Source organism: Frankia alni ACN14a, assembly GCF_000058485.1.
GTDB lineage: Bacteria > Actinomycetota > Actinomycetes > Frankiales > Frankiaceae > Frankia > Frankia alni.
On the sequence record NC_008278.1, the window covers coordinates 171,351 to 229,021 of the forward strand.

The window sequence follows — 57,671 nt, forward strand, 5'->3', positions numbered from 1 at the left end:
GTTCAGCAGGTCCGGGTCGCCGGTCACGTCCTTGGGATGGTCACGCAGCGAGTCGAGCTGGTAGTCCGCCGGGGTGAGGCCGGCATTCTGCAGCATCGTGCCCCAGGCGCCGTCCAGAACGACCACCCGCTGCGCGAGCAGCGCCCGCAGCGCGGACGCGCTGTCACGAGTACCGGGGCGACCCGCCACCTCACCGACGGAAGCGGTTCCAGCCATGAGACACCTCCCTGTTGTGGGAGGCGCCCTTGGTGACCGGTGCGGGCCGAGCGTGGCGGACCTGGGTCCGTTGCAGCGCCTCTCGACCTGACAACGACGATACCGTGCCGGCGTGATCGCGTGGCGACAGCTTCCTGCTGCGTGACGCCGAGGAGAGGGAGTGCGATGGGATCGGGCATCGTCGGACGGGCGGGCTACTCCGGGACGCCGCTGGCCCGCAAGCTGGGGGTGAAGCCGGGACACCGGCTTGTGATCCTCGCCGCGCCGCCCGGGTGGGCGGTGCCGGAGCTGCCCGAGGGCGTCGAGCCGGTGCACATCCCCGATCTGCGCACCGACGGCACCGACGGCACCGCCACCGGCGACGGCGGCGACGGCGGGGGCCTGGCGGCGATTGACGTGTGCGTCGCGTTCTGCCGGCGGGAGGTCGACGTCCACGCGGCCGTGGCGGCGGTCGCTGAGGCGATCCGGCCCGCGGGCGCCCTGTGGATCGCCTGGCCCCGGCGGGCCGCCGGTCATCGCAGCGACGTGAGCGAGAACCTCATCCGCGAGGTCGCCCTGCCGCGCGGCCTGGTCGACACCAAGGTCGCCGCGCTCGACGAGAACTGGTCCGGGCTCAAGGTCGTCTGGCGCCGGGAACACCGCTGACCGGCCATGCCGGCCGCCCCGACAGGTCAGGCCGCCCCGCGGATCAGGTTCCCCGTGGATCAGGTCGCCGTGGATCAGATCGCCGTGAAGGTCGGTCCGCGCTGCTGGTCAGGCCGCTCCGTCCGCGCTGACGCCCGCGAGATGGGTCGCGGTGTTGAACTCGGCGAGGGTGAGCTGATCGCCGTCGCGGGTGAAGCGGGTGATCCCGGCGTTGCGGATGCCGCCCTCGGCGGCGATCCGGCCCAGCTCGTCGTAGGACAGCCCCTCGACGAGCTGGCGCAGCATGACCACGACGGCGTCGTGCGCGACGATGAGGACCCGCCGGTCGGCGTGGTCGTGGTGCAGGTCGGTCAGCAGCGCGCCCAGCCGGCGGGCGATGTCGGGGAAGTTCTCCCCGCCCGGCGGCCGGTAGTCCCACTGCCCGGACGCGCGCCGACGCTCGGCCTCCGCGGGGAAGCGGGCGTCGATCGCGGCCCTCGTCATCAGCTCGAACCGGCCCATCAGCCGGTCCACCAGTCGGTCGTCGATCACCGGCTCGGGCAGCGCCAGGCCCCCGCGGGCCGCCGCCTCGGCGGCGATCTCATAGGTGCGGCGGGCGCGCAGGTAGGGCGAACAGACGACGACCTCGGGCGGCCGGATGATCGGCGGCTCGGCGGCCAGCGCCCGGCCGAGCGCGGCGGCCTGCGCGCGTCCCAGCGGCGTCAGCTCGACGTCGGCGTCCCGCCCCGACACGCCCGCGTCGAGCCGACCCGCCGCCCGCGCCGCCGGGAACGCGACGTTCGCGACGCTCTGCCCGTGCCGGACCGCCGTCAGTTCGGCGACCAGACCCCCCACGCTCACCCCCCGTTCAGGCGGCCGGCACGGCCGGGGTGGCCGCGGTGGCCGGCGGGCGGAAGGCGTCGAGGATGAGGCGGGTGAACCGCAGCCGGCTGTCGATGTCCTGCTGACCGGTCTCGACCAGGCGCTGGGCGCAGCCGCTCATCATCGTGCGCAGGTCGGCGGGGGTGACGTCGAGGCGCACCGCGCCGGCCCGCTGCGCGCGGACGACCACCCGGTCGACGAGGGTCGTGATGCGATCGATCTGGATCTCCGCGCTGGCCAGGGTCCGCAACCGCATCACGTCCTGGACCAGCCGGTTCGCGACGAGCCGGTCGAACCAGCTCGTGATCAGCATCTCGAAGCCGGTCGCCGGGTCGGGGTCGTGCAGCGCGGTCGTGGCGATCGTGTCGAACCACTGGAGCTGGCGTTCGACGACGGCGGTCAGCAGCTCGTCGCGGCTGGGAAAGTTGCGGTAGACGGTCGCCTTGCCGACGCCGGCGCGGGCGGCCACGTCCGGCACGGTCGCCGACAACCCGAGCTCCGAGAACACCTCGACCGCGGCCCGGACGACCCGCTCATGGTTACGCCGCGCGTCCGACCTGCGCATCTCGGACGTCGTCACGGGAACATTGGAGCACATCAGGCCGCTGCGGGCCCGGCCGCGGGAAGCGGTCGGGCCCGGACGGGTAGCCGTGAAGGGCTCGTGGTCGGCCGGCGATGGGAGGCGGTCAGCCGCCGGAGGCGGCGGGTGCGACGGCGTTGGCGCGGGCCGCGTCGACGGCTGTGGCGCCCTGGGCGGGGATCGTCGCGACCCGCGGGGTGGCGGCGACCTCGGTGGGCTGTGCCTCGTGCCGGCCGTGACGCAGGCCGGGCAGGGTGAGCGCGGCGAGGCCGGCGACGAGGGCGACGACCGCCGAGACCACGAACGCCGTCTGGTAGGCGTCGGAGGTCGGCAGCCCGGTGGCGTCCGCCTGGGAGACGAGGATGCTGGCGCAGATCTGTGAGCCCAGCGACGCGCCCACTGAGCGCAGCAGGGTGTTCACCCCGGTGGCCTCACCGGTCTTCGCGGCGGGGACGGCGTCGACGATGAGGTTCGGGATGGCCGCGAACACCATCCCGATCCCGCCGAACAGGACTATGCACTCCACGATCAGCGCGCCCTGCGAACCGGGGACGCCGGCGAGCAGGACCAGCCCGACCGTGGCGAGCAGGCTGCCGGTGAACAGCGCCGCGCGGCCGCCGAAGCGCCGGCTGATGACCGTGGCCAGCGGGCCGGTGACCAGCATCATCAGTGCGCCGGGCACCATCAGCAGGCCGGCGGTCGTGGCGCTCGCGCCGAAGCCGTAGCCGCTGGCCTTCGGGGTCTGGGCCAGCTGGGGGATGAGCAGGAAGGCGCCGAACATCCCGAACCCGACCAGCAGGGTCGAGACGTTGGTGGTGAGCACCGAGCGCCGGGCGAGGATGGCCACGTCGATGAGCGGCTCGGCCTGGCGCCGTTCGAAGGCGAGCAGCCCGGCGAGCACGACGATGCCACCGATGATCATGCCGAGGGTCGTCGGGCTCGTCCAACCCCAGCTCTTGCCCTGGCTGATGGCCAGCAGCGGCAGCGCGAGGCCGACGCTGAGCAGCAGCGTGCCGACGACGTCGATGCGGCCGGGGACACGGGTGGGCGACTCGGGGATCAGCAGCTGGGAACCGACGGCGGCCAGAGCGGCCATCGCCGCGCCGCTCCAGAAGATCCAGTGGTAGGTGGCGTGGTCGACGAACAGCCCGCCGAGCACCAGGCCGAGCCCGCCGCCGAGCCCGGTGACCGCGGAGATCAGCCCGATCGACACCGAACGCTTCTCCACCGGGAACTCGTCGCGGATGATGCCGAAGCACAACGGGAAGATGCCGCCGCCGGCGCCCTGCAGGATCCGCCCGACGATCACCAGCGGAAGCTGGGCCGCCAGCGCCGCGACGACCCCGCCGAGCGCGAAGATCGCCAGAGACATCACCAACATCCGCCGTTTGCCGAACATGTCGCCGAGCCGGCCGATGATCGGCGTGAGCACCGCCGCGGCCACCAGGTAGCCGCTCATCGTCCAGGTGACGTTGCTGACGGAGGAGTCGAGCTCGCGGGCCATGTCCGGGATCGCCGGGGCCACGGTCGTCTGCGCCAGGGCGAACGACATCGCGGCCAGCAGGAGGACGGTCAGGGTGCGCCCGGGCTTCGGGCGCGGTTCAACCACGCTCATGGTGCTCCTTGGGTGCTCCGCATGCGGGTCCGGTGCGTCGACGTCACCGGCGGAAGGGAGGCGGGAAACGGACTCGCCGAGTCCACATACTACGTGGACTCACCGGGTCCGTTTCGCGGTGCGACGCACCGAGCCCCATAACGTCGGTCACAAAGTCCCGCCACCATTGGGACCCGGACCCGGACCCGGATGTGGAGGTGGGTCGGGCTCGCGTCCGACGGCGCGCGTGGCGCGGTTCCGCGGAACACCAAGATCGTCATGGCTGGACCTGGACTGCTGGACCTGGACTGAGGGGGCGGTTGTGGCCCGGGACCCCAGCCGGCCGCCCGGTGCGGATCAGCCGAGAAGCCCGGGGCTCAGCGCGACCAGTCGCTGACGGCTTCCAGGTGGCGCCGCATCCGGTGCCGGGCGAGCCCGCGGTCGCCGGCGATGATGGCGTCGATGATCGCCCGGTGCGCGGTCCGGGCCTCGCGCACGGCCTGACCGCACCCGCCGGCCGCCGCCTCGCCGTCGCCGATCGCGGGGGCGGGGCGGGAACCGTCGACGTGCCGCCGCCAGATCGCCGTGAGCACCCGGACAAACGACGCCAGCGCCTCGTTGCCGGTCAGGCGGGCCAGCTCCATGTGCAGGTGGTGCCCGGCGTCGGCGGGGCCGCCGGGCACCTCGCAGGCGTCGGCGACGAGCAGCTCCTCGAGCCGGGCGGTGAGCTCGGGCCCGCGGCGTTCGATGAGGACGTCGACGCAGCTCAGCTCCAGCGCGTCGCGCACGATCCGCAGGTCGTCGACGCTGGCCTGGCTGTACTCCAGGTACAGCGCGGTCGCCTCGACGGTCGCCGCCGGGTCGGGCTCGGTGACGACCAGGCCGCCACCGGGACCGCGACGCATCTGCGCCACCGAGTGGTATTCGAGCAGCCGGACGGCCTCGCGCAGCACCGCCCGGCTTACCCCGTAACGGGCCAGCAGGTCGCTCTCCGAGCCGATGACCACCCCCACGGGAATGCCGTCGCGGGCCACGTCGTCGCGGATGCGCCCCGCGACCGTCTCGGCGAGCTTGCCCGCCGGCATCGTCCCGCCCGGACCCGGACCCGATCCCAGGCCCGGTTCGCCGGGTCGGATCCGCCGCCCCCCCGCCCGCACGCTCGCCCCGCCCTCACCAGCCGCCCCGCCCTCGCCGGTGGCAGTGCCTTCAGGCGCGCCTGTACCTCCTTGCGTCGCCACGCGTCCGTTTGCCGCCGTGTCTCGGTTCGTGGCCGTGTCTCGGTTCGTGGCCGTGCCCTCGGACCCGGCCCGGTCGGGACCGTCGGCGGCGATCGGGGTGGTCATCCACTCGTACATGGCCTCCAGGTGCACCGCCGCGAGGTGCTGGGCGCGGGCGGCATCGCCGCCGATCACGGCCTCGGCGATCGCGGCGTGGTTGCGGTGCACCTCCTCGGCGACCTGGGCGCGCCGCGCCGGTGAGGCGCTGCTGCGGGTCGTGGCGTACTGGTGGGCGGCGTAGCGGAAGGTCAGCGAGTTGAGCACGTCGACGAACAGCACCAGCACCGGGTTGCCGGTGGCCGCCGCGATCGCGTGGTGCAGCTGGTGGTGGGAGCCGAACTCGGTCGGGTCCGCCGTCTCCCGCCGGGCGATGATCTCCCGCAGGGTGCGGATGCCGTCCTCGGTGATCCGCGCCGGCGCGAGGGAGGCGGCCAGCGACTCGATGATGAACCGCGCCCGCAGGATCGACTCGATGGTGACACCGACGTACTCCAGGTAGACGCCGAGCGCGGTCGTCACCGCCACCTCGTCCGGCGCGCGGACGATGAGCCCGCCGGACGGCCCCCGGCGCATCGTCGCCACCTGGTGGTGCTCGACGATCCGCACGGCCTCCCGGAACACCGCCCGACTCACCTTGTAACGCTCGATCAGCGTCGGCTCGGAGCCGATGACCGTGCCGACCGGCCAGCCCGCGCGGACGATGTCGTCCTCGATCCGCCAGGCGACCTGCGCGGCGAGCTTGCCACGGGCGTCGCCTCGCGGGGGATGCCGGACACTGATGGCCGGGCCGCGCGCCGACTCCACGAGCCTGTCCGTGGAGGGCATCGCCGTCGGCCTCCTCCCGGGATGTGGCATGGCGCGACGGGATGGCGCGTTGCCGAACCGGGCCGGCCCCGGTCCGCAGGGCCGGCGAGCGGAACGGGCATCTCGCCCGGGCTGCCGTCGTACACGCTCGGATGTCCAAGGATATGCGTGCTGGGACACGCCCGGGAGTGCCCCGCGGAACGGGCCGGCCGCGTTGGGTAGCCCAAACGGGGGTGCCCACGCCCTCGCCTGCGGCCGAGGAACAGGGGATCCACCTGCGGCTGGAGAGAGGGACCCGGGGGTCGACGGCCGGCGGCGCTGGATGACCTGCCGCCCGCGAGGGACGGCACTCCATCGCCTCGCCGGGTGGCCTCCCCGGCGGGGTCATGGCCCGAACGGGCGCCCCGGCGAACCCGTCCGTGTGGTGCCGGCCGGCGCCAGGAGCCGATCGCCCGCGTCCGGCGGCCCTCCGCCGCGTCCGTCCGACCCGTCGTGTCCGGGTAGCGTCGGGCGAGTGCCTGGGTGCCGGGAGCGTTGGGCAAGAATCCACCGTCCCCACCGGTTCCGCTCCGCCCGCCGTCGTGTAGCATGACCTCCAGATCCTGACGGACTGCACCTCGCGGGCCGCCGGGACGACAAGTGAAGATCGCTGTAAGAGCATGGTCCCGTGGTGAAGTCTGGAGTTCACGCCGCCCTGTCAAGGCGGAGGTCGCGGGTTCGAATCCCGTCGGGACCGCGTTCGTATGGCCGGAAGCTCGTTTCGGCTCCTACGATCCCGCACAACCCGGGGCAGGTAGCTCAGTCGGTACGAGCGTCCGCCTGAAAAGCGGAAGGTCGGCGGTTCGACCCCGCCCCTGCCCACCCATTTGACCTGCGGAAATGTCGGATTTTTCGATCATCTTTTGATCGTTATATGGCAGCGGGTGTGGCAACGACGCCATGCGATCCCGGTGGCGGTTCACGTCGAACCCCGGCTGACCTGCAAAAACGGTGGAGCTGACCGCCCGCTTTCCGGGTGGAAGGTCATGAGGCTTCGGGTCCGTGCGGCCAGCCGCTGGGCGCCATCGTGCCGTTTGCACTGGTAGACGGCTACGAAAGCAGTTCGGGAGCCGAGGTCTCCGTGCGCCGACGCGGAGTGGACCTCGCGTGTATCTCTTTGGCGGGGGGCCGGGACTCGCGCTCACTTGGCGACCGCCGGCGCTCCTACCAGGTGATCGGCATCTCAGCCGGACCTAACGCCTGGATCGAGTGGTACTTGTACGTCAGCTCCGCCTCGGGCACCGCCAGCGCGAGCGCGGGAGCCCGCTCGAATAGTGTCGTGTAGACGATCTCCAGCCGTTCGAACACCGCTGATTACCACGAACCCGGCCGAACTCGCCGCAGAGCTCCGCGACGGCGGCGGCGGCTTCTTTGATCTCGCCGCGCTGACGAAACCGGACGGCCCGGACGACCCCGACGACCCGATCTACCTCGACTGATCGCCCGCCGTAGCCGCATGGAGAGCGTAGCTCGGCGAACTCCGGCAGCTCGCGGAGCTGGTCGAGCAGTTCCATGGTCGCGGTGACGTCGACGGTGTGGAACACCGGGACCTGCGGGACCTGCGGGACCTGCGCACTGGCCACCGTCGTCCGGGCGGTCGCGGCCCGCACGCCCCGGCCGGCGGTGGGTGAGAGGGACGTGGGCGGTGAGCTCGATCAAGGCGACGTGGATGGTAGATTCTAACGAGCGCACGATTCATCATAGCGAGCGGAGGGTGATGGAGATGCTCGCGGTCCAGGTGGAGGCGCCGGGTGGGATCACGTCCCTGGTCGTGCGGTCCGTCGAGGATCTGACGCCGCGGCCGGACGAGGTGAAGATCGAGTTGATCGCGTCGTCCATCAACCCCGCCGACGTCAAGATCCGCACCGGCGCTGTCGTGCCACTGCGGGGGGCCTATCCCTTCACCCTGGGATACGACCTCGCCGGGACGGTCGTCGAAACGGGTGCGGAGGTGACTGACCTGGCCCCAGGCACACAGGTACTCGCCATGTCGGCCGTGGCGCTCACGGGGGTAGGCACGTGGTCCGAGCGCGTCTGCCTGCCCCGGACGTCCGTGGCGCGCCTACCCGCGAACGTGGATCCGCTCCCGCTGGCCCGACTCCCCCTCGCCGGTCTCACCGCCTACCAGGCGGTCCAGCGAGCGAAGCCGGGGCCGGGGACGGCCGTCCTCGTCTGCGGGGCAGCCGGCTCCGTCGGTCGTCTCGCCGTCGAGCTGCTGCTCGACCGGGGTGCGCGGGTCCACGGGCTGGTGCGTCGCCCGGAACAGGTGGATCAGTTGCCGACCCATGAGCTGTTCACCCCACACGTCGGCCAGCCGCCGACCCGTTCGGTCGACGTGGTCATCGACGCAGCCGGAGCCGACTTCTCGCCGGCGCTCGTCGACGGCGGCCTCTACATCTGCCTTGTCCCCGACCGTGCGCCCGCGCGTGACGTGCTCGCGCGACGGTCGCAGCGCCGCACCGTCCTCGTCACCGAGGAGTCCGGCGCCGATCTTGAGGAGTTGGTCGAGCTCTTGGGCGCGGCCGTCCTCACCCTCGAGACGACGAGCATCTTCCCCATGAAGAACATTCACGCCGCGCACAGGGAGTTCGAGCAGGATGGTCAACGAAACGTCGTCCTCATCCGTGAGGACTGGTGACAGCATGCTTCTCGAGAATGCGTTCGAGCATATCGAGATTGAAATCAGTGGCGCCATTACCACCGTCTGGCTCGCGCGTCCACCGGTAAACTCGGTCTCGCAGGCCATGTATCGTGAAATCGAGGCGTTTTTCTCGTCTCACGACACCTACGTCCCCAGCACGAAGGCTATCGTGCTTGCTGGCCGGGGTCGCCACTTCTCCGCGGGTAATGATCTGCACGAGTTCGGGACGCTGACCCCGGAGAACTCCGACGAGAGGATGGCCGAGGTCCGCGCCGCGTTCTTTGCCATCCAGGACTGCCCGGTCGCCGTGGTCGGCGCGGTACAGGGCGCGGCGGTGGGCACCGGCCTCGCGATCGCCGCCTCGTGCGACTTCGTGGTCGCCGCAGACAACGCGCGGTTCGGTACTCCGGAGATCGGCGTCGGAATCATGGGTGGCGCCCGTCACCTCGCCCGCCTGGTGCCCGAGCCGATTCTGCGCTGGATGTATCTGACCGGGGAGCCGATCAATGTGCGCCGGCTCGAGGCGTTGGGTGCTGTCCTCGAGGTGACCTCGCCGGAAGTGGTGGTCGCTCGGGCTCGCGAGCACGCAGGCCGCATCGTCCGGCACAGCTCGGCCGCGATCCGGATGGCCAAGCGCAGCTTGAACGCCATCGAGCTCCTGGATCTTCAGCCCGGCTACACCTTTGAACAGGGCCTCACCCGGGAGCTTTCGGGTCATCCTGATTCGGTGGAGGCGCGCCGGGCCACGCTCGAACAACGGATCCCGAACTACTCTGCGTGATGCTGTTGCCCCGGTCGGCTGAGATCAGCGCGTACGCGGGGCGACCCACAGGCCTTCTGCCTCGGCGACCAGCCTGTCACCGTGGCACAGTTCGCCGCGGATGAAGCGCTTGCGGCCATCCACGGCCTCGATCCAGACCCGGCAGTGGAGCTCGACATCCAACGGAGCCAAGCTCCGGTAGTCGATTCGGAGGAAGGCGGTGCGGGCTACGCCGCCGGTCACGGATCCGTTGGCGACCATTCCGAGCGCGTCGTCGAAGAAGAGGCTGAGCGCACCGCCGTGAACGGATGCGGTGCCGCCGAACCGAGGGCTGAACTGAACGCGTCCGACCAGCTGCCCAGTATCCCCGGCGTCGATGGCGAATGCCGGGACGAGACCGCGCTCCGCGGGGTTGAAACGAGGGTTTCCGGGCGCATGCGCGGGTGCTTCCACGTCCTCAGGCAGAGTTGGCAGCGATCGCAGGGCATCCTCCACCTGCGTCAGGGCTCTCTCGCATTTTCTCAGCGTGTCGGCGTCGGGCTCGATCACCGCAAGTCGATCGAGTATGCGAACCGCGGCGTCGACGGCGTTTCGGTAGGCCCTGCGCTCGAGCGCGGTCGGGGCGCTTGCGACCATGGCATGAATCCTTTCCATCACAAAGAACGGTTGGTGGGCTGAACGACATGTGCTGATCTATTGACGCGACATCTGGACGTGGCCTACGGTACCTAACGAGCGCTCGATCGAATCTAGCCCGGAGGGATGTCCGATGAGCCATACCGGGGCACGACTCTTCGACGAGTTCACCTTGCGCGAGGTCACCCTGCGCAACCGCACGGTCCTCTCTCCGATGTGTCAGTACTCCGCCACCGACGGGCTCGCGAACGACTACCACCTGGTCCACCTGGGGCGGTTCGCGCTGGGTGGATTCGGTCTCGTCATGGCCGAGGCCACCGCGGTAACCGCTGATGGGCGGCTGACCTACGGTGACCTCGGGCTATGGAGCGACGACCAGATCGACCCGTTGCGCCGGATCGCCGACTGTGTGCGCGGGGCGGGCGCGCGCTTCGGGATCCAGCTCGCCCACGCCGGCCCGAAGGCGGCTACGCTCCCGCCGTGGGCGTCGGAGCCGGACCGGCCGGCGTCGGGCCGGTGGGAGATTCGGTCGGTTACGGACGCGCCGTACCTCGAGGGGTGGCAGCGCCCCGTGGCGCTGCGGTCCGAGGAGCTCGCGGCGCAGCTCGATCTCTGGCGCTCCGCCGCCGAGCGTGCGCACCGGGTCGGTGCGGACGCCATCGAGCTGCATATGGCCCACGGGTATCTCTTGCACTCCTTCCTCTCGCCACTGAGCAACACGCGTGAAGACAACTACGGCGGCTCCCTCGAGGGTCGGATGCGGTTCCCTCTTCAGGTCGTCGACGCCGTGCGGGCCGCCTGGCCGGACGGCAAGCCGTTGCTGGTCCGCGTCGCAGCCGTCGACAACGGCACCGACGGCATCGACATCGAGCAGACCGTCGAGTTCGCCCGGCGCCTGAGGGCACTCGGGGTTGACGCGGTCGACTGCTCCTCGGGAGGCTACGGAGGCAGTTACACCCACGGGATCCGACCCGGCTACCAGGTCGGTTGGGCCGGCGAGATACGGGCCCGCGCCGGCGTGCCGACGGTCGCGGTGGGTCTGGTGACCGAACCAGCGCAGGCGGACGCCATCGTGCGGGACGGGCACGCCGACCTCGTCGCACTCGGCCGTGAGGCGCTCGCGAATCCCAGCTGGCCGGTGCACGCGCGCGAACAGCTCGGCCAGTACGATTTCGCCGATCGCTTCGACCTCCTGCCGATCCAGAGCAGATCCTGGCTGGCCAAGCGGCAACGGCAGTTGGACCGTCTCGCGCGTGGTGAGCGGCCGGCGGGTGGGCGGTGATGAGTAGTCCGGAGGAGTTGGTCGACCGGCTGGAGGAGCTCTGGGTGCGGGCGAAGTGCGTCGAACTCGGCGCCCGTTACTGTCACGGCGTCGACCGGGCTGACCAGGAGACGTTCCTGTCGATTTGGCACAGCCGAGGCGAGTACGTCATCGGCCGGCGATCCGGGCGCTTCTCCGGTCACACCGAGCTCGCCACCGCTCTGGACTTCGTGCGCGCGGCGTACGCCTCGACGCACCACTGGACCACGAACCAGGTGGTGACCCGGTCGGGCCCCGACTCGGCGACCGGGGTCAGCGACTCCTTTGCGATCTGCGTCGACCATGACGGCCGGCCGAGCCTCGTGGCGGCCACGTACGATGACGAATACCGGCTCGTCGACGGTGAATGGAAGATTCTTCGTCGTATCGTGCGCAGGTGGCTGGTCACGGGTGGAATCGAGGTGGCCGTCCGGCACCCGGCATCGCAAGGGATGGGGAGGAAGGCAGACCCGTGAGAATCGCAGGGTCCAACCGTGACGAGACCTGGAAGCGGGTGCGTGCCGCTGGTGTGAGTCTGCTGTACCGCCACGGCTTTGAAGCTATGAACACGCGACAGCTCGCTGAGGCGGCCGGTCTCAAGCCGGGGTCGCTGTACTACTACTTCTCCAGCAAGGAAGATTTTCTGCACCGTCTCCTGGTCGACCTGCTCGATGAGATCCTCCTGGACCTCGAGCAGAACCTCGAAGGCCTGACGGAGCCCGTCTCTCGACTCGAGGCCTACGTTCGCACCCTCGTCCGGTGGCACGTCGTCCGACGTGAGGAGACATTCATCGCGAGCATCGAGGTCCGGTCGCTCACGCATGATCGACAGGAGTCTTACCTGCAACGGCGGGATCGGTTCGATCTGATCCTCGCCGAGATCCTTCAGGACGGCGCTGCTGCCGGGATCTTCGATCTCACCCACCCTCGGATCACGCGGAACGCCATCCTGTCCTCGCTGACCGCGATTTCCAGCTGGTATGACCCTGCCGGCCCCTTCGGGCTCGAAGTGCTGACCATGGACTTCCTTGAACTGACGCGCCGCATGGTCGGCCTGAAATGAGCTGGCTGACGCGCCGCCGACGGTGTGCGGCGTAGCCCCGGCGCGCATCTCGAGGTCGAAGCACCGGCGTTACCGACACATTCGTCGTCCTGACCACCCGGTAGTTGTCCGGGCTGGTCTCTGATCGCCGCGCCAGGGCGGTCGCGGAGACGCACCGGCCGCTTCCAACACCAGCCACCTGGTCAGCGCGATCACCTTCTGTACCTCAACAGCCGCGGGCGCCGCTCGGGCGCGGGCGGCTGGAGCGCGTCCCCGCGCTGGCCCCAGCGCCGGATCGGCCGCACCGGCGTCCGCCGTCCCCGTTGACCACGCGTGGCGAGTGACAGTACTGTAATGAATCAAGCGTACGCTCGAATAGTGAGACCGACCACAGGCGCCGCACGATCAAGGAGACGGCGATGAAGCGCAAGCAGCTCAAGGGAACCCGGCTGGCCGCGGGGATGCGTTTGTTCGATCCGGCCGAGGTCCAGCTTTTCCGGGCTGAGGGACAGTGGCGTCATCGGACCTTCCTGGACGACTTTCTCGATCACGCCGACAGCACTCCGGACAAGGCCGCCGTCGTCTCCTACGCCAAGGGCCGCCTGCTGCCGGAGACCGTGACCTATGGCCAGCTGCGTGCCTATGTCGACCGGTTCGCCGCGGCGTTACTTGACATCGGCACCGGCCCGGGGAAGGTGGTGTCGATCCAGGTCGCGAACGGCTGGGAAGGCCCGGCACTGGCGCTCGCCACCATGCGCGTCGGTGCGGTTCCCAACCCGATCCCGATCATCTATCGGGAGCACGAGGTGCGGCACATGCTCGAGGAGGCGGGGAGCGCGGTGTATGTCGCGCCCCAGCACTTCCGCGGATACGACTTCGCGGAGATGGGGGCTCGCCTCCACCGCGAGATCGCGTCGCTGGAGCACGTGTACTTCATCAACGCCGACGATGCCGTCAGCAGCGAACTGCACTTCGCGCGCCATTTTATTGAGCCTCGGCGGGAGTTAGATCCGGCGCTCGGCGCGACACTCGATTCGCTGCGTCCGGGAGCCGACGACCTCGCGATGCTGGTATTCACCTCCGGCACGACAGGCAAGCCCAAGGCGGCCCTGCACACCTTCAACACCGCATGGTCCGGCTATCGCAACGTCATTGTGAACGCCCTGGATCTGAAGTCCGACGATATTGCGTTCATGGCATCGACCCTGGGGCATCTGACCGGATTCATCCACGGCATGCTCGTCCCCCTCTCCCTGGGGCAGAAGGTCGTCTACCAGGACCAGTGGGACGTCGACCAGATGCTGGACCTGCTGGAGACCGAAGGGCTCACCTGGACGCTCTCGGCCACCACCTTCGCACTCGACATGGTCGACGCGCAGAAGCACCGCCCCCGGCCGCTCGCCAGCAAACTTCGGGCCTTCGCCTGCGGCGGTGCCTCGATCCCGCCCGGCGTCGCGGTCGACATGGACCAGATCTTCTCGACGAGCCTGGTCCCCCTGTGGGGGTGCTCCGAGACCGGGATCGCCAGCATCCACCACCTCGGTGCCGCGCTGGACGTGCTCGACGCGAGCGACGGCTACCCGGTGCCCTGGCAGGAGACCCGGGTGGTGGACGACGACCTGGCGCCGGTTCCCGCGGGGACGATCGGCAATCTGCAGGTACGCGGGCCCGGGGTGTTCGCCGGCTATTTCGGCCGGGAGGATCTCACCCTGGATGCGTTCACCGCGGATGGGTGGTACGACACCGGAGACCTCGGCAAGGTCCTTCCGGACGGCGCGATCCGGATCGCGGGGAGAAGCAAGGACATCATCATTCGAGGTGGCCAGAACATCTCCGCGGTCGAGATCGAGAGCGCGCTCTACAAGCACCCGGAGGTCCAGGAGGTCGCGGTCGTCGCCTACCCCGACGAGCGGCTCGGCGAGCGGGTCTGCGCCATGGTCGTTCCGCGCCCGTCCGGCTCCTCGCTCACACTGGAGAACGTCGCCCGCTTCCTCGACGCGGCCGGCATGGCGAAGCCGTTCTGGCCGCAGCGTCTGGTCCTGGTGGACCAGCTCCCTCGCACGCCCTCAGGAAAGGTCCAGAAGTTCGTGCTGCGCAGGGAACTCGCCGACGTACTGCGCGAGGAGCAGGCATGACCGCCCGCTCGCTGCCAGGCGCCCGCCGGTGGGCGGACGGATGAGTGCGAACCAGGGCCCGCCGGTCTACATCTCCGGATCGGCTCAGGAGATCGTCGGCCGCGGCCGGCCGGCCCCGGCGTACCTGAATCTGCTCGCCGCGGCCGCCGCCGATGCCGTCGCCGACGCGGGCCTCGACCGAGCGGCCATCGACGGCCTGGTGCTCTCCTCCTCGATCCCGCAGCCGTTCGAACGTAATCCCGCCGAGGTCGCCGAGTATCTGGGCCTCGGGGCCGCCTATACGGCGATGGCCCCCTACGGCGGTCGCCCGGCCACCGACGTCCTGCACCTCGCCCGCTCGGCCGTTCGCGCCGGACTCGCCACCAACGTGCTCGTGCTGTCGGCCGACACCTTCGCCACCACGCTCGGCCTCGAGGGGGCGATCGACCTCTATATGAAGAGTTTCGACGCCAGCTACGAGCGACCGTTCGGTCCGCTGATCCCGACGGCTTTCGCGCTCATGGCCGCCCGGCACGTCCACGACTACGGCACCAGCATGGAGCAGCTCGCCCGGGTCGCGGTCAGCATCCGCAAGCACGGCCTGCTCAACCCACACACCGAGGTGTCGGGCGAGCTGACCGTGCGATCCGTCGTCGACGATGTCCTGGTGTCGACGCCGCTGACGCGGTCGATGCTCGCCCTGATCTCCACCGGTGGGGCGCAGGGCTTCGTCGTGACCCGCGAGCGGGTCGACCGCCGCTCGGTGGCGCTGCTGGGGTACGGCGAGGCGAGTGCGTTCATGAGCCTGTCCCAGGCGCCGAGTCTGGTCCACTTCGCGCACATCCGCCGGGCCGCGGACCTCGCCCTGCGACAGGCGGACGCGGAGCTGACGGACGTCGACTTCGTGCAGTTCTACGATCCGGCCACGATCGTGCCCCTGATCCTGCTGGAGTCGATCGGATTCTGCGGTCCGGGCGAGGGCGGCGCCTTCGTCGAGGACGGTGCCATCGAGATCGGTGGCCGCCTGCCGATGAACACCCACGGCGGCACGCTGGCCTTCCGCCATCCCGGCATGGGCGCCGCCCTCGACTCGGTCGTCGAGGCGGTCACCCAGCTTCGCGGTGAGGCGGGGCCGAGGCAGGTGCGGGATGCCGGGCTCGGGCTCGTGCACGGACAGGGGAGCTGGCTGGCGAACAACGGTTTCCTGATCCTGGGGAGTTCGTGATGAACGACGGCGCCGACGCGGTGAGGGCTGACGGGGTGGGGGCTGACGGGGTGGGGGCCGACGCGGTGCGGAAGGTCGACCCGTCCAGCGACGTGGAGGCCACCTTCTGGGACGGCTGCTCGCGCGGGGAGTTCTGGCTCCAGCACTGCACGGCCTGCGACGCCTGGCAGTTCTACCCGCGTAGCCTCTGCTCGCACTGCTGGGCTCCCACCTCGGAGCTCGAGTGGCGTCGGCCGGCTGGCGGCGCGGTCCTCGAGTCCTTCAGCGTGGTGCACCGCGGCAGCGGCCCGTTCGCCGACTACGCACCGTACGTCGTGGCCCTGGTCCGCTTCGACGAGGGGCCGATCATGATGTCCAACGTCGTGGGTGACGTCGAGGGCCTGGCCATCGGGGACCGCCTGGAGCTGGACTTCGCCGAGCGGGCCGGCCGTGTCGTCCCGGTCTTCACCCGGGCGGGCAAGCTGTCATGAGTGAGAGCGTGCTCATCACCGGGGCCAGCGCTGGCCTGGGCGCCGGCATGGCGCGGATCTTCGCCGCGCGCGGTGCTGACCTCGCGATCACGGCTCGCCGCCTCGACCGGCTGAACGAGCTCCGTACCGCCGTCGTGACGGAGCACCCGGGCCGGACCGTCGTGACCTACGCCCTGGACGTCAACGACCACGACGCCGTCTTCGAGGCGTTCGAAGCCGCGGCGCAGCACCTCGGGCACCTGGACCGGATCGTCGTCAACGCCGGGCTGGGGAAGGGCTCGGCGGTCGGGGCGGGGCACTTGCGCGGCAACCGCGACACCGCTCTGACCAACTTCGTAGGCGGCATCGCCCAGTGCGAGGCCGCCATGCGCATCCTGTACCGGCAGGGCCGCGGCCAGCTCGTGGTGATCTCCTCGGTGGTGGCCGCCCGAGGCATGCCCGGACCGATGAACGTGTACGCCGCCTCGAAGGTGGCACTCACCCACCTCGCCGAGGGCATCCGCGGGGATGTCCGGGCCAAGGGGCTTCCCATCACGGTCTCGACGATCCGGCCGGGCTACATCGACTCGGAGATGCAGAGCAGGTCCGGGCGACGCCACCCGCTGCTGATGGACGCGGACGTCGGCTGCACGGCGATGGTCGACGCCATCCAGCGAGAGGTCCGTGACGCCTGCGTGCCGCGCTGGCCCTGGACGGCGTTCGCCGCCGGCCTGAAGGTCCTGCCCATGTCCGTCGTCCGTCGGATGGTCTGACCCGGCGCCCTCTCTGTGCGGAAAGAGGCTCCTGATGAGCTACCAGCATGTCCGGCTCGAGCGGGTCGGCGCCACGCGTGTCGTCACCATCGACAACCCGCCGGTGAACGCCCTCCATCCCGACGTCGCGGCGGACATCGAGCGAGCGGCGCGCGAGGTCGAGGAGGACACCACAGCCCGGTCGATGATTCTGACCGGGGCGGGACGGTGTTTCGTTGCCGGTGGCGACATCCGGTACTTCACCGAGATCGACCGCCGGGGCGCGGCCGACATGGCACTGCGGGTGCAGCGCATGCAGAACGCCCTGTTCGATCTTCGGGTCCCGGTGATCGCGGCGGTCAACGGGCACGCCCTCGGGGGCGGTCTGGAGCTCCTGCTGTCCTGTGACTTCGCCATTGCCGACGAGCAGGCGAAGATCGGTGTCACCGAGGTGCAACTCGGCCTGATCCCCGGCGCGGGTGGAACGCAGATGCTGTTTTCAGCCCTTCCCGTCGGCACGGCGAAGCGGCTGCTGTTCACCGGCGACCGGTTGACGGCCACCGAGGCTGCGCGGATCGGCCTCGTCGACCAGGTGTGCGACGAAGGGAAGGCCGTCGAGGCCGCGCTCGACGTCGCCGCCCGGATCAACTCCGCGGGGCCGTTGGCCGTCGAAGCGGCGAAGCGGTCGGCCAACTACCGCCTGCGGCATTCGCTCGACGAGGGACATCGACGCGAGGTTGAGATCTTTGCCGCTCTGTTCGAGACCGCCGACCACCGTGAGGGCATCGCCGCCTTCCTCGAGCGCCGCGCTCCCGCGTACGAGCGACGGTGAGGACTGTGGACGGGGACGTCGCCGTCGTCACGGGGGGCGGTGGAGGTCTCGGCGCTGCGGTGTCCCGGCGCCTGGCCGACGACGGCTGGAGCGTGGTGGTCGTCGACATCGTCCCGGAGGGTGCGCGGGCGGTGGCGGAGTCCATCACCTCGGTCGGCGGTCGGGCCGTCGTGGCGGTCGCTGACATCAGCGACCCGGCGCGGGTCGACGAGCTCAGGGACGAGGCTGCGGCGGCGTTCGGCCGACCGGTGGCCGCGCTCGTGAACCTGGCCGGTGCGGTGCGTAACTCGGTCCTGTCCAAGCTGTCCGACGCCGACTTCGAGCTCGTGCTGCGGACGCACCTGTTCGCGACGATGCACACGGTGCGTGCCTTCGGGCCCGGGATGAAGGCCGCGGGCTTCGGCCGGATCGTGAACACGAGCTCGGTGGCAGCGCGTGGGGTCGTCGCCGGGATCAGCTACAGCTCGGCCAAGGGCGGGATCGAAGGCCTGACCCGGTCGGCCGCGGTCGAGCTGGCCCGCCACGGGGTCACGGTCAACTGCATCGAGCCCGGCGTGATCGCCACCGGAATGTTCCTGGGCACGCCGGCGGAGTTCCAGGCGGCCCAGGTGGCCCAGATCCCGGTGGGCCGGGCGGGCCACCCCGAGGAGATCGCGGCGGCCGTCTCCTTCCTGGTCTCGCCCGAGTCGGCCTACATCACAGGGCAGACCCTGACGGTCTGCGGCGGGCTTTCGGTCGGCGCCCTGCGCTGAGCTGGTGCACGGCTCTTGACCCCGGGACCTGCGTTCATCACAATATCGAACGGGCGCTTGATTTTATTTCAGGGAGATGCGAGATGCGACTTGCCGTCGTACACATCAACGCCGAGCGTGGATCCGAGCCGTACACCGAGATGGTCACCGAGGTCTTCAACCGCGTGAAGCGTCCGGAGACCGAGATCGTTCACCGCTGGGCCAGGCTCAGGCGCGCCTCCGACACCGTCTTCGGCTACCCGTACCTGCTGAACGCCGTCGACGTGATCCACAACATCCTGGATGCCGGTCGCAGCGGGGTCGACGGCGCGATGGTCGCGTGCAGCGGGGACCCGGGCATCACCGAGGCGCGCACCCTGGTCGACATCCCGGTCGTCGGCCCCTGGGAGGCGACGCTCCATCTCGCGAGCTCCTACGCCTACCGGTTCGGCGTGGTGACGGTCGAGGACCGCGCCTGGGCGGAGACCTGTCACAGCCTGATCGCCCGCAACGGTCTGCTTGACCGGTGCGTCGGCGTCGAACGGATCGAGACGCCGTCGGCGAAGGCGTTCACCGAAGGCTTCGGCAATCCGGACTTCGTGGTGGAGGACATTCGCCGCCAGGCCGGGAAGCTCGTCGACCGGGGCGCCGGTGCCATCGTCATCGGCTCGGCCGGTCTGAGCACGATGGCGGCGGCCGCGGGTCTGCACAGCATCGACGGCGGAATCCCGGTCTTCGAGACCCTCAGCGTCGGGCTCAAGACACTCGAGCTGCGCGTCGAGCTGACCCAGAAGGGCGGCCTTCCCCCGACCAGTCGCACGGGCTACACCCAGCGGCTCGCCGAGGCCGACACCGATCGCGTCCGCGCCCTGTTCGGGCTCTGAGCGCGGGTTCAACCAGAGGAGAAGAAGATGGTGAACGCTTCCGTTGCCCACTCGCTGCTGACCGAGGAGGAGCGCGAGTTCCAGACGGTGGTGCGCCGATTCATGGACACGCACGTCCGGCCGATCGTGCCCGACATGGAACGCGCGGGACGGCCGCCGGCCGAGCTGCTCAAGCTGATGGGGGACCAGGGGCTGCTCGGCTGCTTCGCTCCGGAGGAGTACGGCGGTGGCGGCGGAAGCCTGATGACCCGGGCCATCGTGGCCGAGGAGACGGCGCGGGTGGATGCCGGCCTCGATGCCACGCTCTTCGTGAACATGAGCCTGATCGCGCGCCACCTGATCAAACGAGGCACCGAGGGACAGAAGCGCAAGTACCTCGTGCCGCTCATCGCGGGAACGTCGTCGGCGTCCATCTGCCTGACCGAGCCGCACGGCGGTTCGGACGCGCTCAGTCCCAGGACGACAGCCCGGCTCGACGGGGACGAGTGGGTCATCGACGGCTCCAAGACTTTCATCACCAACGCTCCGATCGCGGACGTCTTCCTGGTGTTCGCCCGGACCAGCGGCGAGAACCGCCGAGCCCGGGGTGGCACCGCGTTCTTTGTCGAGAAGGACACCCCTGGCCTGTCGGTGGGCCAGCCCTTCGACAAGCTTTCGCTGCGGAGTTCGCCGACCGCCGAGGTCTTTCTGGACAACGTGCGGGTCTCGTGGGACCAGGTACTCGGCGAGGTCGACATGGGCTTCTACTACATGCTCGAGGGCCTCGACCTGGAGCGGGTGTTCGAGGGGGCGTCCAACACCGGCATAGCCCAGGCCTGCCTGGAGCTGGCGGTGGAGTACTCCGGCCAGCGGACGGTGTTCGGCGAACAGCTCTCGTCCTACCAGCTCACCCAGGACAAGATCGCCCGGATCGCGACCGGTGTGGAGATGTCCCGCGTGATGTTCTATCACCTCATCCGCGAGCTGGAGCGGGGCGAGGAGCTCACCAGATCCTCGGCGATCCTCAAGCTCTACAGCTCGCAGGTGGCGGTCGAGGCTTCGCGGGAGGTGGTCCAGATCCTCGGCGGCTACGGCCTGATGGAGGAGTACCCCGCCGCGCGGCTCTACCGCGACGCCAAGCACCACGAGATCGGCGCGGGCACCAGCGAGATCATGAAGGTGATCATCGCCCGCGAGACCTACAAGGCCGCTGGCGCGGGACGATGAGCATCGAAACCAACCGCTACCTCACCGAGGACGCGCTCGAGCTCCGTTCCGTCGTGCGCCGGTTCGTGTCCGAGAAGATGTCGCGTTCCGACGCCGCGGGGTGGGACAAGGCGGCGCATTTCCCGCGCCCCGTCCTCGACGAGTTGGCCGAGCTGGGCGTGATGGGCCTGGCCATCCCGGAGGAGCACGGCGGTGTCGGTCGCGACATCCACGCGACGCTGATGGTGATCGAGGAGCTGTCGAAGCGGAGCATGGCCGTGGCCATCCCGTACATCATGGCCGCCTGCTACGCCGGGATGACGGTCGTCGACTGCGCCTCGAAGGAACAGAAGGCGCAGTGGCTGCCGGAGATCGCGGCCGGGCGCATGCTGTTCGCCTACGGCTGGACGGAGCCGGATGTCGGGGCCGACCTGGCGAGTGTGAGAACCACGGTGCGGCGCGACGGTGACGAGCTGGTCATCAACGGTGCCAAACGCTTCTGCACCGGCGCCGGCCTCAGCGACTACATCTACACGCTGGCCAACTCCGACCCCGGCGGAGCGAGGTACCGCAACCTGAGCCTGGTCCTCGTCCCGCCCGACGCCGAGGGCGTGACCATCACGCCGATCGACGCGATGGGCATCAAGGGCAGCCAGACGACCGATGTCGTCTTCGACGACGTGCGAGTGCCGGCCGACCTGCTGATGGGGGGTGAGGACGGGTGGAACCGCGGTTGGTCGATGATCACTGGGACCGGTCTCGACGTCGAGAAGCTCGAGGTCGCGGCCATGGCGCTGGGCCTGGGGATCGCCGCGTACGAGGACGCGCTGGCCTACGCCGAGCAACGCGAGCAGTTCGGTGTGCCGATCCTGAAGCACCAGTCGGTCGCGCACACCTTGGCGAACATGCGGGTCCAGCTCTACGCGTCGCGCCTGGTTCTCGACGATGCGGCCGAGTTGGCCGACCGGAACGACGTGTGTGGCGTGCAGACGTCCATGGCGAAGCTCTTCGTCACCGAGACCTGCCGGCAGGTCGTGCTCGACGCCCAGACGATCCTCGGCGCGTACGGGTATGTCGCCGACTTCGATGTGGAGCGCTACGTCCGCGATGCCCTCCTGATGCCGATCATCGGTGGCTCGTCGGCGATCCAGCGCAACAACATCCACAACTGGTCGCGCCGGCGCTGATGGCCGTCCGTCCGTGACCGGACCCTGGAGGAACATCGTGCGTAGGGCGGGTGCGGCTGACCTGGCACCTCGAATACCGATCTATCGGTCGCACGCTCGAATCCTTGTTGACCAACTTCCCGCATCGCTCTAGTCTCGAGCGCTCACCAGATTCAGCGGCGTCAGGTCGGAGCTGTCATGACATGTTCTCCCGTTCCCGCCGACCTCACCCGCTTCGTGGGCCGGGAGCAGGAGTGCGTCCAGATCGCGGAGCTCCTGTCCTGCTCGCGACTGATGACCCTGACCGGACCCGGCGGGGTGGGAAAAACCCGATTAGCCAAAGAGGTGCTGCGCCGGCAGGCGGGCGACCTGGTGGACTCCGTCGTCTTCGTCGAGCTCGCCGAGGTCGCCCACGGCGACCAGGTCACGGCGGCGATCGCCGCGGCGCTGGGCCTGGCGCTGGACAGCGGCGGCGAATCGCTGCCGAGCCTGGGCCGGGCCCTCCAGGAGCGCGACATCCTGCTGGTACTCGACAACTGCGAGCACCTCCTCGCCGCGTGCGGGCGGCTGATGGGCGCCCTGCTGCCCGCAGCGCCCGGGGTCAGGGTTCTCGCGACGAGTCGTGAGCCACTCGGCATCTTCGGCGAGCGCACCTGGCGGGTTCCCCCGCTGAGCCTGCCGGCGCCGTCGTCGAACTCCGCTGCCGACAGCGATGCCGTGAAGCTCTTCCTGGACCGAGCGCTGTCGGTCGCACCGGACTTCGTGGTCACCGCCGACCGGCTCCGGATGGTGGGTGAGCTCTGCCGCCGCCTCGACGGCATCCCTCTCGCCATCGAGCTGGCCGCGGTCCGCACGCGCTCCTTCGATCTTCCGCAGATGCTGTCGGATGACGTGCCGATCTTCCGCGTGCTCGACCGGGGGAACGAGGCTGGCCCACTCCGCCACCACACCCTGCGCAAGGCGATCGAGTGGAGCCACGATCTCTGCACGCCCCAGGAGCAGGCCTTGTGGAGCCGGCTGGCGATCTTCAGCGGGTCCTTCAGCCTCGCCGCCGCCCGGGAGGTGTGTGCCGGTGACGGCCTGACCGGGGACGAGATTGTTCCACTGATCGGGAATCTGGTGGAGAAGTCGGTCGTAACCTGCAACGTGATCGAAGCCGCCCCACGCTACCGGCTTCTGGAAAGCCTGCGCGTCTTCGGGCTCGAGCGTTGTGAACAGGTGGAGACGTGGCGTCGTCGGCACCGCGACCACTATCTCGGTCTGGCGCTGGAAAGTACGCACACCTCGACCGGGGACGAGCAGCTCGTCACGGTCCGGCGGCTTCAGGGTGAGCTTCCCAACATCCGCTCCGCCGTCGGCTACTCCCTCTCGCGGAGCTCGGAGCGGCTGATCGGCCTCGAGATGACGGGTGCGCTCTGGTTTTACTGGAATGCCTGTGGCCACCTGCGTGACGGCTGTCGTTGGTTACAACGCGCGCTCGCGGAGAATCCCGAGTCGACGCCGGCGCGCGCAAAGGCCCTGTGGGTGCTCGGGTGGTACGAGATGGTCCAGGGAGACAAGGCCAACGCTCGGCTTCACCTGGAGGCGGCCCGGGACATGGGTCGGGCGATCGGTGACGCCTCGGCGGCCGCGACCGCCATGCAGTTCCTCGGCACGCTCGAAGAGCTGGACGGGAACTCCGAGGGCGCCCTGCTGCTGCTCGAGGACGCCCAGCGCCGCCACCGGAAGGCCGGAGAGGACGGGGCGCTGAGTATCCTCTGCGGCGCCCAGCTCGCAATGCTCCACACTCTCGCCGGCCGGATCGATGAAGGGCGGCGACAGTGCGACGTGGCGGTGGCCCAGGCGGAAGCCCACGATGAGCGGTGGGCGGCCTCCTGGGCGCACTGGAACCGCGGACTGGTCCACCACTTCGCCGGAGAGCCGGCACGTTCCGTCGAGTCACTGCGTATTGCCCTCACCGCCAAGGCATCCCTGCGTGACTGGCTGGGCGCTTCAGCCTGCGTCGAGGTCATGGTGTGGGACGCGGTCGACCTGGGACGGCTGGAGTACGCCGCCCGGCTGCTCGGGATTGGTCGCATGCTGTGCCGGGCCATGGGCGGGCGACAGCCCCTGTTCGGATCAGCGTTCTTGACGGCGCGACGGGCGGAGTACGTGGAAGGCATCCGTCATGCGACGGGAGTCGAGAACTTTCAGCGTGAGTTCGCCGCGGGGCTCGCCCTGGACATCGAGGAAGCCATCGACTTCGTCCTGGACATGTCGTCGGTCCGGGCCAGTCTCACCGTCCCGCCGGACCGCTCGCACGGCGACGCGCTGACCGCTCGCGAGCGGGAGATCAGCCGCTTGATTTACCAGGGGCTGAGCAACGCCGACATCGCCGGGTCGCTCACCATTTCGCGACGCACCGTCGAGGGCCACGTGAACCGAATCCTGGCCAAGCTGAACTTCCGCTCCCGCTCCCAGGTCGCCGTGTGGATGGCACGCCGAGAGCCGGTCGAGTCCGGGCGTTAGAAGCCTGCGACCGTTCACCACCTCGAGTCGACGGGATTGCGGCGGAATACCCGGCGAGGGACGGGATCCCGCGCGTCACCGCGCGGAATACCCGTCGATCCCCGCCTCACCCCGGCGAGATGTCCACCGGCGGTCTAGTGCTCGTGCGCGATGATGCCGCGGATGTTCTTGTGCGCCATCAGGTCGTCGTAGCCCTCGTTGACCTGCTCCAAGGTGTAGATGCTCGTGATGAGCTCATCCAGCTTGACGTGGCCGGTGCGGTAGAGGGAAAGCAGCTTCGGAATGTCGTACAGGGGGTTGCACCCACCGTAGAGGGAGCCCTGTATCCGCTTGCCCCAGAGTGCCAGCTGAACCCCGGAGAGCTTGATCGTCTCGCCCTCGTACTGACCCATCGACGTGATGACGATGGTTCCGCCCTTGGAAGTCGCCTCGGTGGCCTGCGACACGACCTCGGCGGTCAGCTCGTCGACCGTGATGATGGTGCTGTCGGCGCCGACCCCGCGCGTGAGCTGCGTGACCAGCTCGAGTGCCTCATCCGCCGTGGCGGCGGTGTGCGTCGCCCCGAAGCGCTTCGCGCTCTCCCGTCTGTCCGGCGCGGGATCGACGGCGATCAGGTGCTGCGCGCCGGCGTAGGCCGCACCCTGGACCGCGTTGGTGCCGATGCCGCCGATGCCGTAGATGACCACGGTGTCACCGGGCCGGACCTCGGCCGAGTTGACCGCGGAACCCCAGCCGGTGGGCACCCCGCAGCCGACGAGGGCCGCCTTGTCCAGCGGGAGGTCGTCGTCGATCTTGACGATCGAGTTCTGGTGCACGGTCGCGTACTGACTGAAGGTGCCCAGCGTCATCATCGAGCCGTACTCGCCGCTGTTGCCCCTGAAGGGGAAGCGGCCACCCGGGAGAAAGCCTTCCAGGCCGTTCGCGCCGAGGTCGCACAGTCGGGAGTTGCCGGTCGCACACCAGCGGCACCGGCCGCACACAGGGTAGAACGAAGCGACGAAGTGGTCGCCGGGATGGAAACCGGTGACGTTGGACCCGGCCTCGAGGATCTCGCCGGCTCCCTCATGGCCGAAGACCATCGGGGCCCGGAAGGGCAGGTGGCCCTTCACCATGTGGAGATCGGAATGGCAGAGGCCGGAGTAGTCGTAGCGGACGAGCACCTCCTCGGCCCCCGGCTTGACGATCTCGAGCTCCTCGATCTCGAACGGCTTGCCCGCCTCGTAGAGGACTGCGGCCTTGGTCTTCACGTCAGTGGTCCCTCTCCTGCTTCAGGTGGATGGCTACGCGTGTCGACGCATCAGTCGCCCCACGCGGGGGCGGGGGTGGACAGTGCGAGGCCGTAGGCCCGCTTCTGAATGTCCGGCTCCATGCTGATCTGGATGGACTTGGCCTCCGTGTAGGCGTCGAGGGCGTTCACGCCGAGTTCGCGACCCACCCCGCTCTGCTTGAACCCACCGAACGGGTAGTTCTCGTTGGCCATGTGGAAATCGTTGATCCAGACTGACCCGGCCTCCAGCCGTCGGGCCACGTCCAGTGCGGCGTCCACGTTGCTGCTCCAGACGCCGGCGGCCAGGCCGAAGTCGCTGTCGTTGGCGATCTCGATGGCCTCGTCCACCGTGTCGTAACGCAGGACGCACAGGACGGGGCCGAAGATCTCCTCCCGAGCGACCCTCATGTCGTTCGTGACGTCGGTGAGGACGGTCGGCTCGACCCAGTACCCCTTGTCGGTGCCCGCGGGCACGCGCCCGCCGCACGCGACGGTGGCCCCCTCCACGCGGGCCAGCTCGACGTACCTGAGGACCCGGTCCCGCTGCGCCGCGCTGATCAGCGGGCCGAGGTTGGAGGTGGGGTCCAGCGGGTCGCCGATCCTGACTGTGGCCAGCCGGTCGACCAGCCGTTCGACGAACCGGTCGTGGACCGAACTCGGCAGCAGCAGGCGGGTCCCGGACTCGCAGGCCTGTCCGGCGTGCATGAGGAAGCCCCAGATCGCGCCGTCGACCGCCATTTGCATGTCGGCGTCCGCCAGCACGATGTTCGGGCCCTTGCCGCCCAGCTCGAGCGTGACTCGCTTGAGGTTGCTCCGGCCCGCGGCCTCGGCCACCTTCCGGCCGACCTCGGACGAGCCGGTGAAGCCGATCTTGTTGACATCGGGATGGGCGGCGAGGTGGGCGCCGACGACCTCGCCGTCCCCGGTGACGACGTTGAACACGCCGTCCGGCAGACCGGCGGCCTGCAGCTCCCGCGCCAGTTCGAGGGCGCCGATCGGGGTCTTCTCGTCGGTCTTGAGAACCACGGAGTTGCCCGCCGCGAGGGCGGGGCCGATCTTCCAGACCGCGAGGGCCAGCGGGAAGTTCCAGGGCACGATCGCCGCGCAGACGCCGATCGGCTCCCTGCGGATGACGCCCCCGTGCGCGATGCCGCCGACGACCGGCCCGGGAGCCTCGAACTGGTACCGGCGGGCCAGCTCGGCGAAGTACCGGAGATTGGACACCGGCGTGATCGCATTCAGGCCCATGGAGAGGTACAGCGGCGCGCCGCCCTCGCGCGTCGCCGTCGCCGCCAGCTCCTCGGAACGAGCCTCGAGAGCGTCGGCCACGGCTTCCAGAACCGCCGCGCGGCGCACCGGCGGAAGACTGCGCCAGATGCCTTGGTCGAACGCACGGCGGGCCGCCGCGACGGCGGCGTCCGCCTGGTCAATGCCACCTTTGGCCGCCGTGGCGACCGTCTCCTCCGTTGCGGGATTGACGATGACGTACTGTTCCGAGGTGTCGACCCATTCTCCGTCGATGAACAGCCGATAATGTGGGACCGAGACCTCGCTGGACGTGAGAGCGGGGCTTTCGATGGTGGAAGTCATAGCCTGTCCTTGCCGAGAGGGGCCCTTGCCGAGAGGAAGGACGGTTGCTCGCGAGGGAGCCGTCAGCTGGCGGGAGTGAACTCCACGATTAGAGATTCGGGACCGCGGGTGAACAGGCCCGCGTCGGTGGGTTCGATGCCGTCCGCGAAGCGGATGTCCGGCATCGCGGCGAGGATCTGGTTGATGGCCGTTTCGGCCTCGCGCTTGGCCAGCAGGGAGCCGACGCAGAAGTGGCGGCCGAGTGCGAAGGCGATGTGGTCGGCCGAACCGGCGAAGGCCTGCCTGATGTTGATGTCCGTGCGGAAGATGTTGTATGTGTCAGGGTCATCGAACCGACGCTCGTCCCGGTTGGCCGCGCCGTTGACACAGCCGACGACGCTCCCCACCGGGATCACGGTTCCCGCCACCTCGACGTCGTCGGTCGTCGTGCGGAGGATGATCTGCACGGGTGGGTGGTAGCGAAGCGTCTCCACCAGCGCGCGGGTCGCGAGTGAGGGGTCCTGGCGGACGGCCTCAAGCTGCTCAGGGTGCATGATCAGATATTTGAGCGTGCTCGCGATCGACTTGTCGGTGGTCTCGCCACCCGCGATCAGCAGCAGGCCGATCAGGGCCTTGATCTGCTCGTCGGAGAACTGCTCGTCGTTGATTTCGGCCTGGGTGAGGCGCGAGATCAGGTCGGTACCGGGATTCCGCCGACGCTCGGCGATGATCGGCAGAATGTAGGCCGGATACTCCTGCTGGGTGCGCATTCCCCAGGCATGGATCTCCGGGTCGTTCGTGAGATTCGCGAGGAACGCCATCAGCGAGGAGTACCACTCGTGAAACTTCGGCAGATCTTCACGGGGCAGGTCGAGCATCTTGACGATCACGTTGATCGGGAACCATTTGGTGAAATCCTCCGCCAGGTCGACGCGACCGGCGGTCCGGAACTTGTCGATCATCTCGGTCGCCAGTTCGTCGACCTGGGGAAGCAGCTCCTCAAGGTAGTTGCCGCGCAGGGCCGGCGTGATGAGCTGCCGGTTGATGGCGTGTTCGCGTCCACCCATCTGGATGACGGTCTTGCCAATGACGGGCTCCATCTGGAACGCGTAGTTCTCGTTCGAGAAGCCGACCGAGTCCTTGTAGATCCGGGCCACGTCCTCGTACCGACTGACGAAGTAGTAGCCGCTGACCTCGTGGTGCAGCACCGGATAGAAGTCACGCATGATCTTGTAATAGGTGTGCGGGTCGCGAGCGAACTCCGCGGAGAGGACGTCGGGCTTCTCCGGGACGGTGGTGGGGGTGGTGGTCACCGTTCTCCCAACTCTCGGTGGTCGGCTGGCGGGGCCGGTCGATGTGACGAGCGTCTCCCTCTGGACGCCCGTCGTCTTGCGCGAAAACACCTGATCTGACACCTGACCCGGCACCTACTCGTCGACGGACGTGCGTGAAGAGTCACAGCGTGTGACGAGGTGCGACTGCGCATATCGGTGCAAAGCCGGCTGGAGGTAAGCGCTGGTCGGGCGGGCGGTGCGACAGCGGCTCGCCCCCGAACACGTGAGCAACCGGGTGTTTTCACCTGAGACACAGGTCACCAGGCGATGGGACAGTCCTCGACGTCACGAGGGTGCCTCGCACCGGCCTGACCGCCCTCACCGGCCTGACCGCCCTCACCGTTCTGACACCAGACACCAGACACCAGCGCCGCTGAAGCGGCCGGCGGCTGCCCACATTCACTTTGGGCTATCGGAGGACAGCAGTGCGTACGAGAAAGAGGATCGGCCTTAGCCTGGCGGCGGCAGCAGTGCTTGTGGGCGTCGCCGCGTGTGGCTCGAGCGGTTCGTCGGACACCGCCGGCGCGTCTGGCGCCGCCGAACCGCGGAGCACGGCCAGCTCGTCGTCGGAGGCGGCAGAATACCTGGCCAAGGTCGTCGCTGCCCCGCCGGGGATCGGCTACTCGACGCCGATCACCAAAAAGGCTCCTCCCGGGCTGAGAGTGGTCGTCCTGGAGGCCAATGTGCCCATCGCTCGCCGTATCGACGAGGAACGCGCGGCCGCCGCGGAGGCGTTGGGCTGGAAGTATTCAAAGATCGTCATTGGTACTGGCGCGGAGGACGCCGCCAAGGCGATGTCGCAGGCTCTCGATCAGAAGCCGGACTTCATCTTCGAGGCCGGCTACAACATGTCGGCGTTCGGCGACCAGGTGGCCCGCGCGCAGAGCCAGGGCGTGAAGATCATCGCACAGTGCATCACCGACAAGCCGTCCGGCCCGCTCATCGCCGTCGACTGCGACCTGCACTCGACCGACCTGATGGCGAAGGCCACAGCCGCCTATATCGCGGCTCACGGCAACGGCGAGGACGTCATCCAGCTCCTTTCGTCGACGGCGTTCCCCATCGACGACTACTACGGGAAGTCGCTGGCCAACCAGCTCAAGCCGTGGTGCCCCAAGTGCGAGGTCAAGACGGTGTCGTTCCAGCTTTCCGACCTCGGGACGAAGCTGCCCGGCATGGTCGTCAGCGCGCTGCAGCGCGATCCCGACACCACCTACATCGTCTCGTCCTTCGGTGACGCCCTGACCGGGGTCGAGCCGGCGCTGGCGGCGGCTGGGCTGACCGGCAAGGTCAAGATCGGCGGCTACCTGCCCGGCGTCGACCAGTACCAGGCACTGCGCGACAAGAAGCAGGTCTTCTGGGCCCAGGATCAGGCGCCGATCGCTGGTTGGCGAGAGATGGACATCGCGGTCCGGGCCGCTGTCGGCGATCCCATCAGCACGGTGACGAACACCGCCCCGGTGTCCCAGGTGCTCACGTCGGACAACATCGGCAGCGCGTCCTTCGACACCTCGGGTTTCTGGCTCGGCGTGCGCGACTTCGCCGACACCTACAAGAAGCTCTGGCTGCTGTCCTAGCAGTCTCGCCCACTGGGTCGCTTACGATTGAGGATTCTGGATGAGTAACTCGTCGTCACCAGCCCTGCGGGTGGTGAACCTTGCGAAGACCTTCGGCGGGGCCCGGGCGTTGAAGGACATCAGCCTGGAGATCGCACCAGGCGAGATCCACGGGCTCGTCGGCGAGAACGGGTCAGGGAAATCCACCTTTGTGAAGATCCTTTCGGGCTACCACAGCCCGGAGCCGGGCGGTGTGATTGAAGTCGGTGGGAACGAGCTTTCCTTCGGTAAACCCGCCGATTCGCACGCCGCCGGGCTCCGGTTCGTGCACCAGGATCTTGGGCTTATCGACGACCTCAACTGCGCCGAGAATCTGGCCCTCGGCCGGGGATTTGACACCGCGTTCGGCCGACGTATCCGGTGGCGCTCCGAGCATGAGGCGGCGCGCAGGGCGCTGGCCGCGCTCGGTTACGAGATCGACGTCCGCCGGCCGATCGGCCGCCTGTCGGTCAGCGAGCGAACCGCCATCGCTGTCGCCCGGGCGGTGTCCGACCACGGCGGGCGGACATACGTCATCGTCCTGGACGAGCCGACCGTCAATCTGCCCAAAGCGGAGATCCAGCGGCTCTTTCGGCTGCTCCGACTCATCCGCGACCGGGGCGTAGCGCTGATATTCATCTCCCATCATCTCGAGGAGATCTTCGAGCTCGCCGACCGTGTGACCGTCCTACGCGACGGCGAGGTAGTCGTGAGCCGTTCGGTGACCGAACTCAACCATGACTCCCTCATCGAGCTGATGCTCGGCCGTGCGCTACGCGCCGTGCGGAGTGACGCGCGGGCTGCCGCCGGTGCACCGGTGCTGACCGCGAGTGGCGTGTGCGGTCAGGTCGTTCAGGACGTCGACCTGACTGTCCACGCCGGCGAGGTGGTCGGCGTGGCGGGCATCACCGGATCGGGCCGCGACGAGCTGGCTCGGCTCATCGCTGGCAGCGCGCCTTTCACTGGACGCGTCGCCATTGACGGTGAGCCGCTGCGGTCCAACCGCCCGGACCTGTTCATCAGAGCCGGCGTGGTGGGCGTCCCGGCAGAACGTACGGTGAACGCCGCGCTCCCCGACCATTCAGTCCGTGAGAATCTGACGATCTCCCACCTTGCGCCGTACTCCAGTTTCGGATTGCTGCGGCGCTCTGCCGAGCGCACCGACGTGCGCACCCTGCTGGAGAAGTTCGACATCCGCCCCGCGCGTCCGGAGCAGCCGATCGACTCGCTGTCCGGCGGTAACCAGCAAAAGGTCATGATCGCCCGAGCGATGCGGCTGGGACCGAAAGTGCTCGTCCTCGACGAACCGACGCAGGGCGTCGATGTCGGAGCGCAGGCAGAACTGCACAGACTCGTCCGCGCGTCCGTCGAGAACGGTCTGGGTGTGCTCGCCTGCAGCTCCAGCAGCGAAGAACTCTCAGAGATCGCCGACCGGGTGCTGATAATGCGCAGCGGCCGCGTCGTCGATGAGCTCACGGCGCCGCTTGTCGCCGACGATATCAGCGCCGCGACTCTCGCTAAGCAGAAGGAGACAACGTGAGCACCACCGACACCGCGGCAACTTCGGAAGCGACGCGAGTAACCGGCCGCGACTCGGCTGGCCCCACGAAGCGCTCAGGCCGGATCATTCCGCGGCTGGGCCTCGATCGGTTCAGCGGCCTGTACGTGCTGGCCGCCTTGATCATCGCCTACGGCATCTGGCTGCCCGACACGTTCCTGACGAGCCAGACGGCGCGCAGCGTCGCGGACGGCCAGGCGATAGCCGCCATCGTCGCCCTCGCGTTGGTGGTGCCGCTCGCCGCCGGAGTCTTCGATCTTTCCGTCGCTGCGACTCTAGGGTTCAGCGTCTGCCTGGTGGCGTGGCTGCAGGGTCATCATGTCAATGCCATTCTTAGCGTGCTGACTGCTGTTGCTGCTGGCATCGTCATTGGTGCTGTCAACAGCCTCGTCATCATTGTACTTCGGGTCAATTCTTTCATCGGGACCCTGGGGATGGGCAGCCTGCTGGCTGCCGGCTCCTACTGGATCACGGATGGCCAGACGCTGATCAAGGGTTTCTCGCCCGATCTACTCAAGGCCGGGCGCGCGCAACCAGCGGGCATTCCGGTGACGGTGTGGTACCTGGTTGGTATCGCCCTGGTCCTGTGGTTTGTCCTCGAGTACACGCCGGTGGGCCGGTATTTCTACGCGGTGGGCGCGAACCCGCAGGCCTCTCGGCTGGCCGGCCTCCGAGTGGACCGCCTGGTGGCCCGCTCGCTGATCCTCGCGGGGTTCCTGTCCGCCCTGGGAGGCGCGATTCTCGCCGCCAAACTGGGGCTCGGCAGTCCCGACGTGGGGCCGCCCTACCTGCTGCCCGCCTTCTCGGCCGCGTTCCTCGGCGCGACGCAGATCAAGTCAGGACGGGTCAATGTTCTCGGCACTCTTGTCGCCGTCTACCTGCTAGGTGTGGGCGTGAAAGGCCTCCAGCTCGCCGGCGCACCGTCGTACGTCGGTGACCTGTTCAACGGGGCTGCGCTCATCATCGCCGTCGCGCTCGCCGCCCGGACGAGCCGGAAGTGATTTGGCCGCTGGACCGACCACAGCCAGGGAAGGTGCTGCTTGGCCTGTATCTCCAGTACCCGGTGTTCGGTGTCGTGCAATGTCTTCGCCGGTTGAAAAATAACTGGGGGGCGAGGCGGCAGGCGATCTTTCGGCCGGCACGGCTTCATCCGACCAGAATCAGCTTGACTCCGACCGCATCATAGGTTCCACGCGCGCGTGCATCCCTTGTCGCGAGGGCCAGGCCATGCGCTTTGGCGGCGAGCGCCACCAGCCCGTCATACACGGCGCCCCCGGCGATGCCGAGTTGGCTCAGGGTCGTGTGGATTTCCTGGGCGGGCGGGCCGCTCAGCGCCAGCGGCGCCGTGAACCTCGCGTCGAGCAGGCGTGCGGCGTCCGGCCCGGACAGCCGGGCGTCGCCCGGCAACCTGGTGAGTACCGAGTAGGTCTCCGCCAGGGCGTGCCCACTCAGCGTGAGCTGCTGTCCGTCCCACCATCGCGCTACGTCCGTGTGATGTTGATGTGAGCGGACAAGCAGAGGAATGGCGACGCTTGTGTCGACGGCAATGGTCACTTGCGTCCCGCGTCGATGAGGCCGAACAGTACATCGTCATCGACAGGCGTGTCGCCGGCCGACACGAGCACGCCGTTCTCCTCGACGAGGCGCGCGGTCCTGCCGGCTGGCACGACCTGCACACCAGCCCCGTAAGGCGAGATGTCCACCTTCGTGCCCGGGAGTAGGCCCAGCGCGTCGCGGATGAACTTGGGCAGCACGATTCGGCCCGCCTGATCCACAACAGCTTCCATGGGAGGACGATACCATTCCGATCCCAGCTGCGCCGCTGCCACTTCGATGCTCATCGGAGACCCGCACGGCCGTGGTCAGCTGCCAGGCGTCGGCGGGTCTCTGGGGTGGGGCTGTCTGCTTCGCCCTGGCTGCTTCCGTACCGGTTGCCACACAGGGGCGGAACGATGGCGCGGCGCTGGCCCTCTGGGGAGCGAGGGATGTGTGGCAGTGCAGGTGGCAACGCTGGCCACCAGAGGGGTACTCCAACGGCCGGATATGGACGCCAGGGCACGTGTGCGGACGTTCCTGGACGGTAGGGACCGGCCTGAAAAGCGGAAGGTCGGCGGTTCGACCCCGCCCCTGCCCACGCGCTGGCTTTCGCTGCTCGCCGCCCTTTGGGCGGCTTCGCCGGGGCCGTTATGCTGGCCGGGGGGCCTAGCCCCCCGAACCCCCCGAGGGCGTGCTCCAATCCCGGCGGGGATGGTTCCCGCGAGGTTGTGGATGTCGCAGGCTGGCCTTCCTGATGTGGGTGGAAGGCGTCGAGCACCAGTCTCGCCACCCAGCGGCTCGTCGATATGGCGAGGATTTTCTCGTAGCTACGAACCATGTGCCTGCTCACCGGACTGTGGAGCAACGCTGGCCGTGATTCGAGGCCGGGGCGGGGAATGTCCATCATGGCGACGCAGTTCCGCGCAGCGCAGAGTCCGGGTCCAGGTCGGACGATGAACGCCGCCGTGTGGGTCTACGGTGACCGGCATGGTCTTGTCGTCCTTGTCCAGCTTTGAGGTTGCCGGCCGGCCGGTCGTCGTGGCCACGGGCCCGAAGACGCAGACCATCAACGTGTGCAGGCCGGCGAAAAGGCGGTGGGCCCGTGGCTCACAGGGGTGATTCCGATGGTGGAGCGGGCGATCGATGAGCTGGTCGACGACTTTGTCGCGCATCCATTCCGGCATCGGGTCGAGCATTCCCTGCTCCTTCAGCTGTTTCGCGCGCTCGTCGCGCATATCGAGCTTGATGCCCCCGTTCGGATCGGTGTGTCGAGCTTCAGGACTGGTCTGGTCCACAAGGAGTGGCCCATGCCGGTGGTCGACGGTGATCGTCGCGGGCTGTTCGCCGATGTCTCGACGGCTGTCGGTGGACTGCTCGCCATGTTCTCCGTCGTCGTCCCGTCGGCGAAGGCGATGCGTCGGCATCGGCGACGGCGGGCGCCGACGGCCGCCGGCCGCATCGGGGGCGCCTGGAGGGAGCCCGTCGACCGGCTGATTGAGACCAGCGTGAGCGCCCCGTCCGCGCTTACCCGCTGCGAGCTCGCCGACGCGGCGCGGGCAGCCCATTCGCGCGCCCGGCTGTCTACAAGGGCGCGGCGTTGCTTGGGCTGGTGTCGGTCCTCATGGCCGATGTGGACAGGTGTCGCCCACTGAGAGCGTCGCGAGTACGGATCGCTGGTCCCTCGTCGAGGGCCCGGTGCTGCCGCCCGAAGGCGGTGTCTGGCCGTCGGCTCCGTCGCCGTTGCGATCCTGGCCGCACGAGGACGCCCGGACAAACAGCCCACGCGGGAGGCCACAGGCCCTGCATCTGGCGGCGTACAGTCGGCGCCATGAAGCGGATGGTCCAGATCCCGTACGAGCTGGAGCAGACCGAAGACGGCACCTGGGCGGCCCATGCGTCGTTCCCCAGCGGTGGGGCGCATGGGCTCGGCGACACTCCCGAAGACGCCGTGGCCGATCTCTATGAGGCTGTCAGCCTGGTCATCGAGGAGTTCGGTGTTCCACCGGTCCTGACGATCGTGCAGGACGTCGCCTGATGCCGCCCCTTCCTGTGCTGTCTGGCGGGGAGGTGGTCAAGGTCCTTGAGAAGCTCGACTTCGAGGTGGTCCGCATCAAGGGAAGTCATCACATGATGAGGAACGCCGAAGGTCGCTTCACGGTCGTACCTGTTCATCCGGGCCGTGACATCCGGTCGGGACACTGCGTCGGATCATTCGTGACACGGGCCTGTCGATAGCGGAGTTCGTCGCCACGCTTTGACCCACGGCCCGTTGGTGTTCCGACGGTCAGCGCGAGTGGGGGATCGGGACAGCGGGGCGACTGCAGTAGCCGGAGCAGTTGATATTGGATGATGCCGGCTGTCATCCGCGGGTCGTCGTCGAATGCGGAGAGGTCGCTGCCATGAGGGAACGTCTGGCCGGTTGGCAGCCACCGGAAGGTGATGACCAGCAGATCTCCCGTCGTGCTGGCCTCCAGTAGGTCGACGTCCGCCCATGGGGTCGGCGGCGCAACCGGCGGATTCCCGGTCAGCGGGGCGCAGGCCTGCCATCCGGACGCCTGATCCGGGCGTGGCGGGCTGTCTGCGGCCGGCTCTCGATCCCGATCATTGTGGGAGGAGTTCCGGCAGTAGGCGGTGAAGGCGTCCCGGAGCCGCCCGGCTGATGCCCGGCCCAGACCCGGCAGCGGCCGGTTGACTCGAGAGGGCGCGCTTCGCGCCAGCGCGCCGACCGCCGGCGCCCGCCGCCGACCCGGCGCGGCGCCGACCTAAAGCGGAGTATCCATGGACGGTTCGGAACCGGTGCACATCCTGATCACGCAGTGCCTGCAGAACGATTTCTTCTTCAACCTCAACTGCCGGCTGCACTTACCGGAGGATGCGGCGGCCAAGCTGCTGATCCACCCGGACAGTCGCAGCGGCTTCGGCCTGCGGCGCGGCCGGCGCGTACTGGACGCGCGCACGCAGCGGTCGGGCCCCCTCGGGCGGATGCTGTCGGCGACCGTGGGCGCGCGGCTGGGCGGCGGCGGCCGGGGAGTGCTGCACCTGGTCAACGTCCGGGACTGGCACGTGCCGAGCGACGACTACGATCGTGAACGGAGTGAGTACGGCACCCACTGCGAGGCCGGGACCTGGGGCGCGGACTATCCCGACGCGCTTGTCGGCCTGCTCGACCCGACCGGGACGCGCCCGCGGGCCGGCGGGCCAGGAACGGCTCCGTTCGACCCGACCGGCCGCCGCCGCGGCTCGGTCATCGTCCATCACGTCCATTCCAACACCCTGTTCGACCTCCGCGAGGATGCCTCCGGCCTGGACCGGTCGGAACTGGGAGAGGTACTCGGCGCGATACTTCCGCCGAGCGGGCACCAGGACGTCCGCATCGCCGTCGTCGGGCTCTACACCGACATCAAGGTGCAGCTCCTCCTGCAGAGCCTGCGGACTTCGTTCGGCGGGGCGCGCCAGGTCGTCGTCTCCGACTCGCTCACCGCCGGCGTCAGCCTGGAACGGCACCTGGCCGCCCTGGACTTCGCGCGCAAGGTCCTGCGGGTCGAGGTCATGCAGGGCGTGTCCGACCTGGCGCGCCTGCTCGGCACCGACCCCGGTCAGGACGAGGAGCTGGAGTCGGCCGCCGGTGCGGTCGCCTTCGCCGACTACGCCGAGTACTTCCAGGCGAAGCAGCGGATCGTCTCCTCAGAGGACGCGCAGTCGCGGAGCTACCGGCAGCAGATCATCGGACGGCTGGACGCGACGGTGCGCCTGGTCACCCTCACCAACGTCTTCCTCATCGTCTGCGGCGCGCTGACCCTCGGCGCCGCGGTGGTCCTGGCGGTGCTGGCCGCCGCGGCGCCGGGCACGATACCGGTGGCCCTGCCGGCGCTGGTGCTGGGCCTGTCCGCAGTGCAGGTGGTCTCGGTGTTCTTCCACCGTCCCGCGCAGAGCCTGATCCAGCTCCTCGGGAGAGAGGCGATCGTCCGGATGTCGCTGGAGAGCCGCAGCCTCCGGCTGGCCCTTGCCCGGTATCACCTGACGACGCCGGACGCGCTGCACCCGGACGAGGGCTCAGGACTGCGGGCCGAACTGCTCCAGCGGCAGATGGACATCCTCGCCCAGATGGACCGGGCGGACATCGAAGCGATCGAGAAGCTGGGCGGCCCCGTTTCGCCCCCTGATGCGCCGCCCGTCGAGTGAGCCGGCTAACCGGCCGCCGTTTCGTCGCCGGGCGGGATGTGCGCCAGTATCGCCGCGCCGATCTCCGGGTTCCGTGCCACGAAGTGAATGTGCCACGAGGCGTCCCGCGCGAGCTCCACCTCCAGGCTCCCCCATATCCAGGTGAGGCTGGTCATCGGGTCGAGGCCACCCCGGCCCGCGCCGAGCAGCGGGAGGGCGATCGAGGTGAGCGGCGGGTTCAGGGCCCGGTTCTCGGTCCGGGCCAGCCGGAAGATGTTGGCGACCGCGAGCCCGACGGCGGCCGGGTCGGTGTCGTACTCGTTGGTCCCGGCCCGAGGGCAGGCCACCGCCGCGTGGTAAACCCGCCGGACACCCTGGTGGCGCAGCTCGCCGCCGCTGGTGGCGAGGACGGTGCCCGGTTCCACCGCCAGCCCGGGCGCGCACTGGGCGGCCAGTTCGCGCGGCACGACGTCGTCGGCCACCTCGCCGGCCGGGCCGCGCACGGCGGCGCGGCGCCGGATCGCGGCCGAGACCGACGACTTGAACATCGTCGCGGTCGCGAAATAGACATTCTCCGGCGAGACGAGAATGTCCACGCCGCTGATCAGCTCAATCGACCGGTGGTGGACCGAGATGGGCACCGAGCGGCCGCCGAAGACGACATCCAGAGTTCGGGAGCTGGTGAGGCGATGGGCGTCCGGCGGCCGTTGTCGCGGGGACTCCGGCCGGTCGCCGGCGACCGCCGCCCGGCATATCACGTGAATCGCGTCGGCGACCTCGTCGACGATGATGCGCTCGTAGTGCTTGCGGAACCGGTCCGTGCCCACCCGATAGATCTCGGCGCTCTTGCGCCGCCGGTCGTAGGCCGCCCAGTCGCGGGTGCCCGGCACGAGGCCGAAGGTATAGCGCGCTGCGTCCCGCAGACGGCCCGGCTCGAGCCCGTCGACCGCTCGGCGCAGCAGCGTCTCGATGGTGACGGGATCGGCTTCGGCCTCCTCGACCAGCCCGACGGCTTTCTCCAGCGCAGCCAGCGGGACCCGGCGTGCCGCGGCCAGCCCGATCTCCCGCAGGGCACGAAGGTCCGTCACGAGGTCGTCGAAGGTCACGGTCATCGGCTACCGGCTCCGTTCCGTTGCGTTCCGGTGAGCGTGGGCGTTCACCGGTCACGCTGCCGTCCCTTGCGGGTCGGCGCTCCCGGTCTGACCGGCCGTGGCCGTGCCGGGTTCCCGCTCCCGGGCAACCTGCCGATCAAGGTCGGGTTTCTGGTCCGCGGACGAGACACGGGCGTACGCCACAGACTCTCCGGCGGCGGGGGTCCGGTCGACATCCCCGACGATGATCAGCTCGCCGATCGTGCGGGCCGGGACGGGCAGCTTCCCGGCGTTGAACCAGCGGTGGGCCGTCACCTAGGCAATGACCTGCGACCCGGCCCACTCCTTGAGCTTCACAGGAACATCCTAGAACGCGCCCAGCGGGGTAGTACCGCTTCTTTCAGCATCCGAGGTGGACGTAGCCGGCCCAGCGCGGGATGCGCGAGCCGGGCGTCCGACAACGCGGCCAGGTAGCGACCTGCCTGGGCCGCGTGTGACGGCCGGGGCACCCGCGGTCTGGTCCCGGCCGCGGTGTCGGCGTCAGGGAGATCGTCGCGATCAGCACCCCCGACGTTGACCGACCGCGACGATCCGGGCCCTCACGCCATCGGCGGGAAGCATTGTCACTCAACCGCCGGCGGCCGGTCGGCGGCCGGGTGGGATCAGGGCGGAAGTTGGGTTTCCCGGATGTCTCCAGAGATCTCCGGAGACTATGGCGGTGGCACTGGCCGGGGCGACGTTCACAGCGCCCGACGAACTGAGTTTCCCGTACCCGGATGTCGTGGCTCTCGGGGCACCGGAAGGGGGTCTCGTGCCCGGAAATAGGTGGCCGAGAAACGAGGACGGACGGGCACCACGGCGCAAGGCGGCGCGTTGACGTGCCCAGGAGCGGACGGGTCGGATTTCCGCAAACGCATTGGTGTACATTGCAGACGGCATCGGTCGTCGGAACGGGGAACGACGGGCGGTGGCGGCGCGTCGCGGTGGCCAGGACGGTCCGTGCGTGGAGGCAGCATGCCATTCCCCGTTCCGGCGTACGGGGAGGGTCACGCCGATGAGCACACCGACGCCACCCGGCGTCCCGTCCTTCTCCTTCCTGGGCGCCCGGCCGCGGGCTGGCGTGCGCGGGGACGTCTACGAGCTGAGCTGGGTCGCGACCGGCGCCAGTCGGGTCGAGATCGACGGGTACGGCATCCACCCGCCGGAGGGCTCGACGCTCGTCGCCTTCGACGGCACCGTCTCCCGCCGGCTGGCCGCGCGCGGTCCGGGAGGCGTGAGCAACCGGTTCAGCCCGCCGGTCTGGACTCTCGAGCCGCCCGATCCACGGCTGCCGCGGCGGCCGAATGCCGGTCGCGCGCTGGGCCGCGCCCGGCCTGGCAGCGCTGTGACCACGGTGCCGCAGGTACCGCGGGCATCCGAGCTGCTGGCCGACGCCGCCCCGCCGTCGCCGGCCGGCGCGGGGCGTGGGCCGGGGCCGGCCGACGGCGGTGATCCGCCCCGGCTGGCCTGGCAGGCCGCGAACCTTCGTCCGTCCCGGTGGTTCTGGGCGAGCCGTCGCCGCGCCGACGGTGGCGGGCGCGGCTGGGGCCCACCGATGTGGACGCTCCTGCCGCGCCGCCGGCCCGGCCGCGCAACACCCACCGACGCTCGCCGGGACACTGGCAAAAATCGGGCAAACAGGACAGGACGCCAAGCATCATGACGTTCAGGGAGCGGCTCGCTTCTCCGTTCCGGCTATTCGGTGAGCTCGCGCTGTGGTTGTCCTCAGCCGACATGGAAATCCTGGAGCGGTTCCGGGCGGACCGGGCAAAGTTTGTCGGCCTCGGCAGCGCCGTAATCATTACTTCCGGGATGGCGGGGTTCTCCGCGGCGTTTGCCGTGCACATGGCCCTGAAGCTGCCCGTCGTGGCCTGTGTGATCGTCGGCCTGCTGTGGGGTGCCGCGATCATGGCATTCGACCGGTGGCTGGTCGCCACCGCGAGCCGCGGCAACCTGTGGCTCCTGCTGCCGCGCTTCCTGCTGGCGCTGCTCATCGGCGCCGTCGTGTCGACCCCGTTCGTCCTGCGCGTCTTCCAGCCGGAAATCCTGGACCAGGTCGCGTTGATGCAGCACACGCGGCAGAGCGACATCACGACGCAGGCGCAGTCCGATTCCACCGGCACCCGGATATCGGCGCTGCAGCTCGACGAGGCGAAGCAGAACGCGATCATCGCGGCGGGCGGGCCGCCGCTGACCGTCGAGGACGATCCACAGGTCAAGGGCCTCGAAGCCAAGATCGCCCCGCTGCAGGCCAAGTGGGACCAGGCCAACGAGGCGGTGATCTGCGAGGAGGCCGGCAACAGCAACTGCGGCGTGGCCAGCACGGGCGTCCACGGCGACGGCTTCATCACCGCCCAGCGCAAGGCCGCGCGGGACCAGATCGGGGCTCAGCTCGATCCGCTGAAGGCCAGCCTCCAGGCCGCACGTGCGGCGGCGACCGTGAACATCGCCCAGCAGAAGGCGAAGGCCGTCGTGGACGCCCAGCAGAAGGTCAAGGCCGACCGCGCCGAGCTGGCGCGACTCACCCCGATCCAGGACGCGGACACGAAGCGGCGAGAGGAGGCGAACAACGGCAACACCGGCCTGCTGATCCGGATGGAGGCCCTGAGCGCGCTGACCAAGCACAACCCGACGATGCGCACGACGCACTGGACGCTGTGGGCGTTCTTCACCGCGATCGAGTGCTTCCCGCTCCTGTTCAAGCTGTTCATGTCGCTGGGCCGACCGACCCGCTACGAGGAGGCGCTGGCCCTGCAGGAGCGGGCCGACCTGGACGTCTCCCGGCAGCGCACCCGCCGCCAGCGCGCGACGGACCTGCTCAACGACGCCGACCCGCTGGCCGAGGCCCAGGCCGAGCGCGAGGAGAAGGACACCCAGCTGGCGAGGCTGACCCGACAGACGATCCGGGCCCAGGCGTCGCTCGCCGAGGAGGCGCTCGCGCTGTGGACCGAGCAGGAACGGGAGCGGATGCTGGCCAACCCCGGCGAGTACCTGCGCTCCGGCCCGACGGTGTCGCCGCCGCCGCGGTTCGCCTCCCGGGACCAGGCCGCGCCCGACAACACCGGGACCGGCGTCGCCCGCCCGTGGCCACCGGCCCCCCGCGAGCAGCCGCGCGGTGCTCGGCCCCGCCCGGCGGCGGGCAGCCGTCCCGCCCGCGGCCCGGCCCCCTTCGTTGCGCCCACCGGGCCCGTCCCGTCCACCGTCCCTACGACCGTGCCCCCGACGCCGATGGCCGGCACGGAGTCCGTGAACAGCACTGTGCGTCGCAACGACGCTGTGTCCGGCAACGGCGCTGTGTCCGGCAACGGCGCTGTGCCAGGCAACGGCGCGGAGCCGGCGACCGGGACGGCACCGGCCGACGAACCGCCTGGCTACGGCGATGCGGCTGCCGGGCGCGAGATCGACGGTTTCACGGTCGGCCGCATCGACCGTGCCCGGCAGCCGGAAACCGACGCCGACGCCGACGCCGACGCTCCGACGGTCGTCCCGGACGGCTCTGTAGGTACCGACAGCTCTGTCGGTTCGGCCGGCTCGGTCGCTCCGGGCGGTTATGCCCCGCCGGCCGCCTACGGCGTCCCGGCGACGTATGTCGCTCCGGCCGCCTACGACGCGCCAGACAGCGGCGTCCCGCTGGACGGTTATGGCGATGAGGTCACGATTGAGCGTGACCTGTCCGAGGAGGAAACCTACTTCCCTGGCCGGAGCCAGCCGCCTCGGCCGGGACGCGGCGAGGACGGCGGCGAGCCGCGGTGACAGGCGTCAGCCGGCCCGGCAGCCTTCCGCTCAACGTCGCCGCGACGGCGACGGGCACGCGGGCGCTGGGCCCCGGTGTCCGGTCGGCGGTGTGGGTGCAGGGCTGCCCGTTCGACTGCGCGGGCTGCGTCGCCCCGGACTGGATCCCGGACCGGCCGGCCCGGGCGGTGACGCCGGAGGTCCTGGCCGAAGAGCTGTGCGCGGACCCCGCCGTCGAGGGACTGACCTTCTCCGGCGGGGAGCCGATGGCGCAGGCGGCGGGCCTGGCCGAGCTGATCCGCCTGGCGCGGCTGCGCCGCCCGGAGCTGTCGCTGGTCTGCTTCACGGGCTACCGGCTGCAGCGCCTGCGTGCGGCTGCGCCGTCGCCCGGCGTCACCGACCTGCTCGCCGCGGTCGACGTGCTCATCGACGGGCGGTACGTCGCGGCCCTCAACGACGACCGCGGCCTGCGCGGCAGCTCCAACCAGCGGATCCACCATCTCACCGACCGGCTGCGCGGCGAGGCCGACTACTTCGACGGCCCGCGCCGCGCCGAGATCCGGCTCGGCACCCGGGATGTCCTGGTCGTCGGCGTGCCGCCGCGCGGCCTGCTCGATGCCGTGGACACAGCCCTCAACGGCCCGCCCCGGTCGGGCGCGGGTTCGGCAGTCGCGGCGCCGGGCGGCCGGCCTGCCGAATCGGTGGAGACGGGAGACCAGAGATGAGCTGCGTCCAGATCAGCTTCGTGTCGCTCGCCGGCAGCGGGACCCGGGCCGCCAAAGCGGCCCGAGCAGCTCGGGCGGCCCGGGAGGCCGCAGCGGCGCGGGAGGCGGCGGTGGCCGCGCGGGCGGTGGCTCGGGCGGTGGCCGAGCGCACGCGGGAGGCCCAGCGCCAGGCCGAGGCCATGACCGAAGCGATCCGTGTAGCCGCCCAGCGTGACCTGGCCGACGCCCTGGGCCCCGTGGAGGCCCGTGCCGCCGCGGCCGAGGCGGCGACCACGCGGTTGTCCGCGGCGGCTGCCCACATCGAGCGCCAGACCAACGCCCGGCTCGCCGAGCAGGCCCGCCAGATCGCCGGTCTGCGCGTCGAGACCGCCGAGCGGTTCGACGCCGCCCAGCGAGAGTTCCGGGCGGCGTTGCGGGCCGAACGCGACGGGCGCGAACAGGCGATGGAGTCGCTGCGCGCCGAGATCCGCTCGGCGCGGGCCGGGCGCGGCCTGGCGCTGGAGGACGCCGGACGCTGGCTCGACGACGCCGGTGTCCTCGTCGAGCTGATCGGCGCCACGCTGCCGCACGAGCGATTCACCCCCGGCCGGCTCGCCGCGCTCGGGCGGAACCTCGGCCGGGCTCGCGAGAACGTCGAAGCCGGCTTCGCCGAGGCCGCGCTGGCCGCGGCGCAGGGCGTCTACCAGCAACTGTCCGACCTGCGCGTCGAGGTGGAGTACCTCGACCGGCAGTGGCGCACGCTGCGGGCCGGGGCGCTCGACGCGCTGGGGATCGTCGTGGACCTTCTCGAGCGCGGGGCGGTCCAGCCGGTGCTGGACGAGGACGGCGACCCGCTGCCCGGCGTGACCCTCGACGTCGACCGCTGGTCCCGCGGCGAGCTGACCGCCCTGCGCGCCGAGGTCACCACCCTGCTCGCCGACGTCCGCGCCGACGAGCCAGGGCCGGCCGGGCTGGCTGGGCTGGCCGGGCCGGGCTCGTCGGCTGGGCCGGCCGGGGGCGCGCGGCGGCTGGACCCGGCCGACCTGCGCGAGGTGGTCGAGACCCGCGCGCCGGCCTACGAGGCGCGCCTGGCCGCGGTCATCGAGGCGGCCGGGACAGCCCAGCTCGGCTCCCAGCTGCGGGTGTCGATCGCCGACGCCGTCGTCGGGACTCTCGTCGGCGACGGCTTCGTCCTCGCCGACCACACCTACGCCGGCCAGGACGACCGCAACGGCTTCTACGCCCGCGTCGAGCACCCCGACGGCGGGATCGTCGTCGTCGACGTGTCGCCGGCCGAGGACGATCCGGGCGCATGCGAACTGCGGGTCCTCAGTTACGACGACGTCGGGGCCGAGGACATCCGGGCCGACCGGGCCCGCGCGCTCGCCGGCGTGCTGCGCGCGCAGGGGCTCGAGGTCACCGACCCGGCGCCCGGGCCGATGCCGGCCGAGGTCGCGCTGCGCGATCTCGACCGCGTCCGGCGCGGACCGATCCCGCGGGAGGCCCCCGCGGCCGGCGGCGGCCACGGCCATCACCACCAGCAGCACCATCTCCACCACCACCACCACCACCAGCACCAGCACCAGCACCACCACCAGCACCACCAGCACTGATGACCATCCACAGGTGCCAGCGCGGGCCGGTCCCGCCGCTGACAAGCGGAGGTGCCCGATGAGCGGCGTGAAGCGGACCTATGTGTCGGTCGACCAGACGGCGTGGGCCGAGGCCCAGCGGGCGGCGGCGCGGCTGCGCGACGTGCGCCGCGACCTGCCCCGGATGGTCGAGGGCGTCCGCGAGCAGGCCCGCCGGGACGCACAGGCGGCGATCCGGCCGGTCGAGGAACGAGCCCGCGCGGCCGAGCGCCAGATCGCGAAGCTGTCGGCCCGGGCCCGCCGGTTCGAGCGCGAGACCCAGGTCCGGCTGGATCGGCAGCGTCAGGACCTTGCCGGCCTGCGGACGGACACCGAGAACGCGTTCGCCGCCCAGGAGCGGCAGTTCCGGGCGGCGATCCAGGCCGAGCGCGCCGCCCGCCAGAAGGCGGTCGACGAGCTGCGCGCGGATGTCGATGCCCTGCGTGACGAGCGGAGCCGGGCGCGGGACGCGGCCCGGGAGTGGATCGCCGACGCCGAGGGGCTGGCCACCCTGATCCGCGACACGCTGGCGTCCGAGCGCTTCCGGCCGGGACGGCTCGCCGGGCTGGAGCGTGATGTCGCGACGGCCCGCCAGAACGTCACGGACGGGTTCGGCGAGGCCGCGCTCACCGCCGCCCAGCGGGCCTACGACGGCCTGTCCGACCTGCGGTACGAGCTGGAGGTGACCGACCGCGAGTGGCACGCCGCCCGCGACGCGGCCAACGAGGCATTGCTGCTGGTCGGCCGGATCGCGCAGGAGCAGGGCGTCCAGCCGGCCCTCGACGAGGACGGCCGGCCGATGGCGGACGTCACGCTGGACGTCGACCACTGGTCGAACGGTGAGCTGGCGGCCCTGCGCGCCGAGGTCGAGACGCTGCTCGCCGAGGTGCGCGACGACAGCCCCGGGGCCGGGCCCCGGGCCGGGCGCGAGGTGACGACCCGCGAGGTGACGACGGACGAGCTGCGCGAGATCGTCGAGGAACGCGCGCCGGAGCTGGAGGCCCGCCTGGCCGACATCGTCGAGCGGGCCGCGCTGAACCAGCTCGCCTCCCAGCTGCGGGTCAACGTGGCCGACGTCGTCGTCCAGACCCTCGTCGACAGCGGCTTCGCCCTGGCCGACCACACCTACGCGGGCGAGGACGACCGCAACGCCTTCTTCGCCCGCGTCACGCACCCCGACGGAGGTGTCGTCGTCGTCGACGTCTCGGCCGCCGAGACGGCCCCGGCCTGTGACCTGAAGATCCTCAGCTACGACGAGGTCGGCGCCGAGAACATCCGGCTCGCCCGCGCCGAGGAGCTTGCCGCCGCGCTGCGGGCGCAGGGCCTGGACGCGGCGGCACCGCGCGCGGACGCGGCGCCGCCCGACGAGTCGCTGCACCACGACCTGAACCCCGTCCGGTATGCGCCGCCGGCGCGGCCCGTACCGCTCGCGACGCCCGTGGCCCGGCCCCGGTAGCGCTCGATGACCGTTCCGACCGACCCGGCGGGCGGCGGCGGGTCCCCCCGCTCGGCCGAGCGTTTGAGCAGCGCGTTCCGCTACACCGGCGACCCGCTGTTCGTGCTCCACGGCCCCGGCGTGCTCGACGCCCTGGTCTGCCGCGACTACCTGGAGCGCGACTTCGAGGCGGCCCTGTGGGAGGAGCTGTCCGCCGCGGGCTTCGAGCGCATCGTGTTCTGGACCCCGTGGGAGAAGGGTCTCTACTTCCGCGACGCCGACTCCTCGGCCGGGCGCCCGCGGGGGACCGGGAGCCCGCTGGGGACCGGGAGCCCGCGGGGAATCGGAGCGAGCGAGACGGCGAACGCGGCGGGGCCGGTCCCGCCCCCCGCCGCCCCGGGCGGTCCCGCCGGCGGGACCATGCGCTTCTTCAACGGCCCGATGGGTGCCGTCAACCGGCTTGGCGCGGGCCGCCTGGGGCCGGGCAGGCCGAGCGGGCCGGGCGGGCCGGGTGCGGGCGCCGCGGTCGGTACCGGCCGCCCGCCGGCGGCGAGCACGGTGGGCAGCATGACGGACGGGGCCGCGGTCCGGCTGCTGGCGACCTGGCTCAGCCCGCGCGGCCCGCGCAACCCGCTGCGCACCGCGGCCGTGTTCCTGTCCACCCCCGAGCTGCTCACCCACCTGAGGCCGGAGGCGGTGCGGCCGTTGGCCGGGCTCTTCGGCGAGCTGACCGGCGGGCCGCGCACCGACCATCTGTGCGTGCTGATCTCCGGGGAGTCGGACCGGTCCCGCATCATCGCGGAGGTCCGCCGCACCGGCCTGTTCACGACGCTCGCCGACTGGCTGGAGGGCACCGCGGCGGACGGCTGCTACGGCTACGTCGGGCACGCGCCGCCGGCCGAGATCGAGCGCGCGATTCACCGGACCCGCCTCGTCGACGGGCTGGACATCGGTGACTGGGCCGGGCTGCCACGGCTGGCGGCCGCGATGTCGGCCGAGTCGAACGCGACCCGCAAGTGGCTGAGCACCATGCAGTTGTGGGCGCGTGAGCGACGTCCCCTGGACGGCCCGGAGCTCGCGAAGGCCGGCCATCTCACCGGCGGCTCACCGGACGGGCGCTCCGCCTGGGAGCGGCTCGACGCGATGACCGGCCTCGGGACGGTGAAGGAGCACGTCCGCCGGCTGGCGGGCGCGACGCGGCTGCTGGCGGCGCGGCCGGCCGGGTCGGGCCGGCGGGCGCAGGCGGGTTCGCACCATCTGGTGTTCACGGGTGGGCCGGGCACGGGCAAGACGACGGTGGCCCGGCTGATCGGCGAGATCTACCGGGATCTCGGCATCCTGGCCCGCGGCCACGTCCGCGCGCCCGAGGTCTCCCAGCTCGTCGCCGGCTACGAGGGTCAGACCGCGATCGCGGTGAACCGGGAGGCCGACGAGGCGCTGGACGGTGTGCTGTTCATCGACGAGGCGTATCGCCTGACCGAGCGTCGGGACAGTCCGTTCGGGCAGGAGGCGGTCAACGCCCTGCTGAGCCGGATGGAGAACGACCGTGAACGGCTGGTCGTCATCGTCGCCGGCTACCAGGGTGAGATGAAGCGGTTCCTGGACGCGAACCCCGGACTGCGCGGGCGCTTCCCCGAAGCGAACATCATCCACTTTCCCGACTACGAGCCCGACGAACTCACCGACATCCTGCTGCGGAACCTGGCGGACATCGGCCTGACCTGGGAGCCGGACACCGAGGAGGCGTTGCGTACCGTCGTCGCCGGGATCCACCGGCTGCGTGACGAGCGTTTCAGTAACGCTCGGGAGATGCGTTCCCTCGCCGACGACCTCCAGGCCAACTGGTCCAGCCGCGTCCAGCGGGCGGCCGGCGCCGTCGACCTGGGCAAGCGTCCCGCCGGGGACGACGGCCGGGCCGCCGCGTGGGCCGCCGAGCAGGAGACCGCCGCGCCGGGCGATCTCGCTGCGCTCTGGGAGCGTCCGCTCCTGCGCGCCGACATCCCGGGGCGTTACGCGATGCACCTGCCCGGCCAGGCCCCGCCGATCGACGAGGTCCTGGCCGGGCTGGCCGAGCTCATCGGGCTTGGGCAGGTCAAGGCGCACATCCGCGAGCTGGCCGGCACGATGCAACTGCTGGCGGCGCGGCCGGCCGGGTCGGGCCGGCGGGCGCCGGCGGGGTCGCACCATCTGGTGTTCACGGGTGGGCCGGGCACGGGCAAGACGACGGTGGCCCGGCTGATCGGCGAGATCTACCGCGCGATCGGCGTTCTGCGCCGGGGTCACGTCCGCGCGCCCGAGGTCTCCCAGCTCGTCGCCGGCTACGAGGGTCAGACCGCGATCGCGGTGAACCGGGAGGCCGACGAGGCGCTGGACGGTGTGCTGTTCATCGACGAGGCGTACCGGCTCACCGAGCGTCGGGACAGTCCGTTCGGGCAGGAGGCGGTCAACGCCCTGCTGAGCCGGATGGAGAACGACCGTGAACGGCTGGTCGTCATCGTCGCCGGCTACCAGGAACACATGAGGCGGTTTCTGGACGCGAACCCGGGGCTGCGCGGGCGCTTCCCCGAAGCGAACATCATCCACTTTCCCGACTACGAGCCCGACGAGCTCACCACCATTCTCCTGCGCCAGCTCACCGCCGGCGGCCTGACCTGGGAGCCGGAGACCGAACAGGCGCTGCGCGCCGTTGTCGCCGGCATGTACCGCCGCCGCGGCGAGGACTTCAGCAACGCCCGGGCCATGCGGTCCCTGGCCGACGAGCTGCGCGCCCGGTGGTCCGGCCGTGTCCTGGCCGACGGCGGCCCGGGCGGCGACCCGGCGCGGCTGGCCGCGCTGTGGGAGCGCCCGCTGCTGCCGGCGGACATCCCCGAGCGCCTCCAACGGGACCTGCCCGGGCGGGTCCCGCCGATCGAACAGGTACTGGCCGCGCTGGACGCGCTGGTCGGCATGGGGCCGGTGCGCGCAAGCCTGGAGGCCCTCCAGCGCAGGCTGCGCCACCGCCAGCGGATCGGCGCCCCGGGCGTCGTGGCGCCGCACCTGCTCTTCCTCGGGCCACCCGGGACGGGCAAGACGACCGTCGCCCGCCTGGTCGGCGAGATGTTCGCGGCGCTCGGCCTGCTCAGCAAGGGCCACGTCGTCGAGGTGAAGCGGGAGGACCTGGTCGCCGGCTACCTCGGCCAGACCGAGCAGAAGACCAGCGACGCCATCGCCAAGGCGATCGGCGGGGTGCTGTTCATCGACGAGGCGTACGCCCTCGCGCGGGGCGGCCCGCAGGACTTCGGCCGGGAGGCGATCAACACGCTCGTCCCCGCGATGGAGAACCTGCGCGGGCGGCTCGTCGTCATCGCCGCCGGCTACCCCGGCTCGATGCGGGAGTTCCTCGCCGTCAACGAGGGCCTGCCCTCGCGGTTCGGCGAGACGATCGAGTTCCCGGACTACGAACCCAACGACCTGGTCGAGATCCTGGAGCGGATGGCCGGCGCGGCGGGCTACCGGCTCGACCCGGCGGCCCGCCCGGCCGCCGCCGACTGGTTTCGCCGCCGGCGGGACGCGGACGGCCCCGCCTTCGCCAACGCCCGCACCGCCCGCGGCCTGCTGGACCGGATGGAGGACCGGCTGACCGCGCGGATGGCGCAGCGGCCCGACGCCGACCAGGCCGAACTGACCACGTTGACCGAGGCGGACCTGCCCGCATGACGTCCCCGACCCAGCCCAGGGGCCAGTTGGGACCGGTCGATCCCGTCGGTTCCGTCGGTTCCGTCGGTCCGTTCTGCCCGGTCTGCGAGCTGGCCATCCCGCCCGTGCTCCCCGGCCAGGCCGGCGAGCAGCGCTGCGACGGGTGTGGCTGGACGCTGCGCGGCCCCGTCCTGCTCGGGCCGCTCACGCCCGAGGTGACCGCCGCGTTCGACCGGCGGCTCGGCGCGGCCAGCCGGGGTTACGACCTGGGCGCCGCGGCCCGGGTCCTCGCCGCGTTCGGTGACGCCGAGCCGGGCTTGGCCGACGAGCTGGGACGCGCGGTCCGGGCCGGCCCACCGGCTCCGGGCGAGCTCGAGGCCGCGCGTGCGGAGCTCGCCGCCGCTGCCCGCGCCGCCGGCCGCGGAGCACGGCCGCGCGGCCCGACGCTGACGACGGCGCTGCTCGGCCTCGTCGGCCGGATGGGCCGGGCCGGACTGGGCGGCGGTGTCCGGCCGGGCGTCGCCGAGGTGACGGCGGATGCAGTGACCCTGTCCGTCGTCGAGGTCGACGAGCTGGGGCTGCCCGTCGCCCGCGAACTCGTCCGCCGCGACTGGGCGGAGTTGCTCCCCGGCCTGCCGAGCGACCGGCCGACCCGGCTGCTGCGGCTGGCCGGCGGGGTCGGTCCCGTCGGCGCGGTGCCGTCGGCCGCCGTCGGGGCCGTCACCGGCGCGCTGAGCGCCGCCGGCGTGACCGACGTCGTCGTCGCCTGGCGGCTCGACGACGGCTGGCCGCCGCTGGAGCGCTTCGCCGAGGCGCTCGCCGAGCCGGGGGCCTTGCGCGCGAACGTCACCTGGTGCCGGGCCTGGCCCGGCGAGTCCCCCGCCGCCGTGCTGGCTCAGGCGCCGCTGCCCACCGGGTACGGCCTGGTCGTCGCCGAGGTGGCGCAGGGGAGCCGGAACGTGCGGCTCACGACCGTCCCGCTGTTCGACGCCGGGCTCGTCGTCGGACCGAACGGGACGCCGTCCGTCGAGGTCACCGTCGGCGCGCCGCGGGGAGGCTTCGAGCTCGCGCTCGTCGTGGTCGCCCGCCCGGGTGGCACGACGGATCCGGCAGCCTGGCGGCCGGTGGCGATCGGCCGGTGCGTCGCGGCACCGGGCAGCACGCTGCCCGTCCGGGTGGCGCTCGAGGGCCCCCGGACGGTCCGGTTCCTCGAACCACCCGGGACCCGCTCGGAGCAGGTCCCGCCCGGCGGCTCGGCCGGCCCGGACAGCCCGCTGGCGGCGTCCTGGCGCGAGCTGCGCGACGGCCAGCCGTCGACCTACGGCGCCGAGCCGCTGGACCTCGTTCTGCTGGTGGAAACCGGCGGGCTCCCCCGGACGGTCGCGGCGCGCCTGTCGTTGGCCGAGCGGCTGCTGGAGCTGGTCGGCCGCGAGCACCCGGAGCCGGAAGCCGTCCGGGTAAGTGTCATCGGGTACGCCGATCACGACGTGCTCGACCCGCTCCGGGCCGGGCAGCCGGTCGTGCGGTCGGTGATCGCCCGTGCGCCCGCCGAGGCCGCAGGGGCGCCGCAAGGGTGGCGGACGCCGCACGTCACCGACGTCGCGGCGCCGATCGAGGACGCGCTGCACACGGCGCTCGACCTGCCGTGGCGGCCGGACGCGTACGGTGTCCTGATCACCATCGGGGCCCGCGGGCCGCACCCGCCGACGAAGCGAGGCGACACCTCGCTGGCAAACGAGTGCGAGTTCGGGCACGACTGGGAGCGGCTGCTACGCCGGTTGGTGGAGCGGGTCGACCCGGTCCGGATCGCCGCGCGGGGCGGCCTGGACTTCGTCCCGACCGAGCGGAGCAGCGAGGACGTGGGCCGCGCCGAGCGGGCCTGGGCGGCCCTCGGCGAGCATGGCCAGCTCCCGGCCGGCGCCGGCTACCGGGAACTGGCCGAGCTCGCCGAGCTGCTCGAGGACGGCCCCGCCGGCGCCGGCCGGCGCGGACGAGCTCTGGCGGTCCCGCTGCTGACGCCGACGCCACCACCGTCCGCCGGGACCGAGCCGGTGAGCAACAGATCCAGGCGGAGCCGTTCGACCGGGACGGCCGGCCTGACCGGCGCGACCGGGCCGGCCGGCCCGGGGTGGAGGGTGCCATGATCGACGTGCGGATCGGCCTGTGGGGCGCGCCGAGCAGCGGGAAGACAACCCTGCTCGCGGCGTTGCCCCTGGCCGCGCAACAGTCCCGGACGCCGGGTGACAGCTGGAACGTCTTCGGGGCCGACGCGCGGGCGACGTCCTGGCTCAACGAGGAGGTCGGCCGGCTCATGGGTGGCCGGTTCTCGCCCGCGACGGCGCTCAGCACCCGGCTGAGCCTGGTCATCGCGGGCGAACGTCAGCCGGACTACGGCACCCGGGTGCTGCGGACCCGCATCACCGTCGACGTGCTCGACGTGCCCGGGGACCTGTTCCAGCAGGGCGTGGTCGTGGGGGCCGCGGGGGCCGAGGGGGCCGCGCAGGAGGTGAGCTTCGACGGCGCGCCGGCCGGCGGTGGTGGGCCCCCGGTGGCCAAGCAGGCGAGCGGCTACGAAGAGCTCCTGCGGCACCTCACCGCCTGCGACGGGATCATCCTGCTGTTCGACCCGATCCGCGAGATTCGGGACCGGAACAGCTACACCGCCTTCAACGCGGTGCTGAGCGAGCTGCTCCAACGTTGCTACCAGGCCGGGCGGGTGCAGGGCGGCAAGCTGCCCCACCACCTGTTCGTCTGCGTCACGAAGTTCGACGACCCGCGGGTGATGAACGCGGCGCTGACTCCGGGTGAGCTGGCGGAGCTCAGCCGGCGAGCGGCTCCCGTGATCGACCAGTCGATCGCGGGGCGGTACTTCGACCAGCTTGCCGACCGACCCGGCACCGGCGCCGGCCACGTCCGCGCCGCCATCCGTTCGGCGTTCCGGCGCGAACGGGTCGAGTTCTACGCGACGTCCTCGATCGGCTTTCGGGCCGGGCCGGGCCGGCCCTTCAACCCGCATCACTATCAGAAAACGGTGCTCACCCAGGGTGAGACGCGCATCGTGGGCGAGGCGGCGCCGGTGGGGGTCCTGGAGCCGTTCCTGCGGATGGCGGGCAAGATCACTCGTCAGCGTGGCGGGCCGGCGGCGTGAACGGGCCCACCGGCACGGTCGAGCTCGACTGGGCACTGTTCAGCAAGCGGCCTGGCCAGCGCGACGACTACACGGTCATCGCCGCAAGCGCCGCACGCGTCCGCCCGGCCAGCCTCGCAAAAATGATCACGTACTTCGCGGTCGGCCAGCCGGCAGGTCCGGCGCCGGGCCAGCCGGGGGCGCTGCCCTGGGTCACCTTCACCGCGGCGACCGTCAGCGGCACCCCGTACATCGGCATCGCGATCAAGGAATGGCCGGCGGCACCGACCACGGACGCCACCGGCCGGATCATCGTCCCGACCCGGTTCTTCTGCCTTCCCGAGGTCGACTTCCACCGGGAGCTGGGTAGCTACCTCGCCTTCCACGACGCCGTGCGCGACGTGGCGCCCGACGGCCTGCCCAGCCAGATCGGCACCGGCCTGCTCGCTCTGCGGGTCAGCCGCCTCGACCGGCGCACCGTGCTCGCCTCGCCCGCCTGGGAGCCGGTCGGCGCCGGCCGCGCGGCCAGCCTGCGCGCCGCGCTGGCCACGGCGGCACTGCTCGTCGAGCGACCGGTGACGCTGACGCCGGCGCGCGTCGTCGACCTGCGAGCGCGAGTCTCCTACCTGGATCTGACCGCCGCGATGCTGCCGGCGGGAGCCGCCGGTGCGCTGGCCGCCAGCACGTGGGCCGATGTCCGGGCCAGCCAGCAGGTGCGGCTGGCGTTCGGCGACGACCTGGGCGCGGGTGAGGCCGCCCGGCTCGACCCGGCCCGGCCGCCGAGCCTGCGCCAGCTCGCCACGGCTTCCGGCACGGGCGGCGCCACGGCTGCCGGCGCTTCGACGATCGGCGCCACGAATGCGGGCGGCCGCTACGCCGCCGTGCTGGCCCATCTCGTCGGCGCCAGCCGGTCGGCGCCGGGCGGCGAGGACGAGCCGGCGACCGAGCGGCTGCTGACCGGCCTGGTCGAGGCGCTCGCCGCCGACCTGACCCCGCGGGCGTTCAGCCGCCCGCAGGAGTTCGCCGAGCACCTGGCGGTGACCGCGGCGACGAGCCTGGCCGCAGCCGTCCGCTCCGGCAGCCGGAGCCCGCGTGACGCCCGCGGCTACCTGGCCTCGATGCCGGTCGGCTCCGACCCGTCCCAGTGCCTGTTTCCCCTGCTCCTCGACGGTCCCGAGCCCGACGACCTGCGTCTCGCGCTGCGGCAGTGGCCCGGGCCCGGCGTGGCCGGCTCGACGCATCCGGCGACGGCGCTGGTGCGCGCGTTCGTCGGCGCCGGCGTGCCGGTGGGGATCATCGAGGAGCGGTTGACGGACGCGCCGACCCCGGTACGCGCCGCGGTCGTCGCCGCCCTGCTGGAGCCGCAGTCCGGCGAGACCGCGCCCCGCGAGGACGCCGTCAACCTGGCCGCCGAGCTGATCCGCGGCAGCCAGCCGGGCCGGGACGACGACGACTGGGCCGCCGTGCGCTCCCGGCTGCTCGCCGCGCCGGAGCTGGCCCTGCTGATCGTGCTCCGCCACATCGAGGCACGCCCCGGCGTCGGCCTCAACAACCTGTTCCGCTGGCTGGAACCGGGGCCGTCGTCGCGTACGGCCGGCGTCCTGAAGCCCTACCGGCTGCTTGCCGACAAACGGCCGCCGGCCGCGGCCGACCTCACCACGCTCACCCTGGTCGACCCGGCGGTGGTCGATCGCGCGATGCAGGCGCTGGTGAGCCTCGCCGCCGCCTGGCGGCTGCCCAGGTACGTGCTGCCCGCCGTCGGCGGCTGGCTGGAGACCGAGACCCAGTCCGGTCAGCTCCACTTCGGGCCGCGCCGCAAGGAGGAATGGCGGGCGCTGCTCGAGCGGCTGGACGAGGAGCGCGCCGAGCGGGACCGGTTGCTGCGCCTGATCGGCGCCCTCCCACCCAAGCAGTCGAAGTCGCTGCTCAAGGGCGGGAAAGGACGGAAGGCGGCCCCCGTCACCGTCGCCCTCGGTTGGCTCGGCGGCACCCAGGCCGTGCTGCGGACGGAGGACCGGGCGCTGACCGAGCTCGTCCTGAGCCACCTGCCCACGGTGACGGACGCGGACCCCGGCGCGGCCCGCTCGCCCGGCGAGCCCGACGCGACCGAGCTGTCCTTCGCCGGGGACGGTGCCGGGGTGGCGGTCGCGATCGCATACTCGGCCTCCGGCGGCTGGCGGGCCGGCCATACCGAGTTCGCCCCCTTCGTCGCCGCCGGGGGGCGGTTGGTCGAGTTCTGCGAAACGGTCCACACCCGCCTGGAGACCGGCGGGGAGCCCGGCAGCATGACCCTGCCCGGCGTGGCGGATCCCCTGGTCGTCGCCCGGCTCGCGGGCGAGGTCGCGGCGTTCGGCTTCGCGGCCGTCGCCCGGGTCGCCGCCCGGCTGCTCGAGGGGCCGGTCGTGATCGTCACCGGGCCGGACCGGCCGCCTCTCCGGCAGCGCCTGACCTTCCTGCGGGCCGTGTTCGCGCTGCTGCCCGCGGGCGTGTCCGCCTCGATGACCGTCGCGACCTGGGCGGCGGACCCGTCGCCGTTCCGGCTCGCGTTCACCGCGCGGACGCCGAGCACCGACACCACCGCTGTCAGGTGGCCGCCCCGGCCGGACGACGGGTTGCACGGCCTTGCCGGCATCTACGCCGACCGGCTGGGCTGGGCCCGGGCGCTGAGCGAGGGCACGGAACCGATCGTCGGCCAGCTCGCCGCGATGACCGACGCGGTGACCCTGGACGACCTGGCGGACCGGCTGGCCCTCGTCGGCGGTGCCAACCAGGCGTTCGGGCCGCCAGGGGAGTCCCGGCCGGTGGCGCTGGCCACGGCGAGGGAACGCCGCCGCGCGATCCTGGCCGGCCGGGCCGACACCGTCGAGGCCATGGTCCGCGCGCTGGTCGTCCTGCTTGCCGACGGCGGGGTCGCCGATGTCGAGGCGGCGTACCGGCTCGCCGACCGGGCCCGGCAGCAGGGCCGGCTCGACGACGTTCTCGCCGCCCTGCTCCGGCGCTCGGAGGCGGACCGGGAACGGCTGGCCCGCGTCCACCGAGGCGCCGTCCGGCTCGGGCTGATCCTCCCCGGCGAAGGCCTCAGACTCGTCCTGCGCGAGGCGCTGCAGGCGACACCGGCGGCCGCCGTCCGCCTGCTCGTCCAGCTCGACCTCGACGGCCGTGGACCCGGCGAGCTGGCGGAATGGAGCCGCTGGCTGCGCGCCGACGGCCAGCTCGCCGACCTCGCCGCGTTCGACGCACTGCTGGCCGACCAGCCCGCCAGCGAGGCGGCGAGGACCCGCGCCGAGGCCTACGGGCCGGACGCCCGGGCGCTGCTGCAGCGGCTCGCGCCCCGCGAGTCGGCGGTACCCGCGCCGCCGGCGGCCCGGCTCCCCGAGCCGGCGGCCACCGAGCGGTCCGATGCCGTGCCCACCGAGCCGGCGCCCACCGAGCCGGCGCCCACCGAGCCGGCGCCCACCGAGCCGGCGCCCACCGAGCCGGCGCCCACCGGTGCCGTGCCCGGTGTGCCGCCGCCTGCCGAACCGGCGGGGGTCGCCTCGGCCGGGTCCGGCGGCTGGGCCGGTGACGGTGCCCAGGCCACCACCGCCCACAGCGCCGGCGGTCCGGGCGAGCAGGCGGTGGCGGGCACCAACCCGGACGAGCCGTGGCGCAGCAGCGGCTGGCGGCCCGGCGGCTGGTCGGCCGGCGGTCCTTCGGGGGGAGCGGGCTGGTGACGGCCGCCTCGCCAGCCTCGGCCGCCCCCGGTACGGCGCGTTACGCGGCCTACGCCGCAGCCGGCTGGGCGGTGGGCCGCGGCCCGGCCGTCACCGCGGCGCTGCCGGACGAGCAGGTCGGCCGTCCCTACCTGCTCGTCTGCCAGGTCGCAACCGCCGCTGCGGCCGCGACACTGGTCGGCCTCGGGACGGTCGCCTCCGGGGCCCGACTGGTCCGGATCCTCGGCCACGAGACGGCCAGCGGTCCGGGCGCCGCCTGGTTCGCGCAGCGGGCCGGCGCCGGGGACGGCCACGCCGCCGACCTGGCGGCGATGGTCGGTGCCGGCGGCGCCAGGCTCTCCGAACTGCTCAGGCAGGCTGCCGAGAGACCGCGGATACGGGGCAGCGCGGTGGCGGCGTTCGGGCCGGCGAGCGAGTTCCGCCTGACCCTCGGCGATCTGCTCGACGGCTCCGGGCCGGTCGGGGCGACCGCCGAGGCCGCCGTCCGCGCCGTCCTCGAGCGCCGGGCCGACCTGTTCACCGGCCGGGATGCCCCCGGGTCCGTCGGTACTGCCGGCGGCGGTCCGATGCTGCAGGGACTGGTCGTCGGGCCGCTCGGGGTGCTGCCCTGGCTCGCGACGGCGGTCAGGGCGGCGGCCGTCGAGCGACTGGCGGCCGTCGATCGGCTGGCGGCCACCGGCGCCACGGCCGCGGTGGAGATACTCGCCGCCGACGACCCGTCCGGTGCGGCCGCCCGCGGCGACGAGCTGGTCGCCGCCGGGCGCGCGCACGTCGTGGACCGCTGTGAACGCGCCGTCCGGCTGTACACGCACCAGGTCCGGGACGGGCGGCTGGCCGAGGCCACGATCGCCGTCGCCGCGGCCGGCGACGCCTGGCCGGAACGGGTCACGACGGACGCGGGACCACTGCTGGTCCGCGTCGACGGGGACGCCGCGGTCGAGATCGCGGTGGAGGTGCGGCCGGCCGACTCGGGCCCGGCCCGGCGCGCGCGGCTGCGGCTGCCCGGCGGCCTGGCGGCCGGTGACTACCACGTCGGCCTCCGGCCGGGCCGCTACCCGGCCGGCGGGCTCGTCCTGAGCCCGGCCGGCGGTGGCGAGGCCCGGGTGCTGGAGATCCCGGCCGATCCCGACAATGAACATCCACGCATCTGACCATCCCGGGGCACGCCGGTACCGGCCGCGCCCGCCCATCAGCCAGGGGGGTTCCCGATGTCCGAAGGGGCGTTCGACGCGCTGCGCGCGGGGCTCGCGGACGCCGCGAAGA

General features: G+C 71.2%; 47 protein-coding genes, 2 tRNA genes, 1 pseudogene and 1 riboswitch (2 of these 51 cut by a window edge). Of the genes and pseudogenes, 36 read left to right on the plus strand and 14 right to left on the minus strand.

Translation table 11 applies throughout. The features are described from left to right. A protein-coding gene (gene metH, locus FRAAL_RS00795) for a methionine synthase (protein ID WP_041938631.1) crosses the window boundary here: on the minus strand, nt 1-216 show its beginning. The gene continues 3,477 nt to the left of window position 1, outside the view; the window shows 216 of its 3,693 coding nt (coding positions 1-216); it begins with the start codon at nt 214-216; its stop codon lies beyond the left edge, outside the window. Between the two features lie 14 nt (nt 217-230). Next, nucleotides 231-306: riboswitch (S-adenosyl-L-homocysteine riboswitch) on the minus strand. Between the two features lie 75 nt (nt 307-381). Between metH and FRAAL_RS00800 the strand changes: the two genes are divergently transcribed. Continuing rightward, nucleotides 382-861, plus strand: coding sequence for a DUF3052 family protein (locus tag FRAAL_RS00800; protein WP_011601434.1), 480 nt, complete (start codon nt 382-384; stop codon nt 859-861). Between the two features lie 108 nt (nt 862-969). Here the strand turns inward: FRAAL_RS00800 and FRAAL_RS00805 are convergent, their stop codons facing one another. From FRAAL_RS00805 to FRAAL_RS00820, 4 genes are all read right to left on the minus strand, one after another. Then, the gene (locus tag FRAAL_RS00805; RefSeq protein WP_011601435.1) at nt 970-1,701 is read right to left on the minus strand and encodes a histidine phosphatase family protein; all 732 of its coding nucleotides are present in this window, start codon (nt 1,699-1,701) and stop codon (nt 970-972) included. Nucleotides 1,702-1,708: 7 nt separating this feature from the next. Continuing rightward, nucleotides 1,709-2,302, minus strand: coding sequence for a TetR/AcrR family transcriptional regulator (locus FRAAL_RS00810; RefSeq protein WP_231861445.1), 594 nt, complete (start codon nt 2,300-2,302; stop codon nt 1,709-1,711). A 106-nt stretch (nt 2,303-2,408) separates the two neighbouring features. Then, nucleotides 2,409-3,917, minus strand: coding sequence for an MFS transporter (locus FRAAL_RS00815; protein ID WP_011601437.1), 1,509 nt, complete (start codon nt 3,915-3,917; stop codon nt 2,409-2,411). 356 nt (nt 3,918-4,273) lie between these two features. Continuing rightward, nucleotides 4,274-5,998: a FadR/GntR family transcriptional regulator gene (locus FRAAL_RS00820; protein WP_050996957.1), complete on the minus strand. Its 1,725-nt coding sequence runs from the start codon at nt 5,996-5,998 to the stop codon at nt 4,274-4,276. Nucleotides 5,999-6,638: 640 nt separating this feature from the next. Between FRAAL_RS00820 and FRAAL_RS00825 the strand changes: the two genes are divergently transcribed. Continuing rightward, a tRNA-Asp gene (locus FRAAL_RS00825) sits at nt 6,639-6,713 on the plus strand. Between the two features lie 51 nt (nt 6,714-6,764). Further along, nucleotides 6,765-6,838 (plus strand) — tRNA-Phe (locus tag FRAAL_RS00830). 342 nt (nt 6,839-7,180) lie between these two features. On the opposite strand, the gene FRAAL_RS32600 is transcribed toward FRAAL_RS00830, so the two are convergent. Continuing rightward, the gene (locus tag FRAAL_RS32600) at nt 7,181-7,324 is read right to left on the minus strand and encodes a hypothetical protein (RefSeq protein WP_011601439.1); all 144 of its coding nucleotides are present in this window, start codon (nt 7,322-7,324) and stop codon (nt 7,181-7,183) included. Nucleotides 7,325-7,739: 415 nt separating this feature from the next. Between FRAAL_RS32600 and FRAAL_RS00835 the strand changes: the two genes are divergently transcribed. Then, the gene (locus FRAAL_RS00835; protein ID WP_162137446.1) at nt 7,740-8,654 is read left to right on the plus strand and encodes an NADP-dependent oxidoreductase; all 915 of its coding nucleotides are present in this window, start codon (nt 7,740-7,742) and stop codon (nt 8,652-8,654) included. Between the two features lie 4 nt (nt 8,655-8,658). Next, nucleotides 8,659-9,438: an enoyl-CoA hydratase-related protein gene (locus tag FRAAL_RS00840; protein ID WP_041940029.1), complete on the plus strand. Its 780-nt coding sequence runs from the start codon at nt 8,659-8,661 to the stop codon at nt 9,436-9,438. Nucleotides 9,439-9,462: 24 nt separating this feature from the next. Here FRAAL_RS00840 and FRAAL_RS30100 read toward each other — a convergent pair whose 3' ends face one another. Beyond that, the gene (locus tag FRAAL_RS30100) at nt 9,463-10,053 is read right to left on the minus strand and encodes a PaaI family thioesterase (protein WP_050996959.1); all 591 of its coding nucleotides are present in this window, start codon (nt 10,051-10,053) and stop codon (nt 9,463-9,465) included. A gap of 133 nt (nt 10,054-10,186) precedes the next feature. On the opposite strand from FRAAL_RS30100, the gene FRAAL_RS00850 reads away from it, so the two are divergent. From FRAAL_RS00850 to FRAAL_RS00910, 13 genes are all read left to right on the plus strand, one after another. After that, nucleotides 10,187-11,335 carry an NADH:flavin oxidoreductase/NADH oxidase gene (locus FRAAL_RS00850; protein ID WP_011601444.1) on the plus strand — a complete coding sequence of 383 codons (1,149 nt, stop codon included), beginning with the start codon at nt 10,187-10,189 and terminating at the stop codon, nt 11,333-11,335. After that, a complete protein-coding gene (locus FRAAL_RS30105) occupies nt 11,335-11,829 on the plus strand; it encodes a nuclear transport factor 2 family protein (RefSeq protein WP_157891942.1) in 495 nt (164 codons plus the stop codon). The genes FRAAL_RS00850 and FRAAL_RS30105 overlap by 1 nt, the downstream gene beginning before the upstream one ends. Then, nucleotides 11,826-12,416, plus strand: coding sequence for a TetR/AcrR family transcriptional regulator (locus FRAAL_RS00860; protein ID WP_011601446.1), 591 nt, complete (start codon nt 11,826-11,828; stop codon nt 12,414-12,416). The genes FRAAL_RS30105 and FRAAL_RS00860 overlap by 4 nt, the downstream gene beginning before the upstream one ends. Nucleotides 12,417-12,814: 398 nt before the next feature. Further along, nucleotides 12,815-14,530 (plus strand): AMP-binding protein, encoded by a 1,716-nt coding sequence (locus FRAAL_RS00865; protein ID WP_011601448.1) that lies wholly within the window; start codon nt 12,815-12,817, stop codon nt 14,528-14,530. Between the two features lie 40 nt (nt 14,531-14,570). Beyond that, nucleotides 14,571-15,734 carry a thiolase family protein gene (locus FRAAL_RS00870; RefSeq protein WP_011601449.1) on the plus strand — a complete coding sequence of 388 codons (1,164 nt, stop codon included), beginning with the start codon at nt 14,571-14,573 and terminating at the stop codon, nt 15,732-15,734. Next, the gene (locus FRAAL_RS00875) at nt 15,734-16,204 is read left to right on the plus strand and encodes a Zn-ribbon domain-containing OB-fold protein (RefSeq protein ID WP_197537235.1); all 471 of its coding nucleotides are present in this window, start codon (nt 15,734-15,736) and stop codon (nt 16,202-16,204) included. Before FRAAL_RS00870 ends, FRAAL_RS00875 begins: the two co-directional genes overlap by 1 nt. Further along, nucleotides 16,201-16,956 carry an SDR family oxidoreductase gene (locus FRAAL_RS00880; protein WP_011601451.1) on the plus strand — a complete coding sequence of 252 codons (756 nt, stop codon included), beginning with the start codon at nt 16,201-16,203 and terminating at the stop codon, nt 16,954-16,956. Before FRAAL_RS00875 ends, FRAAL_RS00880 begins: the two co-directional genes overlap by 4 nt. Nucleotides 16,957-16,990: 34 nt before the next feature. Further along, entirely contained in the window at nt 16,991-17,767 is a 777-nt protein-coding gene (locus FRAAL_RS00885; protein WP_011601452.1) for an enoyl-CoA hydratase/isomerase family protein, read from the plus strand. Next, on the plus strand, nt 17,764-18,519 hold the full coding sequence (locus FRAAL_RS00890) for an SDR family NAD(P)-dependent oxidoreductase (protein WP_197537236.1): 756 nt from the start codon (nt 17,764-17,766) through the stop codon (nt 18,517-18,519). The genes FRAAL_RS00885 and FRAAL_RS00890 overlap by 4 nt, the downstream gene beginning before the upstream one ends. Nucleotides 18,520-18,602: 83 nt before the next feature. Beyond that, complete coding sequence (locus tag FRAAL_RS00895) at nt 18,603-19,382, plus strand: aspartate/glutamate racemase family protein (RefSeq protein WP_011601454.1); 780 nt, start codon at nt 18,603-18,605, stop codon at nt 19,380-19,382. A gap of 27 nt (nt 19,383-19,409) precedes the next feature. Then, nucleotides 19,410-20,588: an acyl-CoA dehydrogenase family protein gene (locus FRAAL_RS00900; RefSeq protein WP_011601455.1), complete on the plus strand. Its 1,179-nt coding sequence runs from the start codon at nt 19,410-19,412 to the stop codon at nt 20,586-20,588. Then, nucleotides 20,585-21,754 (plus strand): acyl-CoA dehydrogenase family protein, encoded by a 1,170-nt coding sequence (locus FRAAL_RS00905; RefSeq protein WP_011601456.1) that lies wholly within the window; start codon nt 20,585-20,587, stop codon nt 21,752-21,754. Before FRAAL_RS00900 ends, FRAAL_RS00905 begins: the two co-directional genes overlap by 4 nt. A gap of 177 nt (nt 21,755-21,931) precedes the next feature. Next, complete coding sequence (locus tag FRAAL_RS00910; RefSeq protein WP_011601457.1) at nt 21,932-24,241, plus strand: ATP-binding protein; 2,310 nt, start codon at nt 21,932-21,934, stop codon at nt 24,239-24,241. 134 nt (nt 24,242-24,375) lie between these two features. Here the strand turns inward: FRAAL_RS00910 and FRAAL_RS00915 are convergent, their stop codons facing one another. From FRAAL_RS00915 to FRAAL_RS00925, 3 genes are all read right to left on the minus strand, one after another. Beyond that, a complete protein-coding gene (locus FRAAL_RS00915) occupies nt 24,376-25,488 on the minus strand; it encodes a Zn-dependent alcohol dehydrogenase (RefSeq protein ID WP_011601458.1) in 1,113 nt (370 codons plus the stop codon). A gap of 50 nt (nt 25,489-25,538) precedes the next feature. Then, complete coding sequence (locus FRAAL_RS00920) at nt 25,539-27,098, minus strand: aldehyde dehydrogenase family protein (RefSeq protein ID WP_011601459.1); 1,560 nt, start codon at nt 27,096-27,098, stop codon at nt 25,539-25,541. 62 nt (nt 27,099-27,160) lie between these two features. Continuing rightward, the gene (locus FRAAL_RS00925; RefSeq protein WP_011601460.1) at nt 27,161-28,390 is read right to left on the minus strand and encodes a cytochrome P450; all 1,230 of its coding nucleotides are present in this window, start codon (nt 28,388-28,390) and stop codon (nt 27,161-27,163) included. Nucleotides 28,391-28,815: 425 nt separating this feature from the next. On the opposite strand from FRAAL_RS00925, the gene FRAAL_RS00930 reads away from it, so the two are divergent. Genes FRAAL_RS00930 through FRAAL_RS00940 form a run of 3 tightly spaced genes read left to right on the plus strand, consistent with a single transcriptional unit; the run spans nt 28,816 to nt 32,565 of the window. Then, nucleotides 28,816-29,988 (plus strand): substrate-binding domain-containing protein, encoded by a 1,173-nt coding sequence (locus FRAAL_RS00930; protein WP_157891943.1) that lies wholly within the window; start codon nt 28,816-28,818, stop codon nt 29,986-29,988. 40 nt (nt 29,989-30,028) lie between these two features. Continuing rightward, nucleotides 30,029-31,546: a sugar ABC transporter ATP-binding protein gene (locus FRAAL_RS00935; protein WP_011601463.1), complete on the plus strand. Its 1,518-nt coding sequence runs from the start codon at nt 30,029-30,031 to the stop codon at nt 31,544-31,546. After that, nucleotides 31,543-32,565, plus strand: coding sequence for an ABC transporter permease (locus tag FRAAL_RS00940; RefSeq protein ID WP_011601464.1), 1,023 nt, complete (start codon nt 31,543-31,545; stop codon nt 32,563-32,565). The genes FRAAL_RS00935 and FRAAL_RS00940 overlap by 4 nt, the downstream gene beginning before the upstream one ends. A 145-nt stretch (nt 32,566-32,710) precedes the next feature. Here the strand turns inward: FRAAL_RS00940 and FRAAL_RS00945 are convergent, their stop codons facing one another. Both FRAAL_RS00945 and FRAAL_RS00950 read right to left on the minus strand, forming a co-directional pair. Beyond that, the gene (locus FRAAL_RS00945) at nt 32,711-33,118 is read right to left on the minus strand and encodes a type II toxin-antitoxin system VapC family toxin (RefSeq protein ID WP_011601465.1); all 408 of its coding nucleotides are present in this window, start codon (nt 33,116-33,118) and stop codon (nt 32,711-32,713) included. Further along, entirely contained in the window at nt 33,115-33,405 is a 291-nt protein-coding gene (locus FRAAL_RS00950) for an AbrB/MazE/SpoVT family DNA-binding domain-containing protein (protein ID WP_231861446.1), read from the minus strand. Before FRAAL_RS00950 ends, FRAAL_RS00945 begins: the two co-directional genes overlap by 4 nt. A 768-nt stretch (nt 33,406-34,173) precedes the next feature. Here FRAAL_RS00950 and FRAAL_RS00955 point away from each other — a divergent pair. From FRAAL_RS00955 to FRAAL_RS00965, 4 genes are all read left to right on the plus strand, one after another. Next, complete coding sequence (locus tag FRAAL_RS00955) at nt 34,174-34,752, plus strand: hypothetical protein (protein ID WP_011601469.1); 579 nt, start codon at nt 34,174-34,176, stop codon at nt 34,750-34,752. A 176-nt stretch (nt 34,753-34,928) separates the two neighbouring features. Continuing rightward, nucleotides 34,929-35,135, plus strand: coding sequence for a type II toxin-antitoxin system HicB family antitoxin (locus tag FRAAL_RS00960; RefSeq protein WP_041938635.1), 207 nt, complete (start codon nt 34,929-34,931; stop codon nt 35,133-35,135). Continuing rightward, a complete protein-coding gene (locus FRAAL_RS31110; RefSeq protein ID WP_011601471.1) occupies nt 35,135-35,335 on the plus strand; it encodes a type II toxin-antitoxin system HicA family toxin in 201 nt (66 codons plus the stop codon). Before FRAAL_RS00960 ends, FRAAL_RS31110 begins: the two co-directional genes overlap by 1 nt. A 543-nt stretch (nt 35,336-35,878) precedes the next feature. Next, a complete protein-coding gene (locus tag FRAAL_RS00965; protein WP_011601473.1) occupies nt 35,879-37,282 on the plus strand; it encodes a hypothetical protein in 1,404 nt (467 codons plus the stop codon). Between the two features lie 5 nt (nt 37,283-37,287). Here FRAAL_RS00965 and FRAAL_RS00970 read toward each other — a convergent pair whose 3' ends face one another. Next, complete coding sequence (locus FRAAL_RS00970) at nt 37,288-38,373, minus strand: macro domain-containing protein (protein WP_011601474.1); 1,086 nt, start codon at nt 38,371-38,373, stop codon at nt 37,288-37,290. Nucleotides 38,374-38,493: 120 nt separating this feature from the next. Next, a pseudogene (locus FRAAL_RS00975) lies at nt 38,494-38,667 on the minus strand (IS607 family transposase); the annotation flags it as partial. Nucleotides 38,668-39,406: 739 nt separating this feature from the next. Between FRAAL_RS00975 and FRAAL_RS32285 the strand changes: the two are divergent. The 11 genes in view from FRAAL_RS32285 to FRAAL_RS01030 are tightly spaced (at most 58 nt apart) and all read left to right on the plus strand, a layout consistent with a single transcriptional unit that may run on beyond the window. Then, nucleotides 39,407-40,054 carry a hypothetical protein gene (locus FRAAL_RS32285; protein WP_041938636.1) on the plus strand — a complete coding sequence of 216 codons (648 nt, stop codon included), beginning with the start codon at nt 39,407-39,409 and terminating at the stop codon, nt 40,052-40,054. Next, nucleotides 40,051-42,144: a DUF4407 domain-containing protein gene (locus FRAAL_RS30110; protein WP_011601478.1), complete on the plus strand. Its 2,094-nt coding sequence runs from the start codon at nt 40,051-40,053 to the stop codon at nt 42,142-42,144. The genes FRAAL_RS32285 and FRAAL_RS30110 overlap by 4 nt, the downstream gene beginning before the upstream one ends. Beyond that, complete coding sequence (locus FRAAL_RS00990) at nt 42,141-42,848, plus strand: 4Fe-4S single cluster domain-containing protein (RefSeq protein WP_011601479.1); 708 nt, start codon at nt 42,141-42,143, stop codon at nt 42,846-42,848. The genes FRAAL_RS30110 and FRAAL_RS00990 overlap by 4 nt, the downstream gene beginning before the upstream one ends. Continuing rightward, complete coding sequence (locus FRAAL_RS00995) at nt 42,845-44,440, plus strand: serine/threonine-protein kinase (protein WP_041938637.1); 1,596 nt, start codon at nt 42,845-42,847, stop codon at nt 44,438-44,440. The genes FRAAL_RS00990 and FRAAL_RS00995 overlap by 4 nt, the downstream gene beginning before the upstream one ends. 58 nt (nt 44,441-44,498) lie before the next feature. Next, nucleotides 44,499-45,914, plus strand: coding sequence for a hypothetical protein (locus FRAAL_RS01000; RefSeq protein ID WP_041938638.1), 1,416 nt, complete (start codon nt 44,499-44,501; stop codon nt 45,912-45,914). Between the two features lie 6 nt (nt 45,915-45,920). Continuing rightward, a complete protein-coding gene (locus FRAAL_RS30115; RefSeq protein WP_011601482.1) occupies nt 45,921-49,589 on the plus strand; it encodes an AAA family ATPase in 3,669 nt (1,222 codons plus the stop codon). Further along, entirely contained in the window at nt 49,586-51,712 is a 2,127-nt protein-coding gene (locus FRAAL_RS01010) for an RING finger protein (RefSeq protein WP_157891944.1), read from the plus strand. Before FRAAL_RS30115 ends, FRAAL_RS01010 begins: the two co-directional genes overlap by 4 nt. Beyond that, on the plus strand, nt 51,709-52,716 hold the full coding sequence (locus FRAAL_RS01015; RefSeq protein WP_011601484.1) for a hypothetical protein: 1,008 nt from the start codon (nt 51,709-51,711) through the stop codon (nt 52,714-52,716). The genes FRAAL_RS01010 and FRAAL_RS01015 overlap by 4 nt, the downstream gene beginning before the upstream one ends. After that, nucleotides 52,713-56,408, plus strand: a complete 3,696-nt coding sequence (locus tag FRAAL_RS33875) for a hypothetical protein (protein WP_011601485.1) — start codon at nt 52,713-52,715, stop codon at nt 56,406-56,408. The genes FRAAL_RS01015 and FRAAL_RS33875 overlap by 4 nt, the downstream gene beginning before the upstream one ends. Continuing rightward, nucleotides 56,405-57,559: a hypothetical protein gene (locus tag FRAAL_RS01025; protein ID WP_157891945.1), complete on the plus strand. Its 1,155-nt coding sequence runs from the start codon at nt 56,405-56,407 to the stop codon at nt 57,557-57,559. Before FRAAL_RS33875 ends, FRAAL_RS01025 begins: the two co-directional genes overlap by 4 nt. Before the next feature lie 57 nt (nt 57,560-57,616). Next, nucleotides 57,617-57,671 carry the beginning of a hypothetical protein gene (locus FRAAL_RS01030; protein WP_011601487.1) on the plus strand. The gene runs 833 nt beyond the window's last position, so the window shows 55 of its 888 coding nt (coding positions 1-55); its start codon is at nt 57,617-57,619; its stop codon lies off the right edge, out of view.

Excerpts from the sequence above, each read along its gene's own strand:
- FRAAL_RS00875 (WP_197537235.1), top strand. The coding sequence starts at position 15,734 with ATGAACGACGGCGCCGACGCGGTGAGGGCTGACGGGGTGGGGGCTGAC.
- FRAAL_RS00920 (WP_011601459.1), bottom strand. The coding sequence starts at position 27,098 with ATGACTTCCACCATCGAAAGCCCCGCTCTCACGTCCAGCGAGGTCTCG.
- FRAAL_RS00850 (WP_011601444.1), top strand. The coding sequence starts at position 10,187 with ATGAGCCATACCGGGGCACGACTCTTCGACGAGTTCACCTTGCGCGAG.
- FRAAL_RS00800 (WP_011601434.1), top strand. The coding sequence starts at position 382 with ATGGGATCGGGCATCGTCGGACGGGCGGGCTACTCCGGGACGCCGCTG.
- FRAAL_RS00840 (WP_041940029.1), top strand. The coding sequence starts at position 8,659 with ATGCTTCTCGAGAATGCGTTCGAGCATATCGAGATTGAAATCAGTGGC.
- FRAAL_RS32285 (WP_041938636.1), top strand. The coding sequence starts at position 39,407 with ATGAGCACACCGACGCCACCCGGCGTCCCGTCCTTCTCCTTCCTGGGC.
- FRAAL_RS00870 (WP_011601449.1), top strand. The coding sequence starts at position 14,571 with ATGAGTGCGAACCAGGGCCCGCCGGTCTACATCTCCGGATCGGCTCAG.
- FRAAL_RS00900 (WP_011601455.1), top strand. The coding sequence starts at position 19,410 with ATGGTGAACGCTTCCGTTGCCCACTCGCTGCTGACCGAGGAGGAGCGC.
- FRAAL_RS00960 (WP_041938635.1), top strand. The coding sequence starts at position 34,929 with ATGAAGCGGATGGTCCAGATCCCGTACGAGCTGGAGCAGACCGAAGAC.
- FRAAL_RS00885 (WP_011601452.1), top strand. The coding sequence starts at position 16,991 with ATGAGCTACCAGCATGTCCGGCTCGAGCGGGTCGGCGCCACGCGTGTC.
- FRAAL_RS00865 (WP_011601448.1), top strand. The coding sequence starts at position 12,815 with ATGAAGCGCAAGCAGCTCAAGGGAACCCGGCTGGCCGCGGGGATGCGT.
- FRAAL_RS30115 (WP_011601482.1), top strand. The coding sequence starts at position 45,921 with ATGACCGTTCCGACCGACCCGGCGGGCGGCGGCGGGTCCCCCCGCTCG.
- FRAAL_RS00815 (WP_011601437.1), bottom strand. The coding sequence starts at position 3,917 with ATGAGCGTGGTTGAACCGCGCCCGAAGCCCGGGCGCACCCTGACCGTC.
- FRAAL_RS01015 (WP_011601484.1), top strand. The coding sequence starts at position 51,709 with ATGATCGACGTGCGGATCGGCCTGTGGGGCGCGCCGAGCAGCGGGAAG.
- FRAAL_RS00995 (WP_041938637.1), top strand. The coding sequence starts at position 42,845 with ATGAGCTGCGTCCAGATCAGCTTCGTGTCGCTCGCCGGCAGCGGGACC.
- FRAAL_RS00895 (WP_011601454.1), top strand. The coding sequence starts at position 18,603 with ATGCGACTTGCCGTCGTACACATCAACGCCGAGCGTGGATCCGAGCCG.
- FRAAL_RS01000 (WP_041938638.1), top strand. The coding sequence starts at position 44,499 with ATGAGCGGCGTGAAGCGGACCTATGTGTCGGTCGACCAGACGGCGTGG.
- FRAAL_RS30110 (WP_011601478.1), top strand. The coding sequence starts at position 40,051 with ATGACGTTCAGGGAGCGGCTCGCTTCTCCGTTCCGGCTATTCGGTGAG.
- FRAAL_RS31110 (WP_011601471.1), top strand. The coding sequence starts at position 35,135 with ATGCCGCCCCTTCCTGTGCTGTCTGGCGGGGAGGTGGTCAAGGTCCTT.
- FRAAL_RS00935 (WP_011601463.1), top strand. The coding sequence starts at position 30,029 with ATGAGTAACTCGTCGTCACCAGCCCTGCGGGTGGTGAACCTTGCGAAG.
- FRAAL_RS00970 (WP_011601474.1), bottom strand. The coding sequence starts at position 38,373 with ATGACCGTGACCTTCGACGACCTCGTGACGGACCTTCGTGCCCTGCGG.
- FRAAL_RS00910 (WP_011601457.1), top strand. The coding sequence starts at position 21,932 with ATGACATGTTCTCCCGTTCCCGCCGACCTCACCCGCTTCGTGGGCCGG.
- FRAAL_RS30100 (WP_050996959.1), bottom strand. The coding sequence starts at position 10,053 with ATGGTCGCAAGCGCCCCGACCGCGCTCGAGCGCAGGGCCTACCGAAAC.
- FRAAL_RS01010 (WP_157891944.1), top strand. The coding sequence starts at position 49,586 with ATGACGTCCCCGACCCAGCCCAGGGGCCAGTTGGGACCGGTCGATCCC.
- FRAAL_RS00965 (WP_011601473.1), top strand. The coding sequence starts at position 35,879 with ATGGACGGTTCGGAACCGGTGCACATCCTGATCACGCAGTGCCTGCAG.
- FRAAL_RS00905 (WP_011601456.1), top strand. The coding sequence starts at position 20,585 with ATGAGCATCGAAACCAACCGCTACCTCACCGAGGACGCGCTCGAGCTC.
- FRAAL_RS00950 (WP_231861446.1), bottom strand. The coding sequence starts at position 33,405 with ATGAGCATCGAAGTGGCAGCGGCGCAGCTGGGATCGGAATGGTATCGT.
- FRAAL_RS00880 (WP_011601451.1), top strand. The coding sequence starts at position 16,201 with ATGAGTGAGAGCGTGCTCATCACCGGGGCCAGCGCTGGCCTGGGCGCC.
- FRAAL_RS30105 (WP_157891942.1), top strand. The coding sequence starts at position 11,335 with ATGAGTAGTCCGGAGGAGTTGGTCGACCGGCTGGAGGAGCTCTGGGTG.
- FRAAL_RS00820 (WP_050996957.1), bottom strand. The coding sequence starts at position 5,998 with ATGCCCTCCACGGACAGGCTCGTGGAGTCGGCGCGCGGCCCGGCCATC.
- FRAAL_RS00835 (WP_162137446.1), top strand. The coding sequence starts at position 7,740 with ATGCTCGCGGTCCAGGTGGAGGCGCCGGGTGGGATCACGTCCCTGGTC.